Below are 57671 nucleotides of genomic sequence, written 5' to 3'. Positions count from 1 at the left end.
GTCTGGACGGCCGTCCCGGACCGCACAGCGGCAATGCCGCCGCCTCCAACGGGCTGCTGCACGACGAGCTGCTGGAGTACCTCGACCGGCGCCGGTGAGCCGGGCGGCACGACGAGGGGCCGGGTCCCCGAAGGGAGCCCGGCCCGTCGGCCGCGACAAGCGGTGCGGTGCCGGCGTCAGCCGCGCAGGGCCTGGACCGCGGTCTCAAGCCGCTTGCCGAAGTCGGCATCCGCTCGACGGAAGTTGTTGATCGCGCGCTCGACGATCTCCTCGCGGGAGACCTGCGAGATCGAGCCCGCCAGGTTGCCGATCAGGCGCTCCTTCTCCTCCTCGGACATCAGCCGGTAGAGGTTGCCGGCCTGGACGAAGTCGTCGTCCTCGGCGTGCAGCGGGGCCGGCTGGTCACCGGTGACGCCGGAGACCGGGAGCGGCTGCCACAGCGGCCGGCCGGTCTGGGCCGGGCCGCCGAAGCTGTTCGGCTCGTAGTTCTTCGCGCCCTTGTGGCGGCCGTCGTAGAGGAAGCCGTCCCGGCTGTAGGTGCGGGCCTCCACGGCGTGCGGGCGGTTCACCGGCAGCTGGTCGGCGTTGATGCCGACGCGGTAGCGGTGGGCGTCGCCGTAGGCGAACAGGCGGCCCTGGAGCATCTTGTCCGGGGACGGGCCGATGCCGGGCACGAAGTGCGCCGGGGAGAAGATCGACTGCTCGACCTCGGCGAAGATGTTCTCCGGGTTGCGGTTCAGCTCCAGCTTGCCGATCTCGACCAGCGGGTAGTCGGCGTGCGGCCACACCTTGGTCACGTCGAACGGGTTGAAGCGGTAGCCGGCCGCCTCGGCCGCGGGCATGATCTGGACGTAGACGGTCCAGGTCGGGTAGTCGCCGCGCTCGATCGCCTCGCGCAGGTCCCGCTGGTGGGAGTCGGGGTCCTCACCGGCGAGCTTGTTGGCCTCCTCCTGGGTGAGGCACTTGATGCCCTGGTCGGTCTTGAAGTGGTACTTGACCCAGAAGACCTCGCCGGCCTCGTTGTTCCACTGGAAGGTGTGCGAGCCGAAGCCGTCCATGTGGCGGTAGGACGCGGGGATGCCGCGGTCGCCGAACAGCCAGGTCACCTGGTGCGTGGACTCCGGCGACAGGCTCCAGAAGTCCCAGACGTTGTCCGGCTCCTGGCTGCCCGTGTAGGGGTCGCGCTTCTGGGTGTGGATGAAGTCGGGGAACTTGATCGCGTCCCGGATGAAGAACACCGGGGTGTTGTTGCCGACGAGGTCGTAGTTGCCCTCCTCGGTGTAGAACTTCACCGCGAAACCGCGCGGGTCGCGGACGGCGTCCGCGGCACCGAGGTTGCCGGCCACGGTGGAGAAGCGGAGGAAGACCTCGGTCTGCTTGCCGACCTCGGAGAGGAACTTCGCCCGGGTGTACGGGGTGACGTCGGCGGTCACGGTGAAGGTGCCGTAGGCGCCGGCGCCCCGGGCGTGCACCACGCGCTCCGGGATGCGCTCCCGGTTGAAGTGGGCGAGCTTCTCCAGCAGCAGCTGGTCCTGGACCAGAACCGGGCCGCCGGCGCCAGCGGTCTCGCTGTTCTGGTTGTCGGCCACCGGTGCACCGGCCTCCGTAGTGAGCGGTCCCTGCGTCACGTCGCCTCCTGCGGCAATGCTGTCCGATCCTGGTATGAGGCCAAAGCCGCGCTCGATCCTACAATGGACAATGTCTAAGTCAAGTGAATCTCCAAAGTCACACTGGTTCGGGATCTATTCTCCTGCTGCTAGGCTGGTGCCATGAGCGACCTTCTGGAACGGCTGCGCGGACGCGGATGGCGGATGACCGCGCAGCGGCGCGTCGTGGCCGAGGTGCTGGACGGCGAGCACGTCCACCTCACGGCCGACGAGGTCCATGCACGGGCGGTCGCCAAGCTGCCCGAGATCTCCCGCGCCACCGTCTACAACACGCTGGGCGAGCTGGTCTCCCTCGGCGAGGTTCTCGAGGTCACCACCGACAAGCGCGCCAAGCGGTACGACCCGAACGCCCACCGGCCCCACCACCACCTGGTGTGCGCCCGGTGCGGCGCGATCCGCGACGTTCATCCCAACGGCAACCCGCTGGCCGACCTGCCCGACTCGGAGCGCTTCGGCTTCACGGTCTCCGACGTCGAGGTCACCTACCGCGGGCTCTGCCCGGACTGCGCCGCCGCCTGACCGCCCCGGCGCCGCACCACGCCTGACAGCCCCGGCCCCGCGACACAGCGCCGGGGCTGCGTGGTGCCCGCACGCCGACCGGCGCCACCGGGCCGCGCGACGGAGGTCGCTCGGAGCTTCGAGACGCGGACAACACCGAGGGCCGGAACCCTGATCGGATTCCGGCCCTCGGCTTCAGTAGCGGGGACAGGATTTGAACCTGCGACCTCTGGGTTATGAGCCCAGCGAGCTACCGAGCTGCTCCACCCCGCGTCGACGAACAGAACATTACGTGAAGGACGGGCCGGGAAGCAAATCACCCCCGGCCGGGGGTCATGCCGACAGCTCCTCCCGCAGCGCGTCCCTCAGCCGCGCCGCCCGCTGGGCGACCTCCGAGGGCCCCAGCTCCGAGGCCCGGTCCGCCCACCACTGGCCCTCGGCCAGCTCACCGCGGCGCGCGTAGACCAGGGCGAGCCGCAGCGCCGCCCGCCCGTGGCCGGCGTTGGCGGCCCGCTTCCACCACATCACCGCCTCCGGCTCGCTGCCCTCGCGGGCCAGCAGCAGCCCCAGGTTGAACGCGCCGTTGCGGGAGCCGGCCTCCGCCGCGGCCCGGTACCAGCGGGCCGCCTCGACCACGTCGCCGCGCGCGGCGGCCAGCATGCCCACCCGCACCTGCGCCCGCCGGTGCCCCTGACCGGCGGCCCGCTCGTACCACTCCTCGCACTCGGTCTTCTCCAGTACCGGCGCGCCCAGCTCGTGCGCCGGGGCCGGCGGCCGCCGGGCGTCGAGCAGGGTGGCCAGCCGGTAGGCGCCCTCCGCGCTGCCGCCGCCGGCCGCGCACCGCAGGTACCGCTCGGCCGCGTGCTCGTCGCCCGCCCGCAGCCGGGCGATGCCCGCCTGCAGGGCCGCCTCGGTGTGCCCGGCGGAGGCGGCCCGCTCGTACCAGCGCAGGGCCTCTTCGTCCCGGCCCTGCCCGGAGTAGAGAATGCCCAGGTTGAACGCGGCGTCCACGCTGCCGCCCTCCGCGGCTTTGGAGAACCACGGTTCGGCGCCGCCGGTGTCCCCGCCCTGCAGCAGCAGCACCGCCAGCGCGTTGGCCGCCTCCCGGTGCCCGGCATAGGCGGCACGCCGGTACCACTGCTCGGCCTGGGCGTTCCGCCCCTGCTCGGCGCAGAGCAGGCCCAGGTTGTAGGCGCCGTTGACGTCGCCGGCGTTCAGCGCCTTGCGGTACCAGCGCTCGGCGGTCTGCGTCTCGCCCCGCTCGGCGTGCAGCGCGCCCAGGGCGTTCGCCGCGTTGCCGTCGCCGTCCTGGGCGGCCCGCAGCCACCACACGGCCGCGGCCTCGGTGTCCCCGGCGTCGCGGAGCAGGAAGCCCAGCGCGCAGGCGGCGCGGGCCTCGCCGTCCTTGGCGGCGGTCAGGTACCAGCGGCCGGCCTCGCGCACCTCGCCGCGCTTCTCCAGGATCGCGCCCAGGTACAGCGCGGCCCGCCGGTGGCCGCGTGCGGCCGCCTGGCGGTACCACTGCTCGGCCTCGGCCTGCAGCCGGGCACCGTCCGGGGCGGGCTCGCGCGGCGCGCGCTGGTCCAGGGCGCGCGCCAGCCGGTACGCCGCCTCACGGTGCCCGCGCTCGGCGGCGACGCGCATCCAGCGCTCGGCACCGGCGTCCCCGCGGTGCTCCAGCAGGTCGGCGAGGGCGTAGGCGCCGAGGACGTGGCCCTGTTCGGCGGACTGGCGCAGCCAGTACTCGGCGGCGGGTTCGTCGCCGCGCTCGCGGTGGTACCGGCCGAGCGCGTGGGCCGCCGCGGCCGACCCGGCGACGGCGGCGATCCGCCACCAGCCGGCCGCCTCGTCGGGGTAGCCGCGCTGGTGGAGCAGGACACCCAGGTTGTTGGCGGCGGCCCGGTCACCGCCCGCGGTGGCGGCGCGCAGATGGGGTTCGGCTCCGTCCAGGTCGCCGCGGCGCAGCAGCATCGCGCCGAGGACGCTCATCGCCTCCACGTCGCCGGCCTCGGCCGCCAGACGGCGACGCGCCAGTTCGGCGACCTCCTCGGCGGCGGCGCCGGTCTCGTCCGGAGTGGCGCCGGCGGTGTCGTCCAGTGCCGTGGACGTCGTGGTGGCCGTGGCCGCGGCGGCCCCGTCGTCGTGCCCGGGACCGGTGGCGTGCGCAAATCGCCCTGTCGTGCCCAGAGTTACCTTGTCCCCCATAACGTCCATCGTCGCACCACCTGCAACCCGGGTACACCTGGTATACCGCAGCCAGTGAGATCACTACAGCGTTTTGTCGACATGCCCACAGAGAGATAAGTCAAACACAGGCCGGGCAACTCGCCACGGCGGCGCGACGGTGGGCAGGGACGGCACATCCGTTCGCACGTCACCGTGCGCACACGGCGAAGGCCCGGGTCCCGTCGGAACCCGGGCCTCGGTGCGGCCCGCGGCGGTCAGCCGCCGCTCTTCTCGCCGCCGGCGCCGCTGCTGCCCTGCTGCTGCGCGCGGGATTGCGCCTGTTGGGCCCGCTGCAGCGCGCTCTGCAGGTCCTTCTGCGCCTTGCCGTACGCCTCCCAGTCGATCGGCGACTTCCGCAGTGCGGCCTGTCCGTCGTCGAACGCCTTCTGAGCGTCCTTCAGTGCCTGCCGGACCTCAGGATCACCCGATCCGGTGGCCGTGTCGGGCGGTGTGGTGGTGCCGGTGTCGGGCGGCGGGGTGGAGCCGGAGGCCCCGAACACCTTGTCCAGTGCCTCGTCGAGGCTGTTCTCGAAGGCGGTGGCGCCGCCGTAGGTCACCAGGACCTTGCGCATCAGCGGGTACTTGAGCTGACCGCCGCGGACGTAGACCGGCTCCACGTAGAGCAGGCCGCCGTCGAGCGGGATGGTCAGCAGGTTGCCGTACTCGATCTCCGAGTCGCCGTTCCTGACCTGCCGGATGAAGTCGGTGATGTTCGCCTGGGAGTTGGAGTTGAACTGGCTCTGGACCTGTTTGGGCCCGTCCGCCGTGGTGCTGGTGCGCAGCTTCAGTATGCGGATCTGCCCGTAGCCGGGGGTGCCCGCCTCCGAGTCGACCGCCATGAAGGCGCTGAGGTTGTCCCGGCCGTTCGGCGTGAAGGTCGTCGTCAGCGAGAACGCCTGCGCCTTCTGGTCGGGCATCTTCATGGTCAAGTAGTACGGCGGCACCGCGCTGCCCGACTTGTTCGTCGGGTCGTCCGGCACCTGCCACACCTCGCTGCCGCTGAGGAAGGTCTGCGCGTCCTGCACGTGGTAGCGGGTGAGCAGCTCACGCTGGACCTTGAACAGGTCCTGCGGGTACCGCAGATGGGACATAAGCTCCTGCGAGATCGCCGACTTGGGCAGCACCGTGCCGGGGAAGGCCTTCATCCAGGTCTTCAGCACCGGGTCCTCGGTGTCCCACTGGTACAGCCTGACCTCGCCGGTGTAGGCGTCCACGGTCGCCTTCACCGAGTTGCGGATGTAGTTGACCTGGCTCTGCTGGGCCACCACCGAGCGGGAGTCGTTGGCCGCGGTCAGCGAGTCGGCCGTGGTGTCCCCGAGGGTCGTCCGGGAGGCGTACGGGTAGCCGTCGGTGGTGGTGTAGGCGTCGACGATCCACTGGATGCGGTGGTCGACCACGGCCGGGTAGGCGTCCCCGTCGATGGTGAGCCAGGGCGCCACCGCCTCGACCCGCTCCTTGGGGGTGCGGTTGTACAGGATCCGCGAGCCGTCGCCGATCGCCCCGGAGTAGAGGATCTGCGGCTCGCCGAACGCCACCGCGTAGGCGGCCCGGTTGAGCGGGCTGGACAGGCTGACCCCGCTCTTGCCCTGGTAACTCGTCGTCTTCTCGCCCTCGTTGTCGGAGTAGTCGATCTCCTTCTGAGGGCCGCCGACGATCGAATAGGTGGTGGTCTTCTCGCCGTAGTAGACCCGCTGCTGGTACGTGCCGAGGTCGCCGGTGGGGGGCAGGTCGGACTCGGTGAACACCGGCTCGCCGTTCTCGGCCGCGGTGCCCTCGGCCGCGACGACGCCGAAGCCGTGGGTGTACCGGAAGTGGTTGTTGATCCAGTTCTTCTTCGGGATGCCGGCCAGGTTCAGCTCCCGCAGACCGACGACCGTGTCCTGGACCTTGCCGTTCTTGTCGCGGTAGCGGTCGACGTCCAGGGTGTCGGGGAACGCGTAGTAGTTCCGCACCTGCTGCAGCTGCTGGAACGTCGGCGAGACGATGTTCGGGTCGAGGATGCGGATGCTGGCGGTCTCGGCGACGTCGTCGCGCAGCGTCGCCCTGTCCTTGGTGGTGCTGGTGCCGGCGTAGTCCGTCACCTTGGCGTCGTCGATGCCGTACGCCTCACGCGTGGCCTTGATGTTCCTGGCGACGTACGGGGCTTCCTTGGCCTGCTCGTTGGGCTGGACCTGGAACTTCTGCACGATCGCCGGGTACAGGCCGCCGATGAGGATCGCGGAGAGCACCATCAGGCCGAAGCCGATGACCGGCAGCTGCCAGGTGCGCCGCCACAGGGTGGCGAAGAACAGCAGTGCGCAGATGACCGCGATGCAGAACAGGATGGTCTTCGCCGGCAGGTAGGCGTTGGCGTCGACGTACCGCAGACCGGTCCACTTGTCGGTGGCCTTGAAGTCGCTGGACTTGACCGCCAGTCCGTACCGGTCGAGCCAGTAGGCGACGGCCTTGAGGGAGACGAACACGCCGAGCAGCACCGACAGATGCCCGGTCGCCGCGGCGGTGGCGCGGGTGCCGGGCGAGGTGAGGCGCAGCCCGCCGTACAGGTAGTGGGTGAGCACGGCGGCGATCAGGGACAGGACCGTCGCGGCGAAGCCGAAGCCCAGCAGGAACCGGTACCAGGGAAGGTCGAAGGCGTAGAAGGAGACGTCGAGGTGGAACTGCGGGTCCTTCTTGTGGAACGGGACGGCGTTGACCCAGGTCAGCCACGTCCGCCACTGGCCGGCCGCGGAGGCGCCCGCGATCAGGCCCACCAGGGCGGTGATCCCGCACAGCAGCCACCTCTTGTACGGCGCGACGCCCATCCGGTAGCGGTCGAGGTTCTGCTGCTCGGCGGACATCGCGCTCAGCGGGGGCCGCAGCCGGTGGGCGAGCCAGATGTTGAAGCCGACGGCCAGCGCCATGAGCAGGCCGAAGACGAAGAACAGCCCGACCTTGGTCCAGAGCGTGGTGGTGAACACCGACGAGTAGTGGACCGACCGGTACCACAGCCAGTCCGTCCAGAAGCCGGCGAACATGGTGAACACCATGCCGAGCACGGCCAGCGCGCCCAGCGTCATCAGCAGGGCCCGGGCTTGCCGGGACGGGCGGCCGACTCTCATCCGCGGCCCGGACGGGCCCGACCCGCGGTCCGGCATCTGGAAAGCCAAGGGTGCACCTCGATAGTTCGCTGTCGATACGCCGAGTGGTTCCGTGTCATAGCGCTCGGGGCCGCCTCAAGCCCTCGGGCCCGCGGACCGTGCGGCGGACCCGGGCGTGCCGGGTCCACACCTATGCAACTTACTCACGGCTTACGCGGTTCCCGTCTTCGCCCGGGAACGAGGCAGGATTGTGACCATGTCCAACACTCCCATGGCAGCGAGCCCCCTCACCCGGGCCGTGCTCGAGATCGACGAGTACGCCTCCACCCTCGGGTGGGACCAGCCCGCTCGCCTCTTCGCCCTCGTAGACACCGCACAGCTGCGGGCCCAGGAGCCCGCTCTCGCCGACCGGCTCGGCCTGGACGACGAGCAGCACACCTCCGGTCTCACCCCGATCGAACAGGAGGAGATCCCGGCCGGCCGGCCGCTCGACGAGTTCCTCGCCACCATCGCCTGGCCCGACGCGGTGACCGGCTGCGCACTGACCGTGGAGCGCCTGATGCTCCCGCCGTCCGCGGAGGCCGAGGTCCCGCAGGACCTCGACGAGGCCGAGCTGACCCGGTGGGTGGCGGACCATCCCGAGCGCCAGGAGGTGCGGATGACGGTGGCCGTGCTGCGGGACGGCGCCCGGGAGTCGGCCCTGCGGCTGCGGGAGAAGGACTCTGCGACCGAGGTCCTCACCGGCTCCGGCCTGGTGCCGAACCTGGCCGAGGCGCTGGCGGCGACCTTCGAGGACTGAGCGGGCCCGCCGCGGGCCCGGGGCGGCGCCGGCCGGCGGGGCGCGGCCGGGACGGGGGGCGCCGGGCTCCGTCCGACGGGGCGGCTACCGCGTGCACGCCGGCAGGGCGCGGGTGTTCCCCGTGCGGATGTCCTTCAGGGCGTCGAGGGCGTCCTTCATCGTGCGGACCTTGACGAGGGTGAGCCCGTCGGGGGCGTCCTCGGCGGCGGCAGCGCAGTTGTCGGCGGGGGTCAGGAAGTACTGGGCGCCCCGGCTGCGCGCGCCGAGCGTCTTCATCTCCACGCCGCCGATCGGGCCGACCTTTCCGTCGTCGTCGATCGTCCCGGTGCCGGCCACGAACGTCCCGCCGGTCAGGCTGCCCGGGGTGAGCTTGTCGTAGATGCCGAGCGCGAACATCAGGCCGGCGCTGGGCCCGCCGACGTCGGCGAGCTCGATGTCGATGTCGAACGGGAAGGTGTGGTCGGTCCCGGCGGAGATCCCGACGACGGCACGCTCGGCCCCGGCGTCGTGGGACCGGGCGGTGGTGAGGGTGACGTCCTTGGTGGCGGTCGCCGTGCGGTGCTGCTTCTCGGCGGCGGCCTGGTCCTTGGCGGGCACGATGGTGAAGACGACGTCCTGGCCGGGCTTGTGCCGGGTGACGAGCTTCGCGACGTCGGAGGGCTGCGTGACCTCGGTGCCGTCCACGGCCTTGATCACGTCACCGGCGTGCAGCACCCCCTGGGCGGGGCTGCCCTTGACCACGCTGGAGACGATCACCCAGGTCTTCACCGGGACGCCGAGTTCCTTCAGGGCCGCGACCTTGGCGCTCTCCTGGGACTGGCTGAACTCCTCGGCGTTCTCCTGGTTGGACTGCTCCTCGGTCTGGCCGTCGGGGTAGAGCGTGTCGTGCGGGACGACCTTGTCGCCGTGCGCCAGCCAGCCGTAGATCGCCTCGACCAGGTTCATCTTGTAGTCGGCGCTGGTGACCCGGACCGTGGTCATGTTCAGGTGGCCGTCGGTCGGGTAGGTCCGGTGCCCGGAGATCTGCAGGACCGGTTCGCCGTCGTGTTCGCCCAGCGTGTTGACCGTCGGCCCCGGGGACATCTCCGCGTACGGCACGGGAAGGAACACCCCTGCGCACAGGAGCGCGATCAGCATCAGGGTCGAGGCGAGCATCGTCGCGGTGCGGCGTGGCATGCCTCGACAGTACGGGACCGTTCTGTGGGCCCACTGCCTGGGCCGCCCGTCCTCGCCCGGCCTCACGTGCGGGACGTGGAGCGCTCCATGGCCTCGCGGAAGCGCGCGTATCCGTCGAGTTCGGGGCCGTCGCCGCGCACGGTGCGGGTGCGGTTGGCCCACACGCCCCACAGTCCGGCGCCTATCGCAGTCAGCAACGGAATCAGCAACCAGGCGAGCACCGCCATGCCGTCCTCCCAGCCCCGTTCGAGCGACTGCAACCGAGTGATCAGCAGATTAACCGTCTTCGTGACAACGGTCACGTCAGGGGGGCGGTTACGCAACCGGATACCGGGGTAACGGGCGCGCCGGGCCCCCGGCGAGGCGGTGCGCGGTGCGGCACGCACCGGGCCGGACGGCCCGGTGCGGGCGCGGACGGCGGGGTTCGGCCGGGCGGGTGAGAAGGGCGCGGCCGGGCGAGGACGGGCCGCCCTCAGCAGGCGCCCACCCATTCCTCCGTGCCGTCGGAGAACCGCTGGTGTTTCCAGATGGGCACCTGGTGCTTGATGTCGTCGATCAGCTGCCGGCAGGCCGCGAAGGCCTCCGCGCGGTGCGGGCAGGACACCGCCACGACGACGGCCAGGTCCCCGACCCGCAGGTCCCCCACCCGGTGGACGGCGGCGAGCGCCCGCACCGGGTACGCGGCGGCCACCTTCTCGGCGACCCGCCGCATCTCGTCCTCGGCGGTGGGATGGCAGGAGTAGCCGAGGGCGTCGACGCCGGCGCCGCCGTCGTGGTTGCGCACGGTGCCCACGAAGAGCGCGGTGCCGCCGGCGGCGTCGTCCCCGACGGCCCGGAAGACCTCGTCCAGCGACAGCGCCGTGTCCCGGACGGCGATCAGCTTGACGGGATCGCCGGAAGCCTGCTCGCCGGGGTGATCGTCGGTGGGTGGCATGCCCCCATCCTGCCCCACCCTCCCCGGAGCGCGGAACGGCCGGTCGCGCCGCATCCTGCGCCGTGTGCGCCCCGGTGCCCCGGCGCGTCGCTCCGGTCAGACGCGCCGGCGTGCCTTGCGGGCCCGCCGCACCACGGCCGCGGCGCCCAGCAGCGCCACCGTCGCCCCGGCCGCCCCGGCCGCCGTCGCGTCCTTGCGTCCCAGCCGCCGTCCGGCCACCGTGTGCCGCCCGGCGACCTCCTCCAGCAGCTGGGCCAGCACCTCCTCGTTGGTCCACTTCGGCCGCCAGCCCGCGTCGTGCAGCCGGCTGCCGCTGACCACCCACGGGTACATCGTGTAGGCCAGGTCGCCGGCCGGGGACGGGGTGAGGCCGATGCGGTGCAGGCGGGCCGCCGCACCCAGCGCGACCGCCGACGGCAGCTCCATCCGGCGGATCCCGCTGAGCGCCTCCACCTCCTCCTGCTCCAGCCAGCCGTCGCAGCCGACGGCCAGCTCGCCCTCGACCTTCTCCAGCACGGCGTACTCCAGCGCGCTGCACAGGTCCTCGACATGGCAGAACTGCCAGGCGGGCCGCGAGCCGGCCACGACCAGCAGCCGCGGGGACTCGAAGTACCTGGTCAGCGCCGTGTCCGTGCCCCCGACCAGCACGGCGGGACGCACCACGGTGACGTTCAGGCCGGGGTGTGCCCGCGGCGCCCGCCTGGCCAGCCGTTCGATCTCCAGCAGGTCGCCCACCCCGGTGGCCTCGGCGGTGGCCCGCAGCTCGGCGTCCTCCGCCAGCGGCAGCTCGTTGTCGGGCAGCGCGCCGTAGACCATCGCGGAGGTGCACAGCACCACCCGGCGCACCCCGGCCGCGGCCGCGGCGGTCAGCACGGTCTGGGTCCCCCGGACGTTGTACGCGCTGCGCGCGGCCGGGTCGGTCTCCAGGTTCAGGTCGATCGCCAGGTGGACGACGACGTCGCAGCCGCGCAGCTTGTCGGCGATCGCGGGGTTCCGCACGTCCAGGACGTGCCAGCTCGCCGCCGCGCACTGTCCGCGCCGCTCGTCGATGGCGACGACCTGCCCGATCTCCTCGCTCGCGGCCAGCCGCTCGGTGAGCAGCGCGCCGACGCCGCTCGCGGCTCCGGTGACCGCGACGACGGGCCCGCGCACGGCGGAGGTGCTTTCATGGTTTCGCGCTGCGCGAACCTGCGGATCTGGGGAACTCACCGGGCGTCTCCAGCGGTTGTCTTCCATACGGGCGCGAACGACGCGTACGTACCAGGTGGCATCCATCCTGCCGCAGGCGCTGTGTCGGCGAAGCACCCAGGCCCCGACCGGCCGGGGTGTCTACGCTGGGTGGTGTTGTCGGGCAGCCGCGCCGCCGGAGAGAACCGGTGGCCTTACCAGCCGAGGAATCCCGTGAGTGACACCCCATTCGGATTCGGCCTTCCGCCGGAGGAGCCGGAGAACGGCGACGAGGGCAAGAAGAAGGACCAGCAGAGCGGTGGTGGGCAGGGACCGGCCAACCCGTTCGGTTTCGGGCTGCCCGGAGCCGGAGGCCTTGGCGGGTCCGGCGCCGACAATCCGTTCGCGGCCATGTTCGGGTCGATCAGCCCCACCGATCTGGGAGCAGCCTTCCAGCAGCTCGGCCAGATGCTCTCCTACGAGGGCGGCCCGGTGAACTGGGACATGGCCAAGCAGATCGCCCGCCAGACGGTCTCCCAGGGCACCCCGGACGGCACCAAGGACGCCAGCGTCGGCTCCGCCGAGCGCAACGCCGTCCAGGACGCCGTCCGCCTGGCCGACCTGTGGCTGGACGACGTGACCTCCCTGCCCTCCGGGTCCGCCACCGCGGTGGCCTGGTCCCGGGCGGAGTGGGTCGAGGCGACGCTGCCGGCCTGGCAGGAGCTGGTGGACCCGGTCGCCGAGCGGGTCGGCACCGCCATGGGCGAGGTGCTGCCCGAGGAGATGCGAGCCATGGCCGGACCGCTGATCGGCATGATGCGCTCCATGGGCGGCGCCATGTTCGGCACGCAGATCGGCCAGGCCGTCGGCGTGCTGGCCGGCGAGGTCGTCGGCTCCACGGACATCGGGCTGCCGCTCGGCCCGGCCGGCAAGGCCGCGCTGCTGCCGGTGAACATCGCGGCGTTCGGCAAGGACCTGGGCGTGCCGCCGGAGGAGGTGCGGCTGTACCTCGCCCTGCGGGAGGCCGCCCACCAGCGGCTGTTCGCGCATGTGCCGTGGCTGCGCTCGCACCTGTTCGGCGCGGTCGAGGGGTACGCCCGCGGGATCAAGGTGGACACCGCCAAGCTGGAGGACGTGGTCGGCCAGTTCGACCCGCAGAACCCCGAGCAGCTGCAGGACGCGCTGCAGCAGGGCATGTTCCAGCCGCAGGACACCCCGGAGCAGAAGGCGGCGCTGGCCCGTCTGGAGACCGCTCTGGCACTCGTCGAGGGCTGGGTGGACGCGGTGGTGCACGCCGCGGCCAAGCCGCGCCTGGCGTCCGCGGACGCCCTGCGGGAGACGCTGCGCCGGCGCCGCGCCTCCGGCGGTCCGGCCGAGCAGACCTTCGCCACGCTGATCGGCCTGGAGTTGCGGCCGCGCCGCCTGCGCGACGCCTCCCGGCTGTGGGCCTCCCTCACCGACGCCCGCGGTGTCGACGGCCGCGACGCGCTGTGGGCGCACCCGGACATGCTGCCGACGGCCGCGGACATGGACGACCCGGACGGTTTCGTCCACCGCGAGCAGCTGGACTTCTCCGAGCTGGACAAGATGCTCGGCGAGGCGGCCGGCGGCGGCTCCGCCCCCAAGCCGGACCTGCGCAAGCACGACGAGCGCGGCACGCGGGAAGACGGCGGCGAGGGCGAGGGCGACAGCGCGAAATGAGCCTCCACGACGACGCGGTCCTCGTCCTTCAGGAGTACGGGGACCAGCCCGAGCTGCGCCGGGCCTACCTGGACCACCTGGCCGCGCACCCGGACGGCATGTGGCGGGCCTGCACCGACGGGCACATCACCGCCAGCGCCCTGGTCATCGACCCGGACGGCGGCCGGGTGCTGCTGACCCTGCACCGCAAGCTGCGCCAGTGGCTGCAGATGGGCGGCCACTGCGAGCCGCGGGACACCACGCTGGCGGGCGCCGCGCTGCGCGAGGCCACCGAGGAGTCGGGCATCGCCGGCCTGTCCCTGCTGCCGGGCGGCCCGGTGCGGCTGGACCGGCACCACACGCCGTGCGCCTGGCACCTGGACGTGCAGTACGCGGCCGTCGCCCCGCCCGGGGCGGTGGAGGTCATCAGCGACGAGTCCCTGGAGCTGCGCTGGTTCCCCTGCGCGCAGGTGCCGGACGTGGCCGACAAGTCGGTCGTGCGGCTGGTGGAGGCCACCCGCGCCAGGCTCCGTGCGGCGGGCGCCCGCTGACGGAGGACGTCCGGCCGGGTGAGGGCGGCCGCTCGTGCGGCCGCCCTCATCTGCCGGCCGGCCCCGGACGTCGCCCGGGTCAGCTCCAGACGTTGCCCTGGTTCTGCCCCCGCGCCCCCTGCGCACCCAGTCCGTACTGCGCGGCCAGGCCGTGGCCGATCACGGCGTTCTGCGGCGGCAGCAGCTCGCTGGGCTGGACGAGGACGAAGCCGCTGCCCATGAAGTTCAGCTCCCAGCCCTCGCCGGTGTTGCCGCGGCGCCGCCACACCCCGGCGGAGTGGGTCTGCGCCTGCATCTGCACCCGGAGCCCGCTGGACCAGGCGACGATCGCGTCCGCGTCGCAGCTGATGTACCGGTCCGGGGTGACCCGCATCAGCAGCGGGGCGCCCGAGGTCATCAGGGCGACCTTGCCGCGCCCGGTGATGTTCAGCTGGTACTTCCCGGAACCGGAGATGCCGTACATGCTGTCGACCGCGACGACCTCGTGGTGCAGCGAGGAGTCCAGCGCGAGCACATAGGCGCTGTCGACCGTCAGGCCCTCCTGCTCCACGTCCATGACATGGACGTACTGGGCGAGGTTGGCGAGGTAGACGGTGCCCTGCCCGTGGCAGCGCATCAGGTCCAGGCCCTCCCCGGTGCGGGCCCGCGCATAGGCCTGGCCGGTGCTCTGGTACTCGGCGTCGAACTCGATGAGGCCCTGGTAGGCGACCATGGTGCCCTTGCGGGCGAGGACGTCGTCGTGGCCCTGCAGGGTGATGCGGAGCATCTGCTGGTTCTGCAGGCACCAGCGGTCCTGGCTCTGGACGTCGTTGTGGGCGAAAAGCGGGCTCTGCATGCTGTCCTTCCCCCTCAGCCCCGGAACCGGAGCCGGTCGGCGCTGTCCTCGCTGGGCTGCACGACGACGATGCCCTGGCCGGAGAAGGCCAGCTGGAAGGCCTCGCCGCTGCCCCGGCCGATCAGGGACTGCGCCTTGAAGCTGCGCCTGCCCTTGACCTTCAGGCCGGGCGACCAGGCGACGAGCGCGTCCGGATCGACGTACGTCTCGTCCTCGCCACTGCCGCAGTCGACCACGATCGGTGTGCCGCGGGAGGTGAGGGCGACCCAGCCGTGGCCGGAGATCGTCGTGTTCCACAGGCCCTGCCCGGCGAACTTGGCCAGCCCCTTCACCCTCTCCACGCCCCACTGCAGGTGGGCGTCGAAGGCGAGGAGGTTGGTGGCGTTGACCGAGATGCCGTCGCCGCCGAGGTCGATGACGACGACGTCCGCGCCGTAGTCGGCGAGGTAGAGCAGGCCGTCGCCGGAGCACTTCATCAGGGGGGCGCCCTCGCCGGTCATCCAGTCGCGGGCGATCTGGCGGACGGCCGGGGGGTTGGGCTCGTACTGGATGAAGCCCTCGTAGGCGACCATGGAGCCGACGCGCGCGAACAGGTCGTTGCCGGTCTGCAGGGCCACCTTCACCATGTGGCTGCCGTGGTTCTCCATGCGGGCCGTGACGGGTGCGGGGGCGCAGCCCGCGAGCGGCTGGTTCATGACGGGCTCCATCAGACCTCGTAGGGCTGGACGACGACGAAGTTCCCGGGCGCCGCCCGGAACTGCAGGTTGACGCCTTCTCCGGTGTGGCCCGGGTAGGCGTTGCGGCGCGTGTGCACCTGGCTGGACACGATGACCTGGGCGGCCGCCGACCAGGCGACGACGGCGTTGGAGTCCACGAACGTCGTCGGGGTCACGGGCAGTACGACGGGCGTGCCGTGCGTCTTGACGACCACGGTGCCGGTGCCCTGGAACTGGAGGGTGAACAGGGCACCGCCGGGGATGCCGTGCCCCTCGATGCGGCGCACCTCGTAGTGCAGGCTCTCGTCGAAGGCCAGCACATTGTCCGCGGAGACGCAGATCGCGTCGCCCTGCAGCTCGACCGGGTGCAGATGGGTGGCGTCCTCGGCGAGGAAGACCTGGCCTTGGCCGGTGCAGCGCATCAGCTGCATCTCCTGGCCGGTGACGTTGCCCACGATGCGGCCCATGACGCCGGCACCCTTGTAGGAGAAGTCGACCTTGCCCTGGTAGAGCACCATGCTGCCCTGCTTCGCCAGCACCGGCAGGCCGTCGGTGCCGAGGTCGACCCGGACCAGTGTGCCGTTCTGCAGGGTCCAGCGCTGCCCGGTGGGCGTCTCCTTGTACTTCTGCAGCGCGGCGGTCACCCCGGCGCCCTGCGGGGGGCTGTCCGGGACGCCCTGCGTATCCCCCTGCGGCAGGCCCTGGGGAACGGCCGTCCGCGGAGCGCCGGGGACCTGTCCGAACGGCGGCTGCTGGCCATGGCCGGGCGGGGGCGTGGGCTGCCCGTAGCCGGGAGGCGGGGTGGGCGCCTGGGGTGCCGGGGGCTGCCCGTAGCCGGGGGGCGGTGGTGCGCTCGGGGCGGGGGCCGGGGCGTGGGGCGGCCCGCCGAACGACGGCTGCGCATGCGCCTGCGGGTCGTACGCCGCCGGGGCCGGTGCGGGCGAGGGCGGGGGCGGGGTGGCGGTGTCGCCGGCCGGAGGCATGGGTGCCGCGACGGTCGGCGCGGCGTACACGGGGGGCGCGGGGGCCGCCGGTGCGGGTGTCGCGGCCGGCGCCGGGCCCGGGGCCGCCCGGGACGCCGGGCTCGGCGGCGCGGGCGGAGTCTCCTGCGGCGCGGCGCTCTGAGAGCTGCCGGCCGGGGCCGCGCCCGTGGGGGCCGGGGTGGCCGGGGCCGGGCCCGCCGCGGCTGCGGGGGCGGGCGGCGCGGCGGGCGTGGACGGGCCGGACGGCACCGCGAAGGGCGGCGGCGCGTCGTCCTCGGCGGGCGGGGCGAAGCCGGGCACGCCGTCGGACCGCGAGCCGGAGTCCTCGTCCTCCAGCACCTCGCCGCCGAAGTTCTTCAGCAGCGCCTCCAGCCCGCCGTCGAAGCCCTGGCCGACCGCGGCGAACCGCCAGCCGTCCTTGTAGTAGATGTCGCCCAGCATCACGGCCCGTTCGGTGGTGAACTCCGAGCCGGTGAAGGAGTAGCGGGCCACCTCCTGACCGCCCGCCGCGATCCGCAGGTGTCCAGGGCCGATCTGCGCCATCTGCCCGGCGCCGTCGATGGTCGCCGTGAAGGTCAGCTTCCGGATGTGCGGCGGGATCCGGTCCAGCGTGACCCGGAAGGACTCGGTGTCGCCCGCCTGCGGGCCCAGCAGCTGGATGGCCTCCTCGGGGGACTTCGGCTGGTTGTAGAAGACGAAGTACCGGTCGTCCGACAGCCGTTCGTCGGCGTCCAGGCCGAAGCAGCTGATGTCGAAGGTGAGCCCGGGGCCGGCGATCTGCACTCCGACGTACAGATCCGTGCCCCGCGTCAGATCACTGATCCGGGCCTTGTGGCCGCGCTGGAATTCCCTGGTCATGCGTAACGACCGTCCCCCATCCCGAATACGACTGCGTCGCGTCAGGCTAACGTCACAGCAGGACAACGGGCCAAGCCGGTGCGAACCCGGTACACAACGCCCGCACGCCGGTGAAATCCGGCGTGACCCGGGACGCCGCGTGCCGACTTCCGTGACGGGTGATCAGTCTCTTTGTATGTGCGATGTGTTGGGCAGGTGCGGCGCGGCGGCCACCCCTTCGAGATAGCCGCGGGCGCGCTCGGTGCGCGGATACGCCTCCAGCAGCTCCCAGAACGCGGGACCGTGGCCGGGCACGAGCAGATGGGCCAGCTCGTGCAGCAGGACGTAGTCGACTACGTAGTCGGGCATGCCCCGCAGCCGGTGCGAGAGGCGGATGCTGCCCTCCGCCGGGGTGCACGAGCCCCAGCGCGTGTTCTGGTTGGTGACCCAGCGGACCGAGCCAGGCCGGGCCCGGCCGCCCAGGTACTGCGCCGACAGCCGCTCGGCGCGCTCGGCCAGCTCGGCGTCGCCGCCCCGGGCACGCCGGCTCTCCTTGGCGGCCAGCTTGTCGAGCACGGCCTCAACCCAGCGCTGCTCCTGCGCCTTGGACATGCGGGCCGGGACGAGCACGATGGTGCGGTCGCCCTCGCGGTAGGCGGAGACCGTCTTGCGGCGGCGGGCGCTTCGGCGCACCTCGACCTCGTGCGCGGGTCGGCTCGGTGGCGGGCTGCTGGTACCGCGCTGCGGTGCTCCGGCGCGGCTCGTTGGTTCGACGGACACGCCTCGACGGTACCCGGCGCGCTGAACGGCCGTCCCCGCCTGTGGATGTCCGGGCACGCACCGTGAGCGGCCGGGCTCGCCTCCCTGCCCGCCCCGTGCGCGGTCCCGCTCTCCTCCCGGGATCGCTCCGTGCCTGGTCGGCGGGTGGTTGGTGCCGCAAGGCGGGCGCACCGCGGCCGCCGGCACCATGCGACGGGAACGCCCTGCACAACGCGGATCGGGCGCCCGGCATCTCGGAACATATGACTGTCATCCCCCGCCTGTGGACAACTTTCCGCACCGGCCGGGCGGAACCGGCATGCTGGCTGTCACCGACGGGGCGGCGACGGCCTCCGCCGACGCCTCGTGCGGCGTTCCGCGACGTCCATCGGGTTACGGGGGACCACACATGCATCCGATGCTGAAACCCGCGCTCCGGCGCGGCTGGCGCGATCTCGACACCGTGCAGTTCGGGGTGACGCCCGCGCACGCGCTGACCCTGGGGCCGGTCGACCGCGCGACCGGCGGCTTCCTGGACCTGCTCGACGGCACCCGCGGGCCCGACCTGCTGCGGGAGGAGGGCCGGCGCCTGGGCATGCCGGAGGGGCAGGTGGACCGTCTGCTGACCCGCCTGGCCCATGCCGGGCTGCTGGACGACGCCCGCGGCGGAGGGCCGGCCGCGGCCGCGCTGCGGGAGAAGAAGGACGTCATGGACCGGCTGCGCCCCGACCTGGCCTCGCTGTCCCTGGTGGCGCGCCGGCCGGGCGAGGACGCGGCCCGGCTGGCCGCCCGCCGTGATCTGCGCGTGCAGGTGCGCGGCGCCGGACGCGTGGGGACGATGCTGGCCGCGCTGCTGTCCGGGGCCGGGATCGGCCAGGTGGACGTGCGCGACGAAGGATGCGTCGAGCCGTGGGACGTCGCACCGGGCGGGCTGCCGGCCGGGGCGGTCGGCGAGCGCAGGGAGGCCGCCGCGCGGCGGGTGGTGCGCGGGGCGGCCCCGGACCGGCCACCGCGCCCGGGCCGCCGCGCCGGCTCCGCGGCGGGCGAGCCGGGACACACCCTGGTGATCCTCGCCCCGCGGGACGACATCGCCGTGCACGCGCCCGACCCGGCCGGCTCGGCCGAGCTGATGGCTGCGGGCACACCGCACCTGTACGCCGGGGTCGTGGAGGCCGTCGGTGTGGTGGGACCGCTCGTCCTGCCCGGACAGACCGGCTGCGCCGGGTGCCTGCACCGGTCACGCACCGACCGGGACAGTGCCTGGCCCCGCCTGGTCGCCCAGTGGCGGTCCCGTGCACCGCGTCACGTCCGCGCCTGCGACCTGGCACTGGCGGCGACCGTCGCCGGGCTCGCAGCGGCCCACGCGCTCGCCTTCCTGGACGGCGCGACGCCGTCCTCCGGGGGCGCCCGCTGGGAGGTGTCCGCGCCGGGCCTGAACTGGCACGCACGGCCGGTGCCGCCGCATCCGCACTGTCCGTGCGGGGCCGCGCGCGAACCCGTGTCCGACGACACCTCTGTACGGGACGGGCCACGCGCGACAATGGCTGGGCAACGGCCGTCATCGGCGTCCTGCCCGCCGGCGGACGCGGCACGGCTCGCTGGGACTTGGAGGGCGCATGTCTGATCTTCCGCGGAAGGCGGTCACCCGGACCGCCAAGCTCGCCGCGCTTCCGATCGGCTTCGCCGGGAGAGCGACCTGGGGACTCGGCAAGCGGATCGTCGGCGAGTCCGCAGAGCTGGTGGGCCGCGAGCTGCAGCAGCGCACCGCCGAGCAGCTGTTCAAGGTCCTGGGCGAGCTGAAGGGCGGCGCGATGAAGTTCGGGCAGGCCCTGTCCGTCTTCGAGTCGGCGCTCCCCGAGGAGGTCGCCGGCCCCTACCGGGCCGCGCTGACCAGGCTGCAGGAGGCCGCCCCGCCGATGCCGACGCGCACCGTGCACGCCGTGCTGGAGGAGCGGCTCGGCCCCGACTGGCACGAGCTGTTCGAGGAGTTCGACGACAAGCCCTCGGCGGCGGCCTCGATCGGGCAGGTGCACCGGGCCGTGTGGCACGACGGCCGCGAGGTGGCGGTGAAGGTGCAGTACCCCGGTGCCGGGGATGCCCTGCTCTCCGACCTCGGGCAGCTGAGCCGGTTCGCCCGCCTGCTGGGACCGCTGGTCCCCGGCATGGACGTCAAGCCGCTGATCGCCGAGCTGCGCGACCGTGTCTCCGAAGAACTGGACTACGGCCTGGAGGCCGAGGCCCAGCAGGCGCACGCCGAGGAGTTCGCGGGCGACCCGGACGTGGTCGTGCCCGCGGTGGTCCATCAGCGCGAGCAGGTGCTGGTCACCGAGTGGATCGACGGCATCCCGCTGTCGGAGGTGATCGCGGACGGCACGCAGGAGCAGCGCGACCGCGCCGGCCAGCTGCTCGCACGCTTCCTGTTCTCCGGCCCGGCCCGCACCGGGCTGCTGCACGCCGATCCCCATCCGGGCAACTTCCGCCTGGTGCCCGGCGGCCCGGGCGGCGAGGACGACTGGCGGCTGGGCGTGCTGGACTTCGGCACCGTCGACCGGCTGCCCGGCGGACTGCCGGCGCCGATCGGCGTCTCCCTGCGGATGACGCTGGACGGGCGGGCCGAGGACGTCTACCGGATGCTCTGCGCGGAGGGCTTCATCAAGGAGTCCGTCGAGCTGGACCCCGACGCCGTCCTCGACTACCTGCTGCCGATCATCGAACCGGCCCGCGTGGAGGAGTTCACCTTCACCCGGGGCTGGATGCGCGGCCAGGCGGCCCGCGTCGCCGACCCCCGCTCTCCCGCCTACCAGCTGGGCAAGCGGCTCAACCTGCCGCCCGCCTACCTGCTGATACACCGGGTGACGCTCAGCACCATCGGGGTGCTGTGCCAGCTGGGCTGCACGGTCCGGCTCCGGCAGGAGCTGCAGGAGTGGCTGCCGGGCTTCGTGCCGGACGCGGAGGCCGAGGAGGACGCGGACGCGCTGGAGGCCTGAGCGGCCCGCCGGCCGGTCTGCGGGCACGGGTCCACGCGCGCGCGTCGTCCTTGGGTGCCCGGGCGGGTGAGGCACGCCCGGACGCCCTCCCCGACGCGGCGCGGGGGCCGGTCCGTGCGGTCGGACCGGCCCCCGCGGGAAGGGGTCGCTCGCCGTGCCTCCGGCCGGGAGGCGGGCCCTGCGTGGTTCAGGCGGTCACTGCATCACCGCCATGGCCAGCGCCCGGCGGGCGCGCAGCGAGGCGCGCTCGGCGCGGCGCTGCATCCGGCGGGCGGCGGCCAGGCGCGCGGCCGGGCGTTCCTGCTCCGCCTGTCGCAGTCGCTCGTTCATATGCGCACGGGCCAGGGCTTCTGGGATGAGTTGCATCGCTCGGGTCCTGTTCTGGCGCGAGGCGTTCGCGCCGGTGGTGGTGACGTCTTCGGTCGCGGAGCCCGCGGGCTCGCTGGTGGACGGCTTCATCGGGGCCTGCTTCTGGGGGTCGTGCGTGAGGGGACGGTCGATCGTTGCGGTGGCGTTCATGCGGTGACCGGGTTCTTGCGCGGGCGGCCACGCGGCCGCTTCCGGGGGACGACGACGCCCTGGACGAACAGCTCGCCGCCCCAGACGCCCCAGGGCTCGCGCCGCTCCTTGGCACCGGCGAGGCAGGCCTCGATCAGCGGGCAGGTGCGGCACAGGGACTTCGCGTACTCCACGTCGGCCGGCGACTCGGCGAAGAAGACCTCCGGGTCGTAGGAGCGGCAGGGGACGGTCGCACCGAGGTTCTCGATGGCGTCGTCCAGCGCGGTCAGCGTGGTGAGAGGAGTCAAAGCAGGGTCCTCCGTGGAACCGGGCTTGGGGATCGTGTCGGAAGGCGGTACGGACGGGGCGTGCGCTTCGAGTTGCACGGATGTCTTCCTCGTCTGGTCGTTCCGGCCGGTCGGCCGGGTGTCGGCTGGGTACCGGGTTCTGTTGTCGTCCCGAGGCCCCTTCCTCCGTCGTCCCGCATGAGGGAAAACAGAAGGGCCGCGGATCCCGGATGGGGTTCCGCGGCCCTGAAGGTGCCGGCCTGATCGTCGATCAGGCTGGATCACTCCAGGGTTGTGGCCCACGGAAAGCCCACATCAGGTGGTGCTGCTGCGTCGCCTGCATCCGGGTGCCGGCACCGGTCGCCGTGAGGGCATAGGCCTGCGCCTGTACCTCTCCTGCTTCCAGTGCCGTGGTCGGTCGCTCGATGCGCTCACGGATGACGAAGCCCGCGAACGGCAGGGAGGACTCCGGGCGCATGCCACGGACACCGGACAGACCGGTGCCCCGGTCCAAGGCGCCGAGCAGGCACAGGGAGGCGACCGCGTGATCGGTCGCTTTGGCGGTGCCGAAGAAGCTGTTCTTCATCTCGATCACTTCAATCGCCTCCCTTCCGGTGTCTGGGAACCGGGATGAACCGGTTCGCAACGGATACGCAAGTACAACACGGAATCAAGGCCTCAGGAAGGCCGTTGTTTCCGTGACCAAGAACCTATGGGGCTTTCCCGGGCGCGCGCAAACTATTTTTTTCGACGAGTTGGCATCAGTCCTCCGCACCGCTGCCGCCGGGCTCGCGGCCTGCGCAGATGGCGAGGACGTCGGCGCCGTGACGGCGCAGCTTGCGGGCGAGCACTCCGGGGATGCGGGCCAGCTCCCGCTCGTCGCCCGGGACCGCCTCGGCGATCGCCATCAGCGTCCGGTCGGTGAACACGCAGAACTCCGGCTGCCCGCTGCGCCGCGCCTGCTTCTGCCGCCAGGCACGCAGCCGCTCGTACAGGCCCTCGTCCATGTCGGAGGGGCAGTCGTCGCAGCGCAGCAGTTTGATCTCGCCTGCGTCGGTCAGGGTGCGCCCGCACACCCGGCACCGTGCCGGGGTGCGTCGGGTGCGCCGCGGCAGGGCGGCGTACGGATCGTCGTAGGGGGCGGTGCCCGCCGGCCCGGGGGCGAAGCCGCGTTCGATGCCGCCGGCGGCGGTCGCGGTGCCGCGGGCGGCGAGGGCGGGCGAGCCGGGGCGCAGCCCGTCGAGGAAGCGGCTGGGGCGGCGGTTCGGGCGCCCGCCGGGCGAGCGGCTCAGCGACCAGGAGACGTGCAGCCGCTCGCGGGCCCGGGTGATCCCGACGTACAGCAGGCGGCGTTCCTCCTCGATCTGCTGCTCCGTCCGGGCGTAGCTGATCGGCATCATGCCCTCGGCGACACCGACCAGGAAGACCGCGTCCCACTCCAGACCCTTGGCCGCGTGCAGGGAGGCGAGGGTGACGCCCTGGACGGTGGGGGCGTGCTGGCTGTTCACCCTCTCGTCCAGCTCGGTCATCAGCTCGCCGAGGCCGGCGCCCGGATGGGCGGCAGCGAAGTCGCGGGCGAGGTTCACCAGTGCGGCCAGGGCCTCCCAGCGGTCGCGGACGGCGCCCGAGCCGGCGGGGGGCTCGGGGGTCCAGCCCTCGCCGGACAGCACGACCCGGACCTGGGAGGGCAGGTCGGCGGCGTCCTTCAGAAGGGTGTCGTTGCCGCCGAAGCGGGCGGCGGCGCGCAGGGAGACGAGCGCCTTGCGCACCTCGGGACGTTCGAAGAACCGTTCGGCGCCGCGCAGCTGGTAGGGGACGCCCGCGTCGGCGAGGGCCTGTTCGTAGGTCTCGGACTGGGCGTTGGTGCGGAACAGGACGGCGATCTCGCTCGCCGGGACGCCGGAGGCGATGAGGTCGCGGATGCGGCGGGCCGCGTCCTCGGCCTCGGCGACCTCGTCGGGGTGTTCGGTGAACACCGGCTCCGGTCCGGCCGGACGCTGGGAGACCAGTTCCAGCCGGTGGTCGGCGGCCCGGCCGCGGGCCTGGGCGAGCAGGGCGTTGGCGAGGTGGACGACCTGCGGGGTGGAGCGGTAGTCGCGGACCAGCCGGACGACCGTGGCGCCGGGGTGGCGGAGGCGGAAGTCGAGGAGATGGTCGGGGGTCGCGCCGGTGAACGAGTAGATGGTCTGGCTGGCGTCGCCGACGACGCACAGGTTGTCCCGATCGCCGAGCCACAGCTCCAGCAGGCGCTGCTGCAGCGGGCTGACGTCCTGGTACTCGTCCACCACGAAGTGCTGGTACTGGGCGCGGACCTGTTCGGCGATGTCGCGGCGGTCCTGCAGGATGCCCACGGTGAGCAGCAGGACGTCCTCGAAGTCGATGACCTCGTGCTCCCGCTTGAGGTCCTCGTAGACGGAGTACAGCCGGGCGATCTCGGCGGGGTCGCGGGGGGCCTCGCGGCCGGCCCTCTCGGCCGCGAGCGCGTAGTCGGCCGGGACGGTCTGGGTGACCTTGGCCCACTCGATCTCCGCGGTGACGTCCCGCAGCTCGGTCCGGTCCAGGCGCAGGCCGCAGGCGGCGGCCGCGTCCGCGACCACGGGGACCTTGCGGTCGATCAGCCGGGGCATGGCACCGCCGACCGCCTTCGGCCAGAAGTACTGCAGCTGGCGCAAGGCGGCCGAGTGGAAGGTGCGGGCCTGCACACCGTGCGCGCCGAGCCGGCGCAGCCGACCGCGCATCTCCCCGGCGGCGCGGTTGGTGAAGGTGACGGCCAGCACGCTGGTCGGCTGGAGAATCCCGGCGCGCACCCCGTAGGCGATCCGGTGGGTGATGGCACGGGTCTTGCCCGTGCCGGCGCCGGCCAGCACGCACACCGGTCCGTGCAGCGCGGTCGCCACCTCGCGCTGCTCGGGGTCCAGCCCGTCGAGCACCGCGTCGGCAGAGTCCGGTACCTGCGGGAAGAGGGTGGAATGCGTTGCTGCTGTCACAGGGCCATGCTGCCAGGTCGCCCGAGGAGGCCGAGCCGGTTGTCCACAGGGAAGCCCCTGCGGTCGTACTGATACGACTGAAACGGCTGGTGCCACCGGCCGATACGGCTGGTGCGACCGGCCGACACGGCTGGTGCGACCGGCACGCTCGGTGATGCGGCCGGTGCACTCCTGGCGCGACGGCCTCCGGGTACGGCGGACGTCCCGGCTCGCTCCCCGTGCTGCGGCGGGTCACCGCGGCGGGCCCTGCGTGCGACGGGCATCACATCGCCGTGTCCGCCGCGCCGGGCGCCTGCGCCCGGGGCGGCCGGATACTCCCCGTGGGAATGCGGTGCCGCCGACGGACGTTGGCTCTCTGCGACCATGACGTCCCCGACCCGCCGAAGGAGCGCGAGAGACATGCCGGGCACCGTGACGATGTACAGCACGACGTGGTGCGGCTACTGCCGCCGGCTCAAGAGCCAGCTGGACCGTGAGGGCATCGCGTACACCGAGATCAACATCGAGCAGGACCCGGAGTCCGCGGCCTTCGTCGAGAAGGCGAACGGCGGGAACCAGACCGTGCCGACCGTGCTGTTCGAGGACGGCACCACGCTGACGAACCCGTCGCTGGCCCAGGTCAAGGCGAAGATCGGCGTCGCCTGACGCGGTTTCCCCGCACGGGGACGACAGGACCTCCCTCCCCGCACGGGGTCAACAGGACCTGCCCGCACACACGGGGACACACAGGACCTTCCCGCACTGCACCGGGACACACAGGGCGCACCCCGGCGATCGCCGGGGTGCGCCCTCGCTGTGTCCGCCTCTCCGCGGTGCCCGTGCCGTGATCACCGCCCGGTACAGCGGGGTTCACCGCTCGCGCCGCGCGGGCATCCGCTCACACCGCGCTGCGCGTCGGCAGTGGCTTGCCGTACCACAGCTCGATGAGCCGGGCCGCGATGGAGATGCCGTACGGCGGCAGGACCTCGCCGGACTCGAAGGCGGCGCGCAGCTCGTCCCGCGAGAACCAGCGGGCGTCCTGGATCTCGTCGCCGTCGACCCGGATGTCGGTGGTGGTGGCGCGGGCCATGAAGCCCAGCATCAGGCTGGAGGGGAACGGCCAGGGCTGGCTGGCGACGTACTCGACCTCGCCGACGGCGATGCCGACCTCCTCGTGGACCTCGCGGCGCACCGACTGCTCGATGGACTCGCCCGGCTCGACGAAGCCGGCGAGGGTGGAGAAGCGGCCCTCGGGCCAGTGCACCTGGCGGCCCAGCAGGAGGCGGTCCTCCTGGTCGGTGACCGCCATGATCACCGCCGGGTCGGTCCGCGGGTAGTGCTCGGCGCCGCAGGCCGGGCAGCGGCGGATGTGCCCGGCGGCGGCGATGACGGTGCGCTCGCCGCAGCGGGAGCAGAAGCGGTGCAGCCGCTGCCAGTTCTCCAGGGCGACCGCGTGCACCATCAGGCCGGCGTCGCGGTCGGAGAGCAGCAGTCCGGCCTCGCGCAGGCCCGCCGGGCGCGCGGACTGGTCCATGCGGCCGGGCAGGGAGTCCTTCTGCAGCGCGAAGTAGCTGACGCCGTCGGCGTCGGTGCCGAGGAAGTAGCGGTGCGACTCGGTGAGCGGTGCCTCGAAGGACGGGGTCATCACCAGCTCGGTGCGGCCGTCGGGCGTCTCGTCGATGAGCACCTGGCCGCCGGAGACCACGAAGCAGCGGGTCGAGGGGTGGCTCCAGGCGGCGGCGAGCCAGGCCTCGTCGAGGCGGTGGTGGGCGGCACGGTCGATGCCGCTGGGCGCGGTGAGTGAGATGGGGCGGTCGGCGGTGTGGTCGGTCCAGGTGGTCACGTGTGCTTCCAACTTCCGCGGTGCGGGCGGTGGTGGGTCGGGCGGCGGTTCGACGGGACGTGGGGCGGGCGGCGACCGGGTCCGGCGGGGCCGTGAGGCGGTGCGGGGCGGCCCCTCCAGTGTGCCCGGGACGCGGACGCGGCCCGGCCGGGGGCCTGGTCAGGGAGCGGTGTCGCGCCAGTGACCGGCGAGGTCGCCCCACAGGTACGCGCTGGTCTCGACGCCCTTGAACAGCAGGTCCAGCTCGACCTTCTCGTTCGGCGCGTGCCAGCCGTCGGAGGGGACGGAGATGCCGAGGAAGAGCACGGGCGCGCCGAGGACCTCCTGCAGATCGGCGGCCGGCCCGGAGCCGCCCTCGCGGGTGCAGCGGACCGGGCTGCCGAAGGCCCGGCTCATGGACCGGGCCAGGGACTGAAGCGCCGGGTGGTCCAGCGGGGTCAGGCAGGGGCGGGTGGCCGAGCCGAAGACGATCTCGTGCCGGATGCCGGCGGGCACCTGGTCGGCGGCCCAGGCACGGACGGCCTTCTCGATGTGGTCCGGGTCCTGTCCGGCGACCAGCCGGAAGGAGAGCTTCACCATCGCCGTGGACGGAATGATCGTCTTGCTGCCGGGACCCTGCCAGCCGCCGCCGATGCCGTTGACCTCGGCGGTGGGGCGGGCCCAGATGCGTTCCAGGGTGGTGTAGCCCACCTCGCCGTGCAGGGCGTGGGACCGGGCGGTGCGCAGCCACTGCCGCTCGTCGAAGGGCAGCTCGGCGAAGAGCTCCCGCTCCCGGTCGGTGAGCTCCACGACGCCGTCGTAGAAGCCGGGGACCGCCACGCGCCCCTGCTCGTCGTGCAGGGCCGCCACCAGCCGGGCGGCAGCGGTCGCCGGGTTGGGCACGGCACCGCCGAAGGAGCCGGAGTGGATGTCCTGGTCGGGGCCGTACAGCCGGATCTCGCACTCGGCCAGGCCGCGCATGCCGGTGCACACCGTCGGGGTGTCCTCGGACCACATGCCGGTGTCGGAGACGATCACCGCGTCGGCGGCGAGCCGGTCGGCGTGGTCCTCGACCAGCTGCCGGAAGTGCGGGGAGCCGGACTCCTCCTCGCCCTCGATCAGCAGCTTGAGGTTGACCGCCGGGCTGGTGCGGCCGGTGGCGGCGAGGTGGGCGCGCACACCGAGGGTGTGGAAGAACACCTGGCCCTTGTCGTCGGCGGCCCCGCGGGCGTGGAGCCGGCCGTCGCGCACGACCGGCTCGAAGGGCTCGGTGTCCCAGCCGTCCTCGCGGGCCGCGGGCTGCACGTCGTGGTGGCCGTAGACCAGGACCGTGGGGGCGCCGGGATCGTCGCAGGGCCACTCGGCGTAGACGGCCGGGGCGCCCGGGGTCTCCCAGACCTCGGCGGTGGGGAAACCGGTCTCCTTCAGTCTGGCGGCGAGCCAGTCGGCGCTGCGGCGTACGTCGGGCGCGTGGTCGGGCTGCGCCGACACGGAGGGGATGCGCAGCCACTCGGCGAGGTCGTCGAGGAAGGCGGCACGGTGGTGCTCGATGTACGTACGGACGGCCTTGTCCGGGGTCTGGCTCATGCATACGAGCCTATCGGCCCGCAAGGGCATCCCCTTCGGGCGGTTCGTCACACCGCGGTTCGTCCGCCGGCTCCCCGAGGATCAGGCGCTCCAGTGCGGCCCGGCCGGGAAGGTCGCGCGGCCGCACCACCTCACCGGTGCGCACGTACACGAACGCGGCGCCGACCCGGTCCAGCGGGACGCCCTGCTGCTCCGCCCAAGCCAGCCGGTAGACGGCGAGCTGGAGCGGGTCGGCGGTGGGCGAGCGGTTCGTCTTCCAGTCGACGATCTCGTAGCGCGCCTCGTCACCGTCGCCCTCCTTGTAGACGGCGTCGATGCGGCCGCGCACGACGCGGCCCGCGATCTCCGTCTGGAAGGGCGCCTCCACCCGGTGGGGCGTGCGGTGCGCGTACTCGGTGCGCTCGAAGGCCTCCTTCAGGGCCTCCAGGTCACGTTCGTCGGCGATCTCCGCATCCGTGCCGGGCAGTTCCTCGGGCTCCAGCAGGGGCAGCGGCAGCTCCTCGAAGCGGCTCTCCACCCAGGCGTGGAAACGGGTGCCCCGGCGCGCGGCGGGTTGCGGGGGGCGCGGCATGGGGCGCGCGAGTTCCCGCGCGAACCCGTCGGGGTCGCGAGCGAGGTGCAGCACCTGGGACGCGGTCAGGCTGCTGGGCAGCGGGACGTCGGTCACGGCCTGCCGGGCGCGGCGCAGCTCCCCGGTGAGCGCCTCCAGATCACGGTCCCAGGAGGCGACCAGCCGGGCCTCCTCGGGCGTGAGGGGATACTGCTCCGGCCCGCCGCCGGTTCCGGGTGCGAGGGGCTGCCCGTCCCGTGGTGACGCCTGGCGGGGCACGGTGGGCCGGGCGGGGCGCCGGGTCCCGCGGCCGGGCGGGGCGCCGGGAACGCCGAGGGCGGCCGGGTCGCCGGGGGCGTCCAGGTCGGCGGGCACGCCGAGGTCGGGGGGCACGCCGGGGTCGTCGAGGTCCACGCGTTCGTCTAGGTCGGCGGGCACTCCGGGGTCGTCGAGATTCTCGGGCAGACCAGGACCGTCGAGATCCTCGGGCAGGCCCACACCACCCGAGTCTTCAGGAAACCCGTCGTACGGCGGCTCGTCGTACGGCGACTCGTCGTACGGCGGCTCGTCGTCCTCCGGCGGCTCCTCGTCCTCCGGCGGCGGGGGCCAGTCGGGATCGTCGTAGGCGGAGGCGGCCGGCTGGCGGGCAGGGGCGCCGGAGGCGGCAGGTCCCCGGGCCGGGTCGGTACCGTCGTCCGTGCGGCCGGCGAGCTCGTCCAGGTGGGCGAGCACGGTCGCGGCGGCCGCGCGGCGGCGGGCCAGCGCGGTCTCGTCCAGGGGCAGGGGCCAGACGTGCTCGGCGGTGGCCCGGCCGAGGGCCGGGTTCTCCTCGCTCTCGGCCGGCGGGTCCGCCCACACCTCGATCTCCCCGCCTCCGGCGGCGCAGTGCTCGTACAGGGCGAGCAGGAAGCCGGACGGCCCGCGGGGCTTCTTCTGGCTGGGTCCCCACCAGTGGCCGGAGCCGAGCAGCAGGGAGCGGGGGCGGGTGAAGGTGACGTAGCCCAGGCGCAGCTCCTCGGTGAGCTGGTGCTCCTTCATCGCCTCGTGGAAGGCCTTCAGGCCGCGCGCGTCCCAGCCGGCGACGTCGGGGAGGGTGTCGGCGTCGCCGCGCAGCGCGTGCGGGAGGACCCTGCTCTGCGCGGTCCACTTCTCGCGGCCCTGGCTGCTGGGGAAGGTGCCGGTGACCAGGCCGGGGACGGCGACGACGTCCCACTCCAGGCCCTTGGCGCGGTGGGCGGTCAGCACCTTCACGGTGTTCTCCCCGCCGGGCAGGGCGTTGTCCAGGCCCTTGTCGTACTGGGCGGCGGTGCGCAGGAAGCCGAGGAAGGCCAGCAGAGTGGCCTCGTTGTCGTCGGCGGCGAAGGAGGCGGCGACGTCCAGGAAGTTCGACAGGGTGTCACGGCGGCGGGCGGCCAGGGCGTGCGGGGAGGCCGCCAGCTCCACCTCCAGGCCGGTGACGGCCAGGATGCGGTGCAGGACGTCCATGAGCGGGTCGGACAGGGAGCGCCGCAGGTCGCGCAGTTCCGCGGCGAGGCGGGCGAACCGTACCCGGGCCTGCGGGGAGAACGGCAGCCCGTCGTCGTCGCCGTCCAGGGGCGTCTCCAGGAAGGTGTCGAGTGCGTCCGCGAGCGAGATCACCTCGGCGGGGTCGACGCCCTGGACGGCTTCGGCGAGCCGGCGGTCGGGGTCGCCGTCGTCGTCCGCGCGTGACCGCGCGACGAGCAGCCGGGCCCGCCGGCCGAGAAGAGCCAGGTCGCGGGGGCCGATGCGCCACCGCGGGCCGGTGAGCAGCCGCACCAGGGCGGCGTTGGCCCCGGGGTCCTGCAGAACCTCGCAGACGGCGACGAGGTCGGCGACCTCGGGAAGGTGCAGCAGCCCGGACAGGCCCACCACCTCCACCGGCACGTCCCGGGCGACCAGGGCGCCCTGGATCTCGGCGAAGTCGCCCGCCGTGCGGCACAGCACCGCGATCTCGCCGGGCGCGGTGCCGGTGCGCACCAGGTGGGCGATGGAGTCGGCGATCCAGTCGATCTCCTCGGCGTGGGTGGGCAGCAGGGCGCAGCGCACCAGTCCGTCGCGTTCGGCGCCGGGCGCGGGGCGCAGCGCCTCCACGCCCTCGTGCATCGCGCGCAGCGGTGCGGCGAGCCCGTTGGCGAGGTGGAGGAGGCGGCCGCCGCTGCGGCGGTTCTCGCTGAGCGCCTGCCGGGTGGCGGGGCGGCCGTCGGCGTGCGGGAAGTGCTCGGGGAAGTCGTCCAGGTTGGCCACGGAGGCGCCGCGCCAGCCGTAGATCGCCTGGCAGGGGTCGCCGACGGCGGTCACGGGGTGGCCGGTGCCGCCGCCGAAGAGGCCGGCCAGCAGCACGCGCTGGGCGACAGAGGTGTCCTGGTACTCGTCGAGGAGGACCACCCGGAACTCCTCCCGCAGGATGCGGCCGACCTCCGGGAGCCGGGCGACGCGGGCCGCGAGGGCGATCTGGTCGCCGAAGTCGAGCAGGTCCCGTTCGCGTTTGGCGGCGCGGTAGCGCCGCACCAGGTCGGCCAGCTCGCGGCGGGCGGCGGCCGTCTCGGGGACCTTGCGCAGGTCGGCGTTGGAGAGCTTGACGCCCTCCAGGGTGCGCAGCAGGCCGGCGTCCCAGTCGCGCAGCTCCTCGGGGCTCACCAGGTGTTCGGACAGCTCGGCGTCCAGGGCCAGCAGATCGCCGACCAGGTCGGGGAAGGAGCGGGTGAGCGCCGGGTAGGGGCCGGGTGCCTCGCGCAGGACGCGTGCGGCGAGCTGGTAGCGGGTGGCGTCGGCCAGCAGCCGGGTGGTGGGTTCCAGGCCGATGCGCAGCCCGTGGTCGGTGAGCAGGCGGCCGGCGAAGGCGTGGTAGGTGGAGACGACCGGCTCGCCGGGCGGGTCGTCCGGGCCGGCGGCGTCGGGGTCGGTGACGCCCGCCTTGACCAGCGCGGTGCGGACGCGTTCGGCCAGCTCGCCGGCGGCCTTGTTGGTGAAGGTCAGGCCGAGGACCTGTTCGGGGGCGACCTGCCCGGTGCCGACCAGCCACACCACGCGGGCCGCCATCACCGTGGTCTTGCCGGACCCGGCGCCGGCCACGATCACCTGCGGGGCGGGCGGCGCGGTGATGCAGGCCGTCTGCTCCGGGGTGAACGGAATCCCGAGCAGCTCCTTGAGCTGTTCGGGATCGGTGATACGGGCGGGCACGGTGAAGAGGCTAACGGCGGGCACCGACAGCCGGGTCCCGCGCGCCCCTCAGCAGGCACGGACGTGCACGTCACCGGGGGTGGTGGGGTGCGTCACGCGCCTGCGTGCCCCCTCCGCGGCCGAAACGGCGCTCACTCCACGACGTGGCGGCCCTCCGGCCGGGCGCTGCACGAGGCGCGGAACGCGCAGTGGGCGCAGTGCTGCCCGGTCGCCGGGGTGAACCGCTCGTCGAGCACCTTGCCGGCGGCGGTGGCCAGCAGCTCGCCGACCCACTCCCCGTCCTCGCCGAGCGACTGCTGCGCCTGCACCTTGGGCAGGGTCTCGCCGCCGTCGCGCCGGGCCGCGCCGAGGCGCAGGTGGACCAGTTCGGCGCCGCCCGGCTCGGGCCGCCGGCCGTCGAAGAGGCCGTCGACGGCGCCCTCGCGGACGGCGAGCTGGTAGACGGCGAGCTGCGGATGGCGGGCCACCTCGGCCGAGGTGGGCGCATGCTTGCCGGTCTTGAAGTCGACGACGTAGGCGCGGCCCTCGCCGTCGGCCTCCACCCGGTCCATGGAGCCGCGCACCCGCACCTCGTAGTCGCCCGCCTTCAGGGTCACGTCGAACGCGTGCTCGCTGCCGACGGGGGTGCGGCCGCCGCGTTCCAGGACGTGCCAGCGCAGGAAGCGTTCCAGGGCCGCGCGGGCCTGCTCCTTCTCCTGCGCCGACTTCCACGGCGCGTCGAAGGCGAGCGCGTTCCACACCGTCTCCAGGCGTTCCATGAGGACGGCCAGGTCGGCGGGGGTGCGGCCGGAGGCGACCTCGTCGGCGAGGACGTGCACCACGTTGCCGAAGCCCTGGGCGGCGCTCGCCGGGGTGTCGGCCCTCACCTCACGGCCGAGGAACCACTGCAGGGCGCAGGTGTCGGCGAGCTGCTCCAGGGCGCTCGCGGACAGGGCGACGGGCCGGTCGCGGTCGCGCAACGGCACCGCGTTCGCGGTCTGCTCGGCCAGCCCCCACCAGCGGTCGGGGTGGGCCGCGGGGACCAGCGGGCGGCCCTCGTCGTCGGTGAGGGCGGCGAGCCGGGCCAGGCGGCGGGCGGCGGCCCGGCGCAGCGCCTGTGAGGCGTCCGGGTCGACGGTGGTGGCGCGCAGCTCGGCGACGAGCGCGGCCACGGACAGCGGGCGGCGGGGGCGTCCGGTGACGTCCTTGGGGGTGACGCCCAGCTCGGTCAGGAAGCGGGAGGGCTGGTCGCCGTCGTCCGCGGCGGCCTTCACGGCGGTGACGACGAGCCGCTCGCGGGCACGGGTGGCGGCCACGTAGAACAGCCGGCGTTCCTCCGCCAGCAGCGCGCCGGGGCTGAGCGGTTCGGCGAGCCCGTCGCGGCCGATGCGGTCGGCCTCCAGCAGGGAGCCGCGGCGGCGCAGGTCCGGCCACAGCCCCTCCTGCACGCCCGCGACGACGACCAGCCGCCACTGCAGGCCCTTGGCGCGGTGCGCCGTCATCAGCCGCACCGCGTCGGGGCGCACGGCGCGCCGGGTGAGCGTGTCGGCGGCGATGTCCTGCGCCTCGATCTCCTCCAGGAAGTTCAGCGCGCCCCGGCCGCCGGTGCGCTCCTCGGCGCGCGCGGCGGTGGCGAACAGCGCGCACACGGCGTCCAGGTCCCGGTCGGCGTTGCGCCCGGCGGCGCCGCCGCGCCGGGCCGCGCGCTCCAGGCGGGCGGGCCACGGCGTGCCCTGCCACAGCTCCCACAGCGCCTCCTCGGCGGTGCCGCCGGCGGCCAGGAGCTCCCGGGCCGTGCGCAGCAGCGCGCCGAGCCGCTGGGCGCCGCGCGCATACGTCGGGTCGTGCGCGACGAGGCGTTCCGGCTCGGCCAGGGCCCGGGCGAGCAGTTGGTCCGAGGGCGGCGGCAGGGGGTTGCCCGCGGCCCGCTCCTCCTCGCGCAGGGCACGGCCCAGGCGGCGCAGGTCCGCGGTGTCCATGCCGGCGAGGGGCGAGGTGAGCAGTGTGAGCGCGGTGTCGGTGTCCAGCCAGCAGTCGTCCGGGCCGGGAGCGGGCTTTGCAGCGGCGGCCGCCCTGTCACCGCCGGGCACCGTGCCACCGGCGGTCGCGTCCGCACCGGGCACCGTGCCACCGGCCGCCCCGTCGCCGCCGGACACGGTGCCGCTCGCCGCCCCGTCGCCGCCGGCTTGTGCGCCCTGGGCCACCCCGCCGTCCGCGGCCGCGGCGCGTGCCCGGTGCCGCACCTCCGCCGTGGCCACCGCACGCAGCGCGGTCAGCAGCGGCGCCACCGCCGGTTCGTGGCGCAGGGGCACGTCGTCGCCGTCGACGTCCACCGGCACCCCGGCCGTGGTCAGCGCCCGGCGCAGGGTGGGCAGGCTGCGTGCTCCGGCGCGCACCAGGACGGCCATCTCGCTCCACGGCACACCGTCCTCCAGGTGGGCGCGGCGCAGCAGGTCGGCGACGTTGTCCACCTCAGCGCCCGCCGTCGGATACGTGTACACCTCGACGCGGCCGCCGTCCCGGGCCGGGATCAGGTCCCGGTGGGCGCGGACCTGCGCGGCGGGGAGCCGGGTCAGCGGCATGCGCCGGGCCAGCTCCCGGGTCGCGGCGAGCAGGGCGGCGCCGGAGCGCCGGGAGGTGCGCAGGACCGCGACGGGCGCCGGGCTGCCGTCCGCGCACCGGAAGGTCTGCGGGAACTGCAGGATGCCGTTGATGTCCGCGCCCCGGAAGGCGTAGATCGACTGGTCGGGGTCGCCGAAGGCCACCAGGGTGCGGCCGTCCCCGGCCAGTGCCCGCAGCAGCCGCACCTGCGCCGGGTCGGTGTCCTGGTACTCGTCGACGTAGACCGCGTCGTACTGCTCGACGAGCCGGCGCGCGACCTCGGGGCGCCGGGCGAGCAGCACGGCGCGGTGGACCAGCTCGGCGTAGTCGATCACGCCCTGCAGGTCGAGGACGTCCAGGTACTCCGCGAGGAAGGCGGCCGCGGCGTGCCAGTCGGGGCGGCCGATGCGGCGGGCGAAGGCCGCGAGCTCCCCGGGGCCGAGTCCCAGCTCGCGGCTGCGGGCGAGCACCGCGCGGACCTCGTCGGCGAAGCCGCGGGTGGTCAGGCAGGCGCGCAGCTCGTCCGGCCAGCGCACATGGGCCAGGCCGAGCCGTTCCAGGTCGACCTGGCCGGCCAGCAGCTCGCGCACGGTCACGTCCTGTTCGGGGCCGGACAGCAGCCGCAGCGGCTCCGCGAACAGTCCGCTGTCCTGGTGGGCGCGGACCAGGGCGTAGCAGAAGGAGTGGAAGGTGGTGGCGCGGGGGGCGCGGGCGGCTCCGGTGCGCTGGGCCATGCGGTCGCGCAGCTCGACGGCCGCCTTGCGGCTGAAGGTGAGCACCAGGATCCGCTCAGGGTCCTGCCCCCGGGCGATCCGTGCGGCCACGGACTCGACGAGCGTGGTGGTCTTGCCGGTGCCGGGGCCGGCCAGGACGAGCAGCGGTCCGCTCGCATGGTCAACCACGGCGCGCTGGGCGGCGTCCAGACGAGGGGGCTCGGGCCTGCTCGGCGGGGTGCGGACCAGCCGGTAGGCGCCACGGTCCCGCTGCCGCGCCGACGGGGGCGGCAGCTGCCTGATGGTGGGAGAGGAACTGCTCACGTGGGTCGCCGGTCCTGGTGGGTGTGCGGGGATGTGCCGACTGCGGGCGCCGCGGCCGGCGGGCCGGGCCGCCGGCCGGCCGGGGCGGTGGGCGCGGGGCGAGACAGGCGGGTGCGGGTGACGGTACGCCGGTGTCCGGTGCGGAAGCGGGGCCTGCCCTCCGTCCTGGCTGTCACCGTGGTGACGTTCGTCTCCCGCGGCACAGCGGTCACCTTCTTTCCGGTCCGTCACGGCGGCCGCACGGCCTGGGCGGCCGGGACGGGTGCCGCTCACGGCGGCCTCTCGTGTCCCGCGCCGCACGCAGATCGCTCGGCCTACGAACCTACGGCATGGCGCGGGCGTGCCGTCCCGCACCCGTGCCGGGCAGGGGCTCCCCTCAACCCGGGCGGATGGCGAAGAATGTCAGGTATGACCCCGCGCACGCCCGCCACCGCGGCCGTCCCAGCGGGCGCGCCGCATGTCGAGGCGCGGCAGATGGCCTTCGGCTCTGTCGCCCGCCTCTCTCAGAGGTGTGCCCTCGTCACGGTAGTGGGCGAGCGCGCGCAGTTCGTGGCCGGGCAGCAGAACCCCGTCCGCGCGGACGACCCGCCACCAGGGCACCGCCCCGCCGTAGAGGGCCATGACACGGCCGACCTGCCGGGGTCCCTGCTCACCCAGCCATTCGGCTATGTCCCCGTAGGTCAGGACGCGGCCCGGCGGGATGTGCTCGGCCACCTCCAGGACCCGCTCGGCGAACTCGGGCAGCGCCGTGCCGGGCCCGGCTCGGCTGCCGTCGTCGTCCGGAAGGCTCACTTCGCTCATCCGTCCCATCCTGCCCGATGCCACCGACAGCGGGGGCGGGCCGCGCGACCGTGCGCCCCTCGCCACGGTGCGGCGCGTCGGGCAGACTGTCGGATCCCGCAAATGCACCCGATGTCCCCGTGTGTCGCTGCGGCATGCCACCATCGTGCGGGCGGTGACCGGTGATACGAGACCGAGAAGAGGCCATGAAGCAGCAGGGCGCGCACCTCGACGGCGCGGAGGGCAGCTCCGGCGCATCGGCACGCCCGGACACCGGCCGGCCGCACGACGCACGCGAGGCGGCGGAGCGGAAGACGCCGCAGGAGCCGACGGCACGGCAGAAGGCGGTCGCCCTGGAGAAGAAGACGACCGCCGGGCCGGCGAGGACGGCGGAGAAGGACGCGCCGGCGAGGACGGCGGAGAAGAACACGGCCGCCGTACGGACCGGCCCGGCGGATCAGGGGCCGGACGAGGCCGCCGACGTGGCGCACGTCGACGGGCTGGAGGGCGACGAGCCGCTGCTGCCCGCCCGGGTGCACCGCCCCTCGGACCTGATGCGGCTGGTGGTGGGCGTGCTCGCCATCGCGCTGCTGCTGGCGGTCGCCGCGTTCGCCCACGGCACCACCTCCGGCCTGGAACAGGACATCACCAAGGGCACCGGGCAGGCGCCAGATCTGCTGATCAAGTTCGCCGGGCTGGCGTCCAGCATCGCGATCCTGCTGGTGCCGGTCGCCTTCGCGATCGAACGGCTGATCAAACGGGACGGGCTGCGGATCGCCGACGGTGTGCTGGCGGCGGTGCTCGCCCACGGGGTGACCCTCACCACCGACCTCTGGGTGGCCAGAGCCGCACCGGACTCGATCCAGGAGGCGCTCACCCAGCCCTCCCCCGCCGACGTCCACGCCCTGACCGATCCCGTGCACGGCTACCTCGCCCCGGTCATCGCGTACATGACCGCGGTCGGGATGTCCCGCCGACCCCGCTGGCGCTCGGTGCTGTGGGTCGTGCTGCTCCTCGACGCCTTCTCGATGCTGGTCACCGGCTACACCACGGCGTTCTCGATCGTGCTGACGGTGCTCATCGGCTGGTCCGTCGCCTACGGCACGCTGTACGCGGTCGGCTCGCCGAACGTGCGGCCCACCGGACGGACACTGATCGCCGGACTGCGCACGGTCGGTTTCCACCCGGTGAGCGCGGCCCGGGTGGGCGCGGCGGACACCGCGGACAACGGCGACCGCGGCCGGCGCTACTTCGTCACCCTGGAGGACGGGCCGCCGCTGGACGTCACCGTCGTCGACCGCGAGCAGCAGGCCCAGGGCTTCTTCTACCGGCTGTGGCGCAACCTCACCCTGCGCGGCTTCGCCACCCGCTCCAGCCTGCAGTCGCTGCGGCAGGCCCTGGAGCAGGAGGCGCTGCTCGCCTACGCCGCGATCGCGGCCGGGGCCAACGCGCCCAAACTGATCGCGACCTCCGAGCTGGGGCCGGACGCGGTGATGCTCGTCTACGAGCACATCGGCGGACGCACCCTGGACTCGCTGGCGGACGAGGAGATCACCGACGAGCTGCTGCACCACGCCTGGGAGCAGGTGCGGGCGCTGCAGTCCCGGCGGATCGCGCACCGCAGGCTGACGGGTGACGCGATCCTGGTGGATCGTTCCGGCATGGTGATCCTCACAGATCTGCGCGGCGGTGAGATCGCCGCCGGTGATCTGCTGCTGCGCATGGACGTCGCCCAGCTGCTGACCACGCTGGGCCTGCGGGTGGGCGCCGAGCGCGCCGTGGCCTCCGCGGTCGCCGTCCTCGGCCCCGACGCGGTGGCCGACTGCCTGCCCATGCTGCAGCCCATCGCGCTGTCCCGCTCCACCCGCGCGACGCTGCGCCGGCTGGCCCGGGAGCGGGCGCAGCGGGAACGCGAGGCGGTGCTGGAGGCGTCGCGGCAGGCGAAGCTGGCCCGGCTGGAACAGGCGGCACGCGACGCCGGCCCGGACTCTCCCCCCGGCTCCGCGCACCCGGAGGCCCCCACGAAACCCGACAAGGCGGGCAAGCTGGCCAAGAAGGCCGAGCGGGCCGAGGCGCGGGCGGAGAAACGGGCCATCGACGAGGCCCTGGAGGAGGCCCGCGAGGAGGACCTGCTCTCCCAGATCCGCCGCCAGGTGCTGCGGATCAGGCCACAGGCGCCGGTCGAGCCCGCCCGGCTGGAGCGGGTGCGGCCGCGCACGCTGATCAGTTTCCTCGCGGGCGCCATCGGCGCGTACTACCTGCTGTCCCAGCTGACACACATCGAGTTCGGCACGCTCTTCGCCCACGCCGAGTGGGGCTGGCTGGCGGCGGCGGTGGCGTTCTCGGCGCTGAGCTATGTGGCGGCGGCGATGGGCCTGCTCGGGTTCGTGCCCGAGCGGGTGCCGTTCCCGCGAACCGTGGCCGCGCAGGTCGCCGGGTCGTTCGTGAAGATCGTGGCACCGGCGGCGGTCGGCGGCGTGGCCCTGAACACGCGCTTCCTGCAGCGGGCCGGCGTGCGGCCGGGCCTGGCGGTGGCGAGCGTGGGCGCCTCCCAGCTGGTCGGGCTGGGCTGCCACATCCTGATGCTGCTGTCCTTCGGCTATCTGACCGGCACGGAGAAGACACCGTCGCTCACCCCGTCCCGGACCGTGATCGCGGGTCTGCTGACCGTCGCGGTCCTGGTGCTGGTGGTCACCTCGGTGCCGTTCCTGCGCAAGTTCGTCGTCACCCGCGTCCGGTCGCTGTTCGCGGGCGTGGTGCCGCGCATGCTGGACGTGCTGCAGCGGCCGCAGAAGCTGGTCACCGGCATCGGCGGCACCCTGCTGCTGACCGGCTGCTTCGTGATGTGCCTGGACGCCTCCATCCGGGCGTTCGGCGACGAGACGACCTCGCTGAGCATCGCCAGCGTCGCCGTGGTCTTCCTCGCCGGCAACGCCCTCGGCTCCGCCGCGCCGACGCCGGGCGGTGTGGGCGCCGTCGAGGCGACCCTGACGGTCGGCCTGATCGCCGTGGGCCTGCCGAAGGAGGTCGCCGCCCCCGCGGTGCTGATGTTCCGCCTGCTCACCCTGTGGCTGCCGGTGCTCCCGGGCTGGCTGGCCTTCAACCACCTCACCCGCAAGGGTGCGCTGTAGCCGTCCGGGGTGCCGTGCAGCCGTCCCCCGGACGGCTCGTGCCCCGCGCGGCCGACCGCGTGCCGGGCGACGATGGGGGCATGCAGAACCCGCACGGGCTGCGCGCAGCCGCTGTGACGACGACCGCCGTGCTGCTGTCCGCCCTGCTGGCGGGGTGCGGCGGCGACGACCGAGACGCCGGAACCCCGGTCACCGCGGTCCGCGGTGGCACCGGAGCGAACCTGGCGGCCCAGAAACTGGACTGGAAGGACTGCCCCGCACCGTCCGAGGCGGAGGGCGGCGGCACCGCGCCGAGCCCGCTGCCGGGCGGCGCCCGGTGGCAGTGCGCCACCCTGCAGGCCCCGCTCGACTGGGACAAGCCCCACGGCGAGACCATCGGCATCGCCCTGATCCGGGCGAAGGCCACCGGCCCCGGCGAACGCGTCGGCTCCCTCATCTTCAACTTCGGTGGCCCCGGCGGCTCCGGCATCACCTCGCTGCCCGCCTTCGCGTCCGACTACGAACCCCTGCGCGCCCGTTTCGACCTGGTCAGCTTCGACCCGCGCGGGGTCGGCCGCAGCGCGCCCGTGAAATGCCTGAGCGACGCGGAACTCGACCGGTACTTCCAGCAGGACGCCACCCCCGACGACGCCGCCGAGACCTCCACGTACCTGAAGAACACCGAGACGTTCAACAAGGCGTGCGAGAAGAACTCCGCGCGCATCCTGCCGCACGTCCGCACCACCGACGTGGCCCGCGACATGGACCTGATGCGCCAGGTTCTCGGCGACGACAAGCTGTACTACTTCGGCATCTCCTACGGCACCGAGCTGGGCGGCGTCTACGCCCACCTGTTCCCGCGGAACGTGGGCCGGGCCGTCTTCGACGGCGTCGTCGACCCCACCAAGGACCCCAAGCAGAGCGCGCTCGGCCAGGCCAAGGGCTTCCAGCAGGCGCTGGACAACTTCGCGAACGACTGTGCCGCCCACCCCGACGAGTGCCCCATCGGCACCTCCGCCCAGGACGTCAAGGACCGGATCGCCCGCTTCCTGAAGGACCTCGACAGCAAGCCGATCCCGGGAGTCCCATCGCGGAAACTGACCCAGACGGCCGCGACCAACGGCATCGCCCAGTCCCTCTACTCCGAGGATTTCTGGCCATACCTCACCGAGGGCCTGGAGCAGGCCTACGACGGCGACGGCAGGATCCTCATGCTTCTCTCCGACGCGATGAACGGACGCGACGAGGACGGCCGCTACAGCAACGTCATCCCGGCCAACGGGGCCGTCAACTGCTCCGACGACAAACCCCGCTACACCGTCGCCGACGTCGAGCGCAGCCTGCCCGAGTTCCGGGCCGCCTCCCCGGTGTTCGGCGACTTCCTGGCCTGGGGCATGCTCAGCTGCACCGCCTGGCCCGTCCCGGGCGCCGCCGACCGTCCCGACGTCAGCGCCCCGGGTTCGGCTCCCATCCTGGTCGTGGGCAACACCGGCGACCCGGCCACCCCCTACGAGGGCGCCAAGAACATGGCGCGCGCCCTCGGCAAGGGCGTCGGCGTCGAACTCACCTACCGCGGCCAGGGCCACGGCGCCTACGACAGCGGCAACCGGTGCGTGCAGAGCACGGTGAACACGTATCTGCTGGACGGGAAGGTGCCCAAGGACGGGACGGTGTGCACCTGAGAGTGGCACGGTGTCTCGGTCGGCGACGTTCCTTTCCTCGTGACCGAGCCGCGAGGGACCAGCGCGTGCCATCATGCTGACCCCAGGCGAGTGGTGCGATGTGGTCGGGGGCGGCATGGCGGCGGTGCGGTGGGTGGTGGCGGTCGTGGCCTCGGTGGCGGCGTTCTTCGCCGTCGCGGTGCCGTGGGCGGTGGTGTCCGCGGGCGGGGACGATCCGTGGGATGTGATCGGTCCGGTCGCGGGCGTGGTCGCCGCCGGTGTGCTGGCCGCGCTGGGCTGGTGGGCCTCTCAGGCCGCGGCGCCCGGCGGGGGTGGGGCAGCGGTGCGCCGGGTGCGGCAATCGGCACGGGCAGAGGGCGATGTCCGGCAGACCGCCGGCAGTCACGGCACGTCCACGCGGCCGGGGCGCCGCCCGCTGCGGGAGAGCATCCGGCAGAGGGCACGCGGTGGGGGCGACGTCGACCAGGTCGCGGGTGACCGCTTCTGACTGAGTACGGCACAGGGGGATCCGGTGGGGTCGAAGCGGACGCGGCAGCGTGCCAACGCGGGCAGGGACGTCACGCAGATCACGACCGACGTGCATGTCCAGGTGCCGCCTGCGCGGAAGCCGGACGTGTCCTGGCCGGTCTGGGTGGGCAACGTCCCCAGGCTGGCGGCGGCGTTCCAGCCGCGCGCGGCAGCCCGGGCGGCCCTTGATCAGGCTCGTGATGAACACAGTGTCGGCGGATCGGTGCTGTCGCAGGTCTTGGTCGGGGACGGCGGAGTCGGCAAGAGCCAGCTCGCCGCCGCGCTGGCACGGGAGCTGCGCGACCAAGCCCGTGGGCAGGACCGTGGCCTGGACCTGCTCGTGTGGGTCAACGCCGCGGAACCCGACCGGATCATCACCGCCTACGCCGAAGCCGCCGATCAGTTGCGCCTGCCCGGTGGCGACCGTGGAGACGACACCGCCTCCGCGCGAGCGTTCCTGAACTGGCTGGCAGCGACCGACCGGCGCTGGCTGGTGGTGCTCGACGACATCGCCGACCCGGAAGCCGTCGATGCGTGGTGGCCGGACGGCAACCCCCGCACCGGCCGTGTCCTGGCCACCACTCGACGCAGACACGCCTTGCTGAGCGGCCAGGGCCGCCGCCTGATCCCCCTGGACCTCTACACTCCTGAGGAGGCGACGTCCTATCTGCGCCGCCGTCTCTCGGATGCCGGGTACCCCCAGCTGTTCGAGGACGGTGCGGCAGACGAGCTGTGCCATGCACTGGGTCTGTTGCCGCTCGCTCTCGGCCACGCCGCCGCCTACATGATCAACAAGCGGTGCGACGTCGGCACGTACCTGGCCCGCTTCCAGCGCCCGGACAGCAGGCTTGCCGACCTCCTCCCGCCGGAAGCGGACACCGAGGGCTACGGCCGGCCCGTCACCCGAGCGCTTCTGCTCTCCCTGGACGCCGTCCAGACCGCGGACACCACCCAACTGACCCGGCCACTGCTCCAGCTCATCGCCCTGATGGACCCGCTCGGCCATCCCGTCGGTCTGTGGACCACCACACCGGTGCGAGACCACCTCCGCGCCACGCTCCCCTCGCGCCGCCGCTGGCCGCGCAGACGACAGCCGGCCGTCACCGACCAGGACATCCACTCCGCGCTGGACTGCCTGCACACCTATGCCCTGATCGCGCAGGACAGCCCCCAGGCGCCGATCCGCATGCACGCCCTGACCGCGCGGGCCCTGCGCGAGACGATCGCACCCGAGGCACTGCCTTCGCTCGCCCGCACCGCAGGCGACGCCATCCTCAGTCTGTGGCCCGGCCTGGACCACCACGACCGCGACCTGTCCGCAGCCCTTCGCGCGAACACCATGATGCTGGACCAGCACACCTACCCATCGCTGTGGAGGCCCACCACGCACGGGTGCCTGTACCGGGTCAGCGGCAGCCTGTCAGCGGTGGGCCTGTACGAACAGGCCGTCGCGTACAACCAAGGTCTGGTCCGGCGCAGCACTGACAACCACGGCCCGGACCACCCCGGCACCCTCACCGCACGCAACAACCTGGCCGTCTCCTACGCCGATGCCGGACGCCACCACGAAGCACTCGAACTGCGCGAGCACGTGCTGGCCGACCGCGAACGCATCCTCGGCCCCCACCACCCCGACACCCTCGACGCTCGACACAACCTGGCCAACTCCTACGCCGATACCGGACGCCACCACGAAGCACTCGAACTGCGCGAGCACGTGCTCGCCGACCGCGAACGCATCCTCGGCCCCCACCACCCCGACACCATCGACGCTCGACACAACCTGGCCATCTCCTACGCCGATGCCGGACGCCACCACGAAGCACTCGAACTGCGCGAGCACGTGCTGGCCGACCGCGAACGCATCCTCGGCCCCCACCACCCCGACACCATCGTCCTGCGCGAGTACGTCGCCCGCGCCCGCAGCGCCCTCGCAGCCGCACAGCGACCGAGTGCGGCAGACACGGCGGTCAACCTTCCGTCAGAGCCCCCTCAAGAAGACCGTGAGGCGCCGTGATGGCCGGTTCCGTCCGATCCACCGCACACCACGCACGCCCCACCCCACAACGCCAGAAGCCCACGGCACCGACAACCTCGGCACCGTGGGCTTCCTCAGCCTCACCGGACAGCGGGCCTCGCTGTGAAGCGAACCCCCTCGGTCAGTACACCGGCTTGTCCGGCTCGATCTGGTTGACCCAGCCGATGACCCCGCCGCCGACGTGAACGGCGTCGGAGAAGCCGGCGGACTTCAGGACGGCGAGGACTTCCGCACTGCGGACACCCGTCTTGCAGTGCAAGACGATCTTCTTGTCCTGCGGCAGGGTCTCCAGGGCGTTGCCCATGAGGAACTCGTTCTTCGGGATCAGCCGGGCACCCGGGATGGAGACGATCTCGTACTCGTTCGGCTCACGGACGTCGATGATCTCGATGTTCTCGCCGTCGTCGATCCACTGCTTCAGCTGCTTCGGCGTGATCGTGGAGTCGGCGGCCGCCGCCTGGGCCTCGTCGGAGACGACGCCGCAGAAGGCCTCGTAGTCGATGAGCTCGGTGACGGTCGGGTTCTTGCCGCAGACCGCGCAGTCCGGGTCCTTGCGGACCTTGACCTGGCGGTACTGCATCTCCAGGGCGTCGTAGATCATCAGGCGGCCGACCAGCGGCTCGCCGGTGCCGGTGAGCAGCTTGATGGCCTCGGTGACCTGGATGGAGCCGATGGAGGAGCACAGCACGCCGAGCACGCCGCCCTCGGCGCAGGAGGGAACCATGCCGGGGGGCGGGGGCTCCGGGTAGAGGCAGCGGTAGCAGGGGCCGTGCTCGGACCAGAAGACGGAGGCCTGGCCGTCGAAGCGGTAGATCGAGCCCCAGATGTACGGCTTGTTGAGCAGCACGCACGCGTCATTGACCAGGTAACGGGTCGCGAAGTTGTCCGTGCCGTCGATGATCAGGTCGTACTGGCTGAAGATGCCCATCACGTTGTCGGCCTCGAGCCGCTCTTCGTGAAGGACGACGTTCACGTAGGGGTTGATGCCCTTGATGGTGTCGCGCGCGGACTCGGCCTTGGAGCGCCCGATGTCCGACTGGCTGTGGATGATCTGGCGCTGCAGGTTCGACTCGTCGACCTCGTCGAACTCCACGATGCCGAGCGTACCGACGCCGGCCGCGGCCAGGTACATCAGGGCGGGCGAGCCCAGGCCGCCGGCGCCCACACAGAGCACCTTGGCGTTCTTCAGCCGCTTCTGCCCGGCCATCCCGACATCCGGGATGATCAGGTGGCGGGAGTACCTGCGAACCTCGTCTACGGTGAGCTCATCAGCCGGCTCGACCAGGGGTGGCAGCGACACGGGGACTCCGTTGGTCGGTCAATCACTACGGTTGCTCTCCCCGTAACACTGCCACGCGCCTTTTCATTCCGAGACAGCCGTTTCGCTCCCCGAGACGGATGTGTCCCGAAGGGCGGTCGTGGCCGCCCGGCGGGTGGGTGCCCTCGGCGTGGGTCACCGGGGCACGCCCGCCGCCTTCACCGCTGCCGTGCGGGTCACATACGGCAGGCGGCCTCCATCCAGATGTCGGCGAGGGACTCCTCCAGGCTGATCCGGGGCCGCCAGCCGAGCCGGTCGCGTGCGGTCCGCACGTCGGCCTGCTGCCAGGCGCCGCAGCCGTCCGGGTAGGGGTAGGCGACCGGGAGCGGGTGGTCGGGGTCGCCGCCGCGCGGGTGGCCGATGGCGGGACGGTGGTGGTGGGGTCCGGGCGGGGCGTCGAGTTCGTGGAGCACACCGTTGTATCCGGCGACGCGGGCCAGCACGGAGGCGGCGTCGCGCAGCCGGACGGCGCGGCCGGAGCCGATGTTGATGATGCCCTGGGCGGCCGACAGGGAGGCGGCGTGCACGGCGCGGGCGACGTCGCGTACGTCGACGAAGTCCCGCTGGACGCCGAGTCCGCCGAGTTTGAGGTCGCCGTCGCCGGACTGCATGGCGCGGCGCAGGGCCTCGGCGAGCCGGCCGAGCGGTGAGGCGGCCGGGGTGCCGGGCCCGGCCGGCGAGAACACGCGCAGGACGACGGCGTCCAGGCCGGAGCCGAGGACCAGTTCGGTGGCGGCGAGCTTGCTGACCCCGTACGGTCCGCCGGGCCGGGGCACGGCGTCCTCGGCGGTGGAGGAGCCGGGCTGGCTGGGCCCGTACTCGGCGCTGCACCCGACCTGCACCAGGCGGGCGCCGCAGCCGCTGCGGCGGAGCGCCTCGCAGACGGTGGCGACGGCGACGGTGTTGTGCCGGGTCAGGTCGCGGGCGTTGCCCCGGGTGGTGCCGGCGCAGTTGATGACGACGCCGGGCTGGATGGCGTCGAGGAACCGGGTGAGCGCGCCGGGGCTGCCGGTGGACAGGTCGAAGCGGACGTCGGCGTCGTCGCCCCGGCCGAGCGCGGTCAGCTGGACGGCCGGGTCGGCGAGCAGGCGTTCGGCGACGAACCGGCCGAGGTATCCGTTGGCTCCGATCAGCAGGACCCTCATCGGACGGCTCCCGGGATGTGCGCTGCGGCGGCGTCGGTTGCTCCGGGTCGGATGGTGGTCATCTGGTCTTCTCCTTCATGTGCGTCACGCCTTCGAGTCGGTGGTGGGGCGGCCCGTCCCGGGCGAGGGGGCACCGGCGGCGGGCCGGCGGCTGCGGGGCGCGGCTCATGCCGGCACCTCCGGTGCCGCGTGGGCCGAGGCCCGGCCGAGCGTGCGCAGGGCGTGCACCAGCAGGGCGAGGGCGCAGCTTCCGCAGACGAGGGCCGGGACGCTGCCCGGTCCCCAGGCGGCGACGAGCCGGTCCACGGGGACGCCGAGCGGGTCGCAGCCAGGCAGACGGGCGGCGAAGACGCTCGCCTGGGCCAGGGCCTCGGCCCAGGCCGCGGTGGCGAGGGCGGCGGCCGCGGCACGGGCGGAGCCGTGGACCGTCAGCAGCCGGGCGAGCAGCAGCAGGGCACCGAGGGCGAGGCCCTGCGCCGAGCAGGCGGGTTCGGCCAGGACGGTGCCGCTGAGGGCGAGCAGGGCGGCGAGGGCGCCCAGGCAGGCGGCGAGCGTCGTCAGAAGCAGGGGCCGTACGGTGGCGCCGAACTCCTTCAGATCGCGGGCGGCCGTGAGCCGGTGCCGGGCCTGGACGGCGAACCGGTGGGTGAGCCAGGCGGCCGGGGCGCAGGCCAGGGCGAGGGCCGGCAGCGGGGCGGTGGCCAGGGGCCAGGGTCCGGTGGGGGTGCCGTCGGGCCATCCGTCGGGGCCGCCGTGGAGGGCGACGGTGAGCAGGCCGTCGCCGAGGGCCGCGTAGGCCAGGAGCCAGCAGGTCCGGCCGAGCAGGCGGGGCGGGCGGATTCCGGCGCGCGGGCGTGCGGGCCGGCGGGGGATGCCGTGGCGCAGCAGGGCGCGCACGGCGAGGGCGGCGGCGAGTACTCCTGCGGCCGCCGTGGCCGGGCGGGCGGGGCCTTCGGTCAGGCGCAGGCCGGCGACCGCGGCCGCGCACAGGAGGCCGGGCAGCAGGGCGAGGACGGCCATGCGCGGGGACGGCCGGGCGGACGGCGCGGCGGGCTCGGGGGGCGTGGACTCCTCGGTCTCCCTGGGGACGCGGGCGTACATCTCCTCGGCGAGCGAGAAGACGTCGCGGTGGCGGAAGCGGGCGGCGGTGCGGTCGGTGACGCCGTGCGCCTCCAGATGCGCGGCGATCTCCAGCGGGTCGACGGCTCGTGCGCACAGGTCGCGGTGGCGGTGCAGCAGCGCCTTGACGGGGTCGGCGGCGCCCTGCGGGGGTGCGGGGGTGTGCGGCCGGCCGAGGGCTGCTGTGGTCCGGTCGGGTGCGGCCGCGGGCTGCCGGTCCGGTGCGGCGGGGCCGGCGGGCGGGCGGCCGTGCTGGGCGGGGACGGTCATCGGGCGGCCTCCGTGCCGGGTGCGGGGGCCGGGACGCGGGTCGCGCAGGAGCGCCGGGCCCAGGCCTGGCCGCCACGGACGGCGGGCGCGGCGGCGCGGGTGGGACGGGCGTCCGCGCCGGTCCAGTGGCCGGGGACCCGGGCCTCGGCGGGGGCGGCGAAGGGCAGCGGTGCGCCGGCCTCGTCGAGCGGTCTGCGGCGGACCGGGCTGCGCGCCACGATGTCGAGGTAGAGGCCGTGGAACGCGGCGATGTTCTGCTCGACGGTGAACAGCTCCAGGGCGCGTGCGCGGGCGGCCGCGCCCAGGCGCGCACGGCGCTCGGGGTCGCGTAGCAGCGCCGTGCAGGCCTCGGCGAGCGCCCGCGGATCGCGCGGCGGGACGATCAGTCCGGTGCCGCCGATGACCTCGACGACCGCGCCCACATCGGTGGAGACGGTCGCGCAGCCGCAGAACATGGCCTCCACCAGGCCGAGCGGGAAGCCCTCGACGACACTCGACAGGACGACCACGGCGCCCGCCGCGTACGCCTCGGCGAGGGTCGGCGCCTCCGGTCCGCCGACCTCCTCGAAGGAGACGGGGTTGTCGCCGGCGGTGTGCGGGCTGTCGGCCTCGTCGGGGAAGAGCTGGGCGGCCAGGGCCCGGCAGTGGCCCAGGTAGGCGGCCGTGTCGGGGCCGTGGCCCGTGCCGATGATCCGCAGCCGGGTCTGCGGGCGCTCACGGTGCACCTCGGCGAAGGCGTGCAGCAGGGACACCAGGTCCTTGGCGGGCTCCACCCGGCCGATCCACACCAGGGTGTCCGGGTCGGCGGTCCGCGGTGCCTCGCCGGCCTCGGCGAACGGGGCGGCGTCCATGCCGGGGTGGACGGTGCGCAGCCGGGAACGGTCGGCGCCGCAGCGTTCCTGCCAGCGGCGGGTGTGGGCGTTGCCGTGGGTGACGACGGCCGCCTGCCGGTAGATCTCGCGGGCGAGGGCGCGGTGGAAGGCTCCGATCAGGGCGCGGACGGCCGGGGCGGTGCCGTCGGTGCTCGTGGCCAGGTAGTGCGTGCGCAGGGGGACCGCGTGCTCGGTGACGAGGAGGGGAACCCCGCAGGAGCGGCGGGCGAGGAGGCCGGGCAGGGCGGTGGTGCCGCCGGCCGTCGCATGGGTGAGGTCGGCGGCGCCGAGGCCGTCGGCCTCGTGCCAGTCCAGCGCGAGGGGGCGCAGGGCGCGTTCCAGTCGCGCGGCGACCGCGAGCAGATCGGGCACGCGCGCCGTTCGCGCCGCCCGCAGGGCACCGGGCGCGCGGCAGGCGCGCTCCAGTGTGCGCACCGCGTCCTGCGAGCGGAGCGCTGCCGCCAGGCCACCGCTCTGGTCGCGGGCGAGGTCCGCGAGACCGTACAGCGCAGCGGCGAAACGGTCCGCCTGGCCATCCGCCCCGCTCTCGTCCGGCCCGCCGGTGCCGTCGTCGGGGCGGGGCGCCTCGTCCGGCCCGTCCGGGCGTTCCGCACCGGTCAGCGCGGCCGCCAGCTCCCCGTAGCACTCGGTGAAGCGCCGGCGGGCGCGCCGTCCGTACCGCACGCCGTCGTCCTCGGCCGTCCACAGGGGTGCCGTGCGGACCCGGGCGACCTGGTCCGGCAGCGGCCGCCAGCCCTCGTCCTCCTGCTGCCTGCTGCGGCTGAGGGCGTAGAGGTCGAACTCGTGCTGTCCGAGCCCGCGCACGAGCCGTTCGCACCAGAGTCCGGCGTCACCGCCCGCATACGGGTAGCCGCCTTCCGTCACCAGCCCGATGCGCACGTGTGCACCTCCGTTCCCCTGCTCGTCCGCGTCCTGTGGCCGGCCGCCGGTGCGCCGACGGCTGACAGCGGGACGAACGTATGCGGACACAGCGGTGGCGCGACGGACGGTTGTCCGTCGCGCCACCGGAAGGGGTGAACGGACGTAACTTTCCCGTGCGGCGCGCGTTTTGGCGCGCTATGGGCGGCCCGGCCCCCGCGGCGGGGACCGGTGCGCGCCGCCGGTCACCCTTCGGGGTACGGCCAGGGGTTGGGCAGGCAGTGGATGCCGTCGTGGTCCAGGAACTTCGTCTGCTGCTGCATCACCGGGGCGAGCGCGCCGTCCTTCTGGCACAGCTCGTGGTTGTGGCCGAGCCGGTGGCCCACCTCGTGATTGATCAGCATCTGACGGTAGGCGTAGATGTGGTCGCCGTAGGTCGTCGAGCCCTGCGCCCACCGGTAGGCGTTGATCATCACGCGCGGGGTGGCCGCCGAGTCGCAGGAGACGTTGTCCTCCGTGGTGTCCAGACCCGATTTCGCGCACCAGTCCGCGGTGGTGCCCGGGCTGGCCAGCGTGATCACGAAATCGGGCGTGCCGGTGGAGACGCGCTCGAAGGTGCGGGCGCCGTCGTGCGCCCAGCTGCGGTCGTCGTTGAGCGTCTTCTGCACGGCGTCGGCGAAGAGTTTCCCGTCCAGGCCGAGGCCCTGCTCGACGTCGACGCGGTAGCGGTAGGTGTGCCCGGTGCCGGGTGCCTTCGCGGAGCCGGGGACCACGTCGAACGTGCCCGAGCCCTTGAACGTGGGGCTCATCTCGTACGTGGTGTTCATCTTCTGGACGTACGTCAGCGCCGGTGTGGTCCGCGGCGACGGGTGTGCGCTCCGGGTCTGCCGGGCCTGCCCGGAGGCCGGCTCGGCGTGGGCGCCGGAGTGTCCGTCGGTGACCTGCCCGGCGACGACGACGGTGAGCACGGTGGTGACGGCGGCGGCCGCGATGCCGGTGACGGTGCGTCCCTTGCCGCTCTTGTCCGCAGCCCGCGCCCCGGCGTCGTCCGGCGGTGCGCCGTCACCGGTGTCCTGTCCGGTGTCCGTGCCGGCGTCGCTGCCGTGCCGGCCGCCCGAGGTCTCCGGGTGCGCGGCCGCGGCGGGCCGGGGCGTGAAGACGCTGTTCTCGCCGTCGAAGGCGTCGAGGTAGTCCTGCCGCGGGCCGGCCGGCTCCCGCCGTTGCTGGGGAAGAGGCGGCGTCGCGGGCCCGGTGCCGGCGACGGGGGTGCCGGCCGGGGCGGCGTGCCCGGCGCCCGCGGCGCCCACCGGGCCGGGGACCGGCCGTCCCCAGCCGCCGCCCGGTTCGCGCTGCTCGGGATGCCCGCCCCGGATCTGCGGGACACCGCCGACGGGGGTGCCGTCCGGAAAACGCGGGACACCGTGCGCGGGCGTGCCGTCCGGAAAACGCGGCACACCATGCGCGGGCGTGCCGTCCGGGAAGCGTGGTGCCGTCGGTGCCGGGCCCGCGCCGACATGCTGCGGGGCTGACGGCGGGACAGGTCCCGGGCGGTACGGGCCCGGTGGTGCGGTCCCGGGCGGAACGGACCCTGGCTGCGCCCTTCCTGACGTGGTATCGGGTCCGGGTGGTGGTCCGGCGTACAGTCCCGGCGCCGGTCCGGTCGCCCGGGGCATGCCGCCCGGGGCTGTGGCGGCCGGTGCCGGCCGGGCCGGGGGCGTACGGTCCTGCCCGGGCGCGGCGCCCGGCTGCCGGTTGCCGGGCCACGGCCCGCCCGGCCCCTGACCGCCCGGCCGTGCGCCGGACGGTCCTGTGCCGTGGATCTCCCCGCGGCCCGTCCGGCCCCGGCTGTCGTCTTCGGCCGCTGTCTCAGCGGTCTCCGCGGTCTCCGCGGTCTCGCCCTTCGGGGCGGGTCCGCGGCGGCTGTGGCGTCCCACGCGCCTTCTCAGCCCCCCATGCTCTCGTCCATGCTCTCGTCGGATCCCCCGTCCTCGGCCCGCCGGCCCGCCGTCTCCGCCAGCAGCTCCCGGAAGGCGGTGGCCACCGTCTCCGGGTACTCCATCATCGCCACGTGTCCCGCGTCCGGCAGGGTCAGCAGGCGCGCGTCACGGAAGGCACGGGCCGCGCGCTGCGCCATGCGGAAGCCCACGAGCTGGTCACGGCCACCGTAGACCAGCAGCGTGGGCGCGAGGACCCGTTCGGCCTGGCGCCACAGTCCGTGCTGTCCGCCCAGCGTGTACGCGTCCACGATCCCGCGCGCCGAGCGCGCCATCGCGTCCCAGAAGTATGGCAGTCGAAGCCGCCGCTCCATCTCCTGGACGGCGGTGCGGAACCCCTCGGGCGTGACCCGCGACGGGTCCCCGTAGCACAGCGCCATCATGCCGCGCACCCGCTGCTCGGCCGTCCACTCGCGGGTGAGCCGGGTGAACAGGGCCGCCACGCCGGGCACGGCGAGCAGCGCGGTCGGCACCGCGGTGCGCTGCACCCGCAGCTCGGGCAGCGCGGGCGACACCAGGGTCAGCGTCCGCACCAGGTCGGGGCGGAGGGCGGCGACCCGGGTGGAGATCGCGCCGCCCATGGAGTTGCCCACCAGATGGACCGGGCCGCCGCCGCGGGCGTCCAGGTAGCGGATCACCGCGCGCGCGTGCGCGGTGACCGAGTAGTTGCCGTCGTCCGGCGGCGGCGAGTCGCCGAAGCCCGGCAGGTCGACCGCCTCGCTGTCGACGGTGTCGTCCAGCAGCGCCATCAGCGCGGACCAGTTCTGCGAGGAGCCGCCGAGCCCGTGCACGTACAGTGCGCGGGGCAGGCCCTCGCGCCGGGCGGGCCGGGAGCGCACCGCCAGGGTCATCCCCGGCAGCCGGACCGAGCGCAGCTGCTCCTCCTCCTCGACCCTGACGGGTGCCACCGTGGGAAGAACGGTGGCGGACGACACGGAGGGCAGCTCGGTCGAAGACATGCGGCAATGTTACGAGACGATCACGCACTGGTTCATGTGTTCGCCGTCACAGGCCGCGTCCGCGGGGCGTGCCACCGGGACCGGGCGTCGGCAGCGGGGTTGTGGCGTCCGGATCGGGTGTCTCCTACGCTCGTACAGAGGGCACCCGGGGTAGCCCCCGCTGATCGAGGGAGACCACTAGGACGTGCGCGGCGACGTGCACGGGAAGGGAGCCCGGCATGGTCTTCGACCCCACCGATCCCGAGACGTTCGACGCCGAGGCGCCGGCGGAGGAGGACGCCGCGGAGATCGCCGTCGAGGCCCCGGAGGGCGACGCCGCCGAGCAGCAGGCCGACGTCGCACCGGACCACGACGACGCCCTGACCGACGTGGATCCCGCCCGCGGCAACGAGGCCGACCTGATCGAACAGGCGCGCGTGGTGTCCCTCGACGAGGACGACTACCGCTGAGCCACGGGTGCACGCCCGTGACCGGGCGGCGACGGGCGTCCTCACCTGCCCGGCCGGGTTGCGTGCGAGACCTCGGCCGGTGGTTTCATCACCGTCCGGTTCGTGAAATCCTGCGCTCGCACCGCGCACAGTACGGTTACCGAAAAGTACGATGGCGGCTCGGCGCACAGCGCACAAGGACGACTTTGGGAGGCGGCGTGACAGCCATCGAGCAGACTGAGGCGGCACGCCCGCGAGGCACGCGCCTGCCGCGCCGTGCCCGGCGGAACCAGTTGCTGGGCGCCGCTCAGGAGGTCTTCGTGGCGCAGGGGTACCACGCCGCCGCGATGGACGACATCGCCGAGCGTGCCGGCGTCAGCAAGCCCGTGCTCTACCAGCACTTCCCGGGCAAGCTCGACCTCTACCTCGCGCTGCTCGACCAGCACTGCGAGTCGCTCATCCAGTCCGTGCGCAGCGCGCTGGCGTCGACCACCGACAACAAGCAGCGCGTGCGGGCCACGATGGACGCCTACTTCGCGTACGTCGAGGACGACGGCGGCGCGTTCCGGCTGGTCTTCGAGTCGGACCTGACGAACGAGCCGGCGGTGCGCGAGCGCGTGGACAAGGTCACCAACGAGTGCGCCGAGGCGATCTGCGACGTGATCGCCGAGGACACGGGCCTGTCGCGCGAGGAGTCCATGCTGCTCGCCTCCGGCCTGGGCGGGCTCGCCCAGGTGGTGGCCCGGTCCTGGCTGCACAGCGACCGCAAGGTCCCGCGCGACCAGGCGGTGCAGCTGCTGACGTCGCTGGCCTGGCGCGGCATCGCCGGCTTCCCGCTGCACGGCAGCGAGCAGCCCCACCGCTGAACCGCCGCCGCGGGCCTTCAGGTACTCCGCCCGAAGGCTGCCGCCTTCGCGTCCCGCGGCGTATTCCCTCCGGCTGTTCGCTCGTGGCGTGGGACGGCGGCGCCGTGCGCTTCCCCTCACCGGGCTAATGTGTGCTGGGTACGGCGCGGAAGGCCGCGCACTTCACTGACCGTCGGAGGGACATAGCCGTGGAGGTCAAGATCGGCGTGCAGCACGCGCCCCGCGAGATCGTTCTGGAGAGCGGTCAGAAGCCCGAGGAGGTCGAGCGGGCGGTGTCCGACGCGCTGACGGGCGCGGCAAAGCTGCTGACCCTCGAGGACGAGCACGGGCGCAAGGTGATGGTCCCGGCCGACCGTCTCGCGTACGTCGAGCTGGGCGAGCCGACGCCGCGCCGGGTGGGCTTCGGCGCGCTGTAGTCCGCGCCACGCCGGGCGAGCCAGGGCCTGGGACGGGGTGTCGTCGGCGGTGGCCGGCGGCACCCCGCCGTCGTGTTCCCGCGGTCGCGCCTCGCGCCGCTGCACAGGCAGCACGAGCCGCTGCGCAGGCAGCACGAACAGCCCACAGGGAGGGTTGGATTCCGCAGGTCAGGGGTAAGACGGGTACGACCGTCCGGCACCGGCCGACCGCCTGGGGAGGCACTCGATGATTCTGGAAACGTCCGGCTCCGCCGTCCTCGGTCTGCTGCTCGGCTGGGCCGCGTTCCACCGCCTGTCCCACCGGCTGCCCTCCCGCCTGCTGGTGCTGTCGACGGCCGTGGCCGGTGCCCTGCTCGGCGCCCTCGTCACGCACGGCGCCCTGGACCCCGCCGGGGTCCTGCCGAGCCTGCTGGGCGCGGTGGTCGTCTCGGTCGCGGCCCTGTCGCTGCTGCTCCGCCCGGCGGCACGGCTGCGGCGGCACTCCGCGCCGGCCTGATCCCCGGCGGCCGCGACCGCACGTGGGCCGGTCGCACGATCCGTACCGGCCCCTTGCCCGCGGCCTCGCGGCTAGGCCGCCAGTCCCAGCGCGGCCATCCGCTTGGTGTGCGCCTCGGTGATCCGGGAGAACATCTTGCCGACCTCGGCCAGGTCGAAGCCGTCGGCCACTCCGCCGACCAGCATCGTCGACAGCGCGTCCCGTTCGGCCACCACCCGCTGCGACTGCGACAGCGCCTCGCCCATCAGCCGCCGCGCCCACAGCGCGAGCCGGCCGCCCACCCGCGGGTCGGCCTCGATCGCGGCGCGCACCTTCTCCACCGCGAAGTCGGCGTGTCCGGTGTCCGCGAGGACGGCGAGGACCAGCTCACGGGTGTCGGAGTCCAGGCGGACGGCGACCTCCCGGTAGAAGTCGCTGGCGATCGAGTCGCCGACGTACGCCTTGACGAGTCCCTCCAGCCAGTCCGAGGGCGCCGTCTGCTTGTGGAAGCCGTCGAGCGCGGCGACGAACGGGTCCATCGCCTCCGTCGGCTCCACGCCGATCTCGGTGAGCCGGTCGCGCAGCCGCTCGAAGTGGTGGAACTCCGCCGACGCCATCTTCGCCAGCTCGGCCTTGTCCGCGAGGGTGGGCGCCAGCTTGGCGTCCTCCGCGAGCCGCTCGAACGCCGCCAGCTCGCCGTACGCGAGGGCTCCGAGCAGGTCCACGACCGCGGCACGGTACTGGGGGTCCGCGGCGGCCTCCGCCCAGTCCATGGCGGCGATCCCGGTGCGTGCGGGGGCGTCGGTGGCGTTCTCAGGCGTGTCAGGGCTGGTCATGCAGCGCACAATAGTCCGCGGCCCCGGCACCTCACCTGATCATCCGGTGTGACGACGACTACGTGACCAAATCGGCCATCGCGTGTGCACGGATCCGGGGTATGGTGGTATTGCGCCTGTTGGGTACGCCGACGCACCGACGTCTCCCGCAGGCGTACGTATGAGGATGCCCGGTCGGTGGCCCGATCGGCTCCGACCCGACAGCCCTCCGCAGCCGTACGTCAGTGTACGTGCGACGACCGGAGGGACACCCTCAGCGGTACGAGCGCTAGAGCGTCGGCTGTGGTCCCGTGCCACACGGCCCGCCCGCGTGGGCGGCCCACGTCCCCGGCACGGTCACGCGACACGACCCCCGCGCTCGCCTCGCACCGCGTACACAGAAGAGGCATGACGCTGACTACTACGTTCCGAGACCTGGGAATCCTCCCCGAAACCGCCGAGGCGCTGGAAGCCGTCGGCATCACCACCCCCTTCCCCATCCAGGAGATGACGCTGCCCGTGGCCCTGTCGGGCTCGGACGTCATCGGCCAGGCCAAGACCGGCACCGGCAAGACGCTCGGTTTCGGCCTTCCGCTTCTCGAGCGCGTCGTGGTCCCCGCCGACGTGCAGGCCGGGCGCGCCGCCCCCGAGGCTCTCACCGACGCCCCGCAGGCGCTGGTCGTCGTGCCCACGCGCGAGCTGTGCGTGCAGGTCACCAACGACCTGCTGACGGCCGGCAAGGTGCGCAATGTGCGAGTCGCTGCGATCTACGGCGGCCGTGCCTACGAGCCCCAGGTGGAGGCGCTGCAGAAGGGCGTCGACGTGGTCGTCGGCACCCCGGGCCGGCTGCTGGACCTGGCCGGGCAGAAGAAGCTCGACCTGCGGCACGTCAAGTGCCTGGTCCTGGACGAGGCCGACGAGATGCTCGACCTCGGCTTCCTGCCCGACGTCGAGAAGATCATGGACATGCTGCCGGCCGAGCGGCAGACCATGCTGTTCTCGGCGACCATGCCGGGCGCGGTGATCGGTCTGGCCCGCCGCTACATGTCCCAGCCCACGCACATCCGCGCCACCGCGCCGGACGACGAGGGCGTGACGGTGGCCAACATCAAGCAGTTCGTCTACCGCGCGCACTCGCTGGACAAGCCGGAGATGATCGCCCGGATACTGCAGGCCGAGGGCCGCGGCCTGGCGATGATCTTCTGCCGGACCAAGCGCACCGCGGCCGACATCGCCGAGCAGCTCCAGCGTCGCGGTTTCGCCGCCGGCGCGGTCCACGGCGACCTCGGCCAGGGCGCCCGCGAGCAGGCGCTGCGCGCCTTCCGCAACGGCAAGGTGGATGTTCTGGTGTGCACCGACGTCGCCGCCCGCGGCATCGACGTCGAGGGCGTCACCCACGTCATCAACTACCAGTGCCCCGAGGACGAGAAGACTTACCTGCACCGCATCGGCCGCACCGGGCGCGCGGGCGCGAAGGGTACGGCGATCACGCTCGTCGACTGGGACGACGTCCCGCGCTGGCAGCTGATCAACAAGACGCTGGAGCTGGACTTCCACGAGCCGGTGGAGACCTACTCCACCTCCCCGCACTTGTTCAGCGACCTGGGCATCCCGGAGGGCACCAAGGGCATCCTGCCCCGCTCGCAGCGCACCCGGGCCGGGCTGGACGCGGAGGAGCTGGAGGACCTGGGCGAGACCGGCGGCCGCGGACGCGGCGGCCACGGCGGGCGCGACAGGGGCCGTTCGGCCGACCGTGACCGCGAGCGCCCGGCGCGCGCCCCGCGCCGCCGCCGGCGCACGCGCGGTGGCGCACCGGTGGACGCCGCTTCGGCAGTGGGTACGGCCGACGAGGCCGCTTCGGCCGAGGCGGCGGCCACGGGCGAGCAGACGCGGACCCGTACGCCGCGCCGCCGACGCCGTATGCGCGGTGGCGTCCCGGTCCAGCCGGCCGCTCCCGCACCGTCGGCATCCGCGCCGGCGCCGGAGTCGCCGCAGGTCACGCCCGTGACGCAGCCGGAGCCCGCGGAGCCCGCCGCGCCGTCCACGGCGTCCGCGACCACGGTGGCGGAGGCGCCGGCCCCCGAGGCCGCACCGGAGGCCCCCGCGAAGCCGCGTCGCCGCCGCACCCGCAGGACGGCCGAGGCCGCCGCCGCACCCGAGACGACGGCACCGGCGGCACAGCAGGCCCCCGAGCAGGAGGCGAGCGCACCGGCCGCCGCCGACACGGCCGACGCCGACACGGCCGACGCCGTGGAGGCCAAGCCCAAGCGCACCCGCACCCGCAAGAAGGCCGCCGCCACCCCGGCCACGGACGCGGGCACGGACACGCCGGCCACCGAGGAGGCGGAGGCCAAGCCGAAGCGGACACGCAAGAAGGCCGCCGCCGCCGGCGAGGCCGCGGACACGGCGACCGCCGAGGCCGCACCCGAGGCCACGGCAGCCACCGACACCGCCGACGCCACGGAGGCCAAGCCCAAGCGCACCCGTACTCGGAAGAAGACCGCCGCCACCCCGGCCACGGACGCGGGCACGGACACGCCGGCCACCGAGGAGGCGGAGGCCAAGCCGAAGCGGACAC

At 73.7% G+C, this 57671-nt stretch carries 44 protein-coding genes and 1 tRNA gene (1 of these 45 cut by a window edge); 17 read left to right on the top strand and 28 right to left on the bottom strand.

All coding sequences use genetic code 11. The features are described 5' to 3' along the window. Nucleotides 1–98 carry the 3' end of a histidinol-phosphatase gene (gene hisN / locus IE286_RS05895; protein WP_189795541.1) on the top strand. Its footprint begins 703 nt before the window's first position, so 98 of the gene's 801 nt are visible here — the last part of the coding sequence; its start codon lies off the left edge, out of view; it ends in the stop codon at nucleotides 96–98. 78 nt (nucleotides 99–176) lie between these two features. Here hisN and IE286_RS05890 read toward each other — a convergent pair whose 3' ends face one another. Next, nucleotides 177–1628, bottom strand: coding sequence for a catalase (locus tag IE286_RS05890; RefSeq protein ID WP_189795540.1), 1452 nt, complete (start codon nucleotides 1626–1628; stop codon nucleotides 177–179). Between the two features lie 141 nt (nucleotides 1629–1769). On the opposite strand from IE286_RS05890, the gene IE286_RS05885 reads away from it, so the two are divergent. Further along, nucleotides 1770–2186: a Fur family transcriptional regulator gene (locus IE286_RS05885; protein ID WP_189795539.1), complete on the top strand. Its 417-nt coding sequence runs from the start codon at nucleotides 1770–1772 to the stop codon at nucleotides 2184–2186. A gap of 178 nt (nucleotides 2187–2364) precedes the next feature. Here the strand turns inward: IE286_RS05885 and IE286_RS05880 are convergent. The 3 genes from IE286_RS05880 to IE286_RS05870 all read right to left on the bottom strand — a co-directional run bounded on the left by IE286_RS05880 (nucleotide 2365) and on the right by IE286_RS05870 (nucleotide 7525). Continuing rightward, a tRNA-Met gene (locus IE286_RS05880) sits at nucleotides 2365–2438 on the bottom strand. A 60-nt stretch (nucleotides 2439–2498) separates the two neighbouring features. After that, the gene (locus IE286_RS05875) at nucleotides 2499–4379 is read right to left on the bottom strand and encodes a tetratricopeptide repeat protein (protein WP_189795538.1); all 1881 of its coding nucleotides are present in this window, start codon (nucleotides 4377–4379) and stop codon (nucleotides 2499–2501) included. A gap of 227 nt (nucleotides 4380–4606) precedes the next feature. Further along, nucleotides 4607–7525 carry a UPF0182 family membrane protein gene (locus IE286_RS05870; protein ID WP_189795697.1) on the bottom strand — a complete coding sequence of 973 codons (2919 nt, stop codon included), beginning with the start codon at nucleotides 7523–7525 and terminating at the stop codon, nucleotides 4607–4609. Nucleotides 7526–7724: 199 nt separating this feature from the next. Here IE286_RS05870 and IE286_RS05865 point away from each other — a divergent pair, with 199 nt between their 5' ends. Further along, nucleotides 7725–8267: a PPA1309 family protein gene (locus IE286_RS05865; RefSeq protein WP_189795537.1), complete on the top strand. Its 543-nt coding sequence runs from the start codon at nucleotides 7725–7727 to the stop codon at nucleotides 8265–8267. Nucleotides 8268–8351: 84 nt separating this feature from the next. Here the strand turns inward: IE286_RS05865 and IE286_RS05860 are convergent, their stop codons facing one another. The 4 genes from IE286_RS05860 to IE286_RS05845 all read right to left on the bottom strand — a co-directional run bounded on the left by IE286_RS05860 (nucleotide 8352) and on the right by IE286_RS05845 (nucleotide 11586). Beyond that, nucleotides 8352–9443: a YlbL family protein gene (locus IE286_RS05860; protein WP_189795536.1), complete on the bottom strand. Its 1092-nt coding sequence runs from the start codon at nucleotides 9441–9443 to the stop codon at nucleotides 8352–8354. 62 nt (nucleotides 9444–9505) lie between these two features. Then, nucleotides 9506–9745, bottom strand: coding sequence for a hypothetical protein (locus IE286_RS05855; RefSeq protein WP_189795716.1), 240 nt, complete (start codon nucleotides 9743–9745; stop codon nucleotides 9506–9508). A 170-nt stretch (nucleotides 9746–9915) separates the two neighbouring features. Beyond that, the gene (locus IE286_RS05850; protein WP_189795535.1) at nucleotides 9916–10377 is read right to left on the bottom strand and encodes a molybdenum cofactor biosynthesis protein MoaE; all 462 of its coding nucleotides are present in this window, start codon (nucleotides 10375–10377) and stop codon (nucleotides 9916–9918) included. 96 nt (nucleotides 10378–10473) lie between these two features. Beyond that, complete coding sequence (locus tag IE286_RS05845) at nucleotides 10474–11586, bottom strand: SDR family oxidoreductase (protein WP_189795534.1); 1113 nt, start codon at nucleotides 11584–11586, stop codon at nucleotides 10474–10476. A gap of 192 nt (nucleotides 11587–11778) precedes the next feature. On the opposite strand from IE286_RS05845, the gene IE286_RS05840 reads away from it, so the two are divergent. Both IE286_RS05840 and IE286_RS05835 read left to right on the top strand, forming a co-directional pair. Beyond that, the gene (locus IE286_RS05840; RefSeq protein ID WP_189795533.1) at nucleotides 11779–13245 is read left to right on the top strand and encodes a zinc-dependent metalloprotease; all 1467 of its coding nucleotides are present in this window, start codon (nucleotides 11779–11781) and stop codon (nucleotides 13243–13245) included. Continuing rightward, nucleotides 13242–13775, top strand: a complete 534-nt coding sequence (locus tag IE286_RS05835; RefSeq protein ID WP_189795532.1) for an NUDIX hydrolase — start codon at nucleotides 13242–13244, stop codon at nucleotides 13773–13775. The genes IE286_RS05840 and IE286_RS05835 overlap by 4 nt, the downstream gene beginning before the upstream one ends. Nucleotides 13776–13854: 79 nt before the next feature. Here IE286_RS05835 and IE286_RS05830 read toward each other — a convergent pair whose 3' ends face one another. The 4 genes from IE286_RS05830 to IE286_RS05815 all read right to left on the bottom strand — a co-directional run bounded on the left by IE286_RS05830 (nucleotide 13855) and on the right by IE286_RS05815 (nucleotide 17926). Beyond that, complete coding sequence (locus IE286_RS05830; protein WP_189795531.1) at nucleotides 13855–14610, bottom strand: AIM24 family protein; 756 nt, start codon at nucleotides 14608–14610, stop codon at nucleotides 13855–13857. Nucleotides 14611–14624: 14 nt separating this feature from the next. Next, nucleotides 14625–15305: an AIM24 family protein gene (locus IE286_RS05825; RefSeq protein WP_189795530.1), complete on the bottom strand. Its 681-nt coding sequence runs from the start codon at nucleotides 15303–15305 to the stop codon at nucleotides 14625–14627. An 11-nt stretch (nucleotides 15306–15316) separates the two neighbouring features. Continuing rightward, nucleotides 15317–17167 carry a TerD family protein gene (locus IE286_RS05820; protein ID WP_189795529.1) on the bottom strand — a complete coding sequence of 617 codons (1851 nt, stop codon included), beginning with the start codon at nucleotides 17165–17167 and terminating at the stop codon, nucleotides 15317–15319. Nucleotides 17168–17329: 162 nt separating this feature from the next. Then, the gene (locus IE286_RS05815; RefSeq protein WP_189795528.1) at nucleotides 17330–17926 is read right to left on the bottom strand and encodes a M48 metallopeptidase family protein; all 597 of its coding nucleotides are present in this window, start codon (nucleotides 17924–17926) and stop codon (nucleotides 17330–17332) included. 388 nt (nucleotides 17927–18314) lie between these two features. On the opposite strand from IE286_RS05815, the gene IE286_RS05810 reads away from it, so the two are divergent. Then, nucleotides 18315–19529 carry a TOMM precursor leader peptide-binding protein gene (locus IE286_RS05810; protein ID WP_189795527.1) on the top strand — a complete coding sequence of 405 codons (1215 nt, stop codon included), beginning with the start codon at nucleotides 18315–18317 and terminating at the stop codon, nucleotides 19527–19529. Next, on the top strand, nucleotides 19522–20892 hold the full coding sequence (locus tag IE286_RS05805) for an ABC1 kinase family protein (RefSeq protein ID WP_189795526.1): 1371 nt from the start codon (nucleotides 19522–19524) through the stop codon (nucleotides 20890–20892). The genes IE286_RS05810 and IE286_RS05805 overlap by 8 nt, the downstream gene beginning before the upstream one ends. Before the next feature lie 195 nt (nucleotides 20893–21087). Here IE286_RS05805 and IE286_RS05800 read toward each other — a convergent pair whose 3' ends face one another. The 4 genes from IE286_RS05800 to IE286_RS05785 all read right to left on the bottom strand — a co-directional run bounded on the left by IE286_RS05800 (nucleotide 21088) and on the right by IE286_RS05785 (nucleotide 24664). Next, nucleotides 21088–21411: a putative WhiB-interacting protein gene (locus IE286_RS05800; protein ID WP_189795525.1), complete on the bottom strand. Its 324-nt coding sequence runs from the start codon at nucleotides 21409–21411 to the stop codon at nucleotides 21088–21090. Next, nucleotides 21408–21776, bottom strand: coding sequence for a WhiB family transcriptional regulator (locus IE286_RS05795; protein WP_125497862.1), 369 nt, complete (start codon nucleotides 21774–21776; stop codon nucleotides 21408–21410). The genes IE286_RS05800 and IE286_RS05795 overlap by 4 nt, the downstream gene beginning before the upstream one ends. Before the next feature lie 172 nt (nucleotides 21777–21948). Next, nucleotides 21949–22263 carry a hypothetical protein gene (locus tag IE286_RS05790; RefSeq protein WP_189795696.1) on the bottom strand — a complete coding sequence of 105 codons (315 nt, stop codon included), beginning with the start codon at nucleotides 22261–22263 and terminating at the stop codon, nucleotides 21949–21951. Between the two features lie 175 nt (nucleotides 22264–22438). Next, entirely contained in the window at nucleotides 22439–24664 is a 2226-nt protein-coding gene (locus IE286_RS05785) for an ATP-dependent DNA helicase UvrD2 (protein WP_189795524.1), read from the bottom strand. A 399-nt stretch (nucleotides 24665–25063) separates the two neighbouring features. On the opposite strand from IE286_RS05785, the gene IE286_RS05780 reads away from it, so the two are divergent. Then, nucleotides 25064–25309, top strand: coding sequence for a mycoredoxin (locus tag IE286_RS05780; protein WP_125497864.1), 246 nt, complete (start codon nucleotides 25064–25066; stop codon nucleotides 25307–25309). A gap of 232 nt (nucleotides 25310–25541) precedes the next feature. On the opposite strand, the gene nudC is transcribed toward IE286_RS05780, so the two are convergent. From nudC to IE286_RS05755, 5 genes are all read right to left on the bottom strand, one after another. Then, a complete protein-coding gene (nudC, locus tag IE286_RS05775) occupies nucleotides 25542–26486 on the bottom strand; it encodes an NAD(+) diphosphatase (protein ID WP_189795523.1) in 945 nt (314 codons plus the stop codon). Between the two features lie 159 nt (nucleotides 26487–26645). Beyond that, nucleotides 26646–28052 carry a dipeptidase gene (locus IE286_RS05770; protein WP_189795522.1) on the bottom strand — a complete coding sequence of 469 codons (1407 nt, stop codon included), beginning with the start codon at nucleotides 28050–28052 and terminating at the stop codon, nucleotides 26646–26648. A gap of 10 nt (nucleotides 28053–28062) precedes the next feature. After that, nucleotides 28063–31803, bottom strand: coding sequence for a UvrD-helicase domain-containing protein (locus tag IE286_RS05765; RefSeq protein WP_189795521.1), 3741 nt, complete (start codon nucleotides 31801–31803; stop codon nucleotides 28063–28065). 131 nt (nucleotides 31804–31934) lie between these two features. After that, entirely contained in the window at nucleotides 31935–35420 is a 3486-nt protein-coding gene (locus tag IE286_RS05760) for an ATP-dependent helicase (protein ID WP_189795520.1), read from the bottom strand. A gap of 402 nt (nucleotides 35421–35822) precedes the next feature. Next, nucleotides 35823–36221, bottom strand: coding sequence for an MGMT family protein (locus tag IE286_RS05755; protein WP_189795519.1), 399 nt, complete (start codon nucleotides 36219–36221; stop codon nucleotides 35823–35825). Nucleotides 36222–36406: 185 nt separating this feature from the next. On the opposite strand from IE286_RS05755, the gene IE286_RS05750 reads away from it, so the two are divergent. The 4 genes from IE286_RS05750 (at nucleotide 36407) to IE286_RS05735 (ending at nucleotide 43516) form a co-directional block, all read left to right on the top strand. Next, entirely contained in the window at nucleotides 36407–39331 is a 2925-nt protein-coding gene (locus IE286_RS05750; protein ID WP_189795518.1) for a lysylphosphatidylglycerol synthase domain-containing protein, read from the top strand. A gap of 80 nt (nucleotides 39332–39411) precedes the next feature. Continuing rightward, on the top strand, nucleotides 39412–40992 hold the full coding sequence (locus IE286_RS05745; RefSeq protein ID WP_189795517.1) for an alpha/beta hydrolase: 1581 nt from the start codon (nucleotides 39412–39414) through the stop codon (nucleotides 40990–40992). A 73-nt stretch (nucleotides 40993–41065) separates the two neighbouring features. After that, the gene (locus IE286_RS05740; protein WP_189795516.1) at nucleotides 41066–41479 is read left to right on the top strand and encodes a hypothetical protein; all 414 of its coding nucleotides are present in this window, start codon (nucleotides 41066–41068) and stop codon (nucleotides 41477–41479) included. 243 nt (nucleotides 41480–41722) lie between these two features. After that, nucleotides 41723–43516: a tetratricopeptide repeat protein gene (locus tag IE286_RS05735; RefSeq protein ID WP_189795515.1), complete on the top strand. Its 1794-nt coding sequence runs from the start codon at nucleotides 41723–41725 to the stop codon at nucleotides 43514–43516. Nucleotides 43517–43658: 142 nt separating this feature from the next. On the opposite strand, the gene moeZ is transcribed toward IE286_RS05735, so the two are convergent. The 6 genes from moeZ to IE286_RS05705 form a co-directional block, all read right to left on the bottom strand. After that, the gene (moeZ, locus tag IE286_RS05730; protein WP_189795514.1) at nucleotides 43659–44837 is read right to left on the bottom strand and encodes an adenylyltransferase/sulfurtransferase MoeZ; all 1179 of its coding nucleotides are present in this window, start codon (nucleotides 44835–44837) and stop codon (nucleotides 43659–43661) included. A 194-nt stretch (nucleotides 44838–45031) separates the two neighbouring features. Then, on the bottom strand, nucleotides 45032–46000 hold the full coding sequence (locus IE286_RS05725) for an NAD-dependent epimerase/dehydratase family protein (RefSeq protein ID WP_189795513.1): 969 nt from the start codon (nucleotides 45998–46000) through the stop codon (nucleotides 45032–45034). A 165-nt stretch (nucleotides 46001–46165) separates the two neighbouring features. Further along, nucleotides 46166–47389, bottom strand: a complete 1224-nt coding sequence (locus tag IE286_RS05720; RefSeq protein ID WP_229861987.1) for a hypothetical protein — start codon at nucleotides 47387–47389, stop codon at nucleotides 46166–46168. Next, entirely contained in the window at nucleotides 47386–49161 is a 1776-nt protein-coding gene (locus IE286_RS05715) for a DUF3492 domain-containing protein (RefSeq protein ID WP_189795512.1), read from the bottom strand. Before IE286_RS05715 ends, IE286_RS05720 begins: the two co-directional genes overlap by 4 nt. 224 nt (nucleotides 49162–49385) lie before the next feature. Further along, entirely contained in the window at nucleotides 49386–50594 is a 1209-nt protein-coding gene (locus IE286_RS05710; protein WP_308115047.1) for a DUF3152 domain-containing protein, read from the bottom strand. Between the two features lie 488 nt (nucleotides 50595–51082). After that, nucleotides 51083–52093, bottom strand: coding sequence for an alpha/beta fold hydrolase (locus tag IE286_RS05705; RefSeq protein ID WP_189795510.1), 1011 nt, complete (start codon nucleotides 52091–52093; stop codon nucleotides 51083–51085). 218 nt (nucleotides 52094–52311) lie between these two features. Between IE286_RS05705 and IE286_RS05700 the strand changes: the two genes are divergently transcribed. From IE286_RS05700 to IE286_RS05685, 4 genes are all read left to right on the top strand, one after another. Next, nucleotides 52312–52542 carry an Rv3202a family protein gene (locus IE286_RS05700; RefSeq protein ID WP_189795509.1) on the top strand — a complete coding sequence of 77 codons (231 nt, stop codon included), beginning with the start codon at nucleotides 52312–52314 and terminating at the stop codon, nucleotides 52540–52542. 197 nt (nucleotides 52543–52739) lie between these two features. After that, nucleotides 52740–53387, top strand: coding sequence for a TetR/AcrR family transcriptional regulator (locus IE286_RS05695; protein WP_189795508.1), 648 nt, complete (start codon nucleotides 52740–52742; stop codon nucleotides 53385–53387). A gap of 188 nt (nucleotides 53388–53575) precedes the next feature. After that, nucleotides 53576–53803, top strand: coding sequence for a DUF3107 domain-containing protein (locus IE286_RS05690; RefSeq protein WP_189795507.1), 228 nt, complete (start codon nucleotides 53576–53578; stop codon nucleotides 53801–53803). Nucleotides 53804–54029: 226 nt separating this feature from the next. Continuing rightward, nucleotides 54030–54299 (top strand): hypothetical protein, encoded by a 270-nt coding sequence (locus tag IE286_RS05685; protein ID WP_189795506.1) that lies wholly within the window; start codon nucleotides 54030–54032, stop codon nucleotides 54297–54299. 71 nt (nucleotides 54300–54370) lie between these two features. Here IE286_RS05685 and IE286_RS05680 read toward each other — a convergent pair whose 3' ends face one another. After that, nucleotides 54371–55123: a ferritin-like domain-containing protein gene (locus IE286_RS05680; protein WP_189795505.1), complete on the bottom strand. Its 753-nt coding sequence runs from the start codon at nucleotides 55121–55123 to the stop codon at nucleotides 54371–54373. A 477-nt stretch (nucleotides 55124–55600) separates the two neighbouring features. Here IE286_RS05680 and IE286_RS05675 point away from each other — a divergent pair. Then, nucleotides 55601–57671: DEAD/DEAH box helicase (locus IE286_RS05675; protein ID WP_308437389.1), on the top strand; the 2071-nt coding region annotated here is incomplete at its 3' end.

The organism is Streptomyces thermodiastaticus (assembly GCF_014656135.1).
GTDB lineage: Bacteria > Actinomycetota > Actinomycetes > Streptomycetales > Streptomycetaceae > Streptomyces > Streptomyces thermodiastaticus.
Note: the sequence above shows the minus strand (reverse complement) of the source record. Positions and strands in the feature narration are given on the sequence as shown.

Excerpts from the sequence above, each read along its gene's own strand:
- IE286_RS05885 (WP_189795539.1), top strand. The coding sequence starts at position 1,770 with ATGAGCGACCTTCTGGAACGGCTGCGCGGACGCGGATGGCGGATGACC.
- IE286_RS05875 (WP_189795538.1), bottom strand. The coding sequence starts at position 4,379 with ATGGACGTTATGGGGGACAAGGTAACTCTGGGCACGACAGGGCGATTT.
- IE286_RS05870 (WP_189795697.1), bottom strand. The coding sequence starts at position 7,525 with ATGCCGGACCGCGGGTCGGGCCCGTCCGGGCCGCGGATGAGAGTCGGC.
- IE286_RS05865 (WP_189795537.1), top strand. The coding sequence starts at position 7,725 with ATGTCCAACACTCCCATGGCAGCGAGCCCCCTCACCCGGGCCGTGCTC.
- IE286_RS05860 (WP_189795536.1), bottom strand. The coding sequence starts at position 9,443 with ATGCCACGCCGCACCGCGACGATGCTCGCCTCGACCCTGATGCTGATC.
- IE286_RS05850 (WP_189795535.1), bottom strand. The coding sequence starts at position 10,377 with ATGCCACCCACCGACGATCACCCCGGCGAGCAGGCTTCCGGCGATCCC.
- IE286_RS05835 (WP_189795532.1), top strand. The coding sequence starts at position 13,242 with ATGAGCCTCCACGACGACGCGGTCCTCGTCCTTCAGGAGTACGGGGAC.
- IE286_RS05830 (WP_189795531.1), bottom strand. The coding sequence starts at position 14,610 with ATGCAGAGCCCGCTTTTCGCCCACAACGACGTCCAGAGCCAGGACCGC.
- IE286_RS05825 (WP_189795530.1), bottom strand. The coding sequence starts at position 15,305 with ATGAACCAGCCGCTCGCGGGCTGCGCCCCCGCACCCGTCACGGCCCGC.
- IE286_RS05820 (WP_189795529.1), bottom strand. The coding sequence starts at position 17,167 with ATGACCAGGGAATTCCAGCGCGGCCACAAGGCCCGGATCAGTGATCTG.
- IE286_RS05810 (WP_189795527.1), top strand. The coding sequence starts at position 18,315 with ATGCATCCGATGCTGAAACCCGCGCTCCGGCGCGGCTGGCGCGATCTC.
- IE286_RS05805 (WP_189795526.1), top strand. The coding sequence starts at position 19,522 with ATGTCTGATCTTCCGCGGAAGGCGGTCACCCGGACCGCCAAGCTCGCC.
- IE286_RS05800 (WP_189795525.1), bottom strand. The coding sequence starts at position 21,411 with ATGAACGCCACCGCAACGATCGACCGTCCCCTCACGCACGACCCCCAG.
- IE286_RS05790 (WP_189795696.1), bottom strand. The coding sequence starts at position 22,263 with ATGAAGAACAGCTTCTTCGGCACCGCCAAAGCGACCGATCACGCGGTC.
- IE286_RS05780 (WP_125497864.1), top strand. The coding sequence starts at position 25,064 with ATGCCGGGCACCGTGACGATGTACAGCACGACGTGGTGCGGCTACTGC.
- IE286_RS05770 (WP_189795522.1), bottom strand. The coding sequence starts at position 28,052 with ATGAGCCAGACCCCGGACAAGGCCGTCCGTACGTACATCGAGCACCAC.
- IE286_RS05755 (WP_189795519.1), bottom strand. The coding sequence starts at position 36,221 with ATGAGCGAAGTGAGCCTTCCGGACGACGACGGCAGCCGAGCCGGGCCC.
- IE286_RS05750 (WP_189795518.1), top strand. The coding sequence starts at position 36,407 with ATGAAGCAGCAGGGCGCGCACCTCGACGGCGCGGAGGGCAGCTCCGGC.
- IE286_RS05745 (WP_189795517.1), top strand. The coding sequence starts at position 39,412 with ATGCAGAACCCGCACGGGCTGCGCGCAGCCGCTGTGACGACGACCGCC.
- IE286_RS05740 (WP_189795516.1), top strand. The coding sequence starts at position 41,066 with ATGCTGACCCCAGGCGAGTGGTGCGATGTGGTCGGGGGCGGCATGGCG.
- IE286_RS05725 (WP_189795513.1), bottom strand. The coding sequence starts at position 46,000 with ATGAGGGTCCTGCTGATCGGAGCCAACGGATACCTCGGCCGGTTCGTC.
- IE286_RS05720 (WP_229861987.1), bottom strand. The coding sequence starts at position 47,389 with ATGACCGTCCCCGCCCAGCACGGCCGCCCGCCCGCCGGCCCCGCCGCA.
- IE286_RS05705 (WP_189795510.1), bottom strand. The coding sequence starts at position 52,093 with ATGTCTTCGACCGAGCTGCCCTCCGTGTCGTCCGCCACCGTTCTTCCC.
- IE286_RS05700 (WP_189795509.1), top strand. The coding sequence starts at position 52,312 with ATGGTCTTCGACCCCACCGATCCCGAGACGTTCGACGCCGAGGCGCCG.
- IE286_RS05685 (WP_189795506.1), top strand. The coding sequence starts at position 54,030 with ATGATTCTGGAAACGTCCGGCTCCGCCGTCCTCGGTCTGCTGCTCGGC.